This is a genomic window from Kitasatospora sp. NPDC058032 (assembly GCF_042885845.1).
In the GTDB taxonomy this organism is placed as follows: domain Bacteria; phylum Actinomycetota; class Actinomycetes; order Streptomycetales; family Streptomycetaceae; genus Kitasatospora.
Genome location: NZ_JBHVRK010000024.1, coordinates 1 through 53,963 on the forward strand (window position 1 = coordinate 1; position 53,963 = coordinate 53,963).

Below are 53,963 nucleotides of genomic sequence, written 5' to 3' on the forward strand. Positions count from 1 at the left end.
TGGGGTTGGGGGCAGGTGCTCGGGAAGGAGGGGAGGGGTGGGCTCGGGCCCGGAAGAAACGATTCTTCGCGGCCGGCCCGAGCGGTGCGCTCGGGTCGGGCGAACACCGAGTGGGCGTGGGTGTGAGCTGCGGAAGGTGGATCCGGGTGAGGGAGTGAACGGTGACATCGGCGCTCCGGCCGAGGCCCGGAGCGCCGATGAGGGGCCTCTTCTTCGGCACCGGTTCTTGTGGGTGGCGGACCGGCTGCGCGCCGGCCGCAGCCGTAGTCGCGCTTCGGTGGGCAGGGGAGGGGTGGGCTGCGAGAAAACGATTCTTCCGGGCCGGGCCGGGCGAGCACCGCGGCGGCCCGGATGTCCGCCCGGGCGGTACGTGCGTGCGGACCCTCCGCCCGGCGTAGGAAGTCGGCTCGGCCGACTTCCTACGCCGCGGACCAACCCGGCAACCGAGGCGACCGCAGCGCCGAGCGGAAGCAGGCAGTACGGGCTCCCACCCCCTGGAGTAGGAAGTCGGCCGAGCCGACTTCCTACTCCAGGGAAGGCCACACCGGGTCAGCTTTCCTCGCGCCAGCCTTCGTAGGAGGCGGCGACGGCGTCGAGGGCGCGGAGGCGGTCGGGGGTCCAGCCGTCCTCCGGAGGTTCCACGACCACCAGCCACTGGGCGTCCTCGGCGTCGTCCTCCCCGGCGAGGGCGTCGCGGACGATTTCGAGCTCGCCGAGGTCGGGGTGGTCCGCACCGAGCTCCTCGGCGGCCTCCTCGGCGGCGTCGCGGTCGGGCAGGACGAGCAGCTGCCGGGCGTGCGGGTCGAAGCCGTCCGGCATATCGGTCGCGGGGTCGGCGGTGGGGTCTTCGGTCACCCGCCCATTCTCCAGGGACGGAGCTGTCCGTCCCCCGTGGGATGCTGGTAGACGATGGCCAGGAAGAGTGCACCCGACGACCTGCTCGCCCCGCTGACCCTCGCGGTCGGCCAGGAGGAGCTGCTGCTGGACCGCGCGGTCGCCCAGGTGGTGGCCGCGGCGAAGGCGGCCGACCCGGACACCGATGTGCGGGACCTCCCGCCGGGCGGCCTGCAGCCGGGCAGCCTGGCCGAGCTGACCACCCCGTCGCTCTTCGCCGAGCGCAAGGTCATCGTGGTCAGGGCCGCCCAGGACCTCTCCGCCGACTCCGTCAAGGAGGTCAAGGCGTACATCGAGGCCCCCGCCGACGAAGTGATCATGGTCCTGGTGCACGCGGGCGGCGCCAAGGGCAAGGGCCTGCTGGATGCGGCCCGGAAGGCCGGCGGGCGCGAGGTGGCCTGCGCCAAGCTCGCCAAGGCGAGCGAGCGGCTGGCCTTCGTCCGCGGCGAGTTCCGCACCCTCGGCCGTTCGGCGACCCCGGAGGCCTGCCAGGCCCTGCTGGACGCGCTCGGCAGCGACCTGCGCGAGCTGGCGGCCGCCGCCAGCCAGCTGACCTCCGACGTCGAGGGCGCCATCGACGAGACGGTGGTGGCCCGCTACTACAGCGGCCGCGCCGAGGCCACCGGCTTCGAGGTGGCGGACCTGGCGGTCACCGGCCGGGCCGCCGAGGCGCTGGAGCGGCTGCGCTGGGCGCTCGCCGTCGGCCAGCCGCCGACCGGCATCACCTACGCGCTGGCCTCCGGCGTGCGCAGCATCGGCCGGCTGGCGAGCGCCGGGCGGAACATGCGCCCGGCGGACCTGGCGCGCGAGCTGGGCATGCCGCCGTGGAAGGTCGAGCGGGTCCGCCAGCAGATGCGCGGCTGGACGGGCGACGGCGTGGCCACGGCGCTGACCGCGATCGCGCAGGCGGACGCCGCCGTCAAGGGCGGTTCCGACGACCCGGCCTTCGCGCTGGAGCGGGCCGTGGTCGCCGTGGCCAGGGCCTCCCGAGCCGGTTCCCGGCCGCCGTCGTACTGAGCCTCTGGGCGGCCCGCGGTCAGCCCCGCGGGCGGAGCGGGCCCACCGTTGCGGCCCGCCGCTACGGCCCGCCGATCGCCTTGAGCATGTCCCGGGTGTCGTCGGTCATGGCCTTGCGCACGGTCTCGCGGTCCAGCGTGTGGTTCTTGCCGACCTGGTAGTTGTCCGTCCAGTACAGCGAGTACGTCATCGCGCCGTCGCGGACCTGCAGGTAGTAGTTGATGTCGTGGAAGGTCTTGTCCGAGCTGGTCGGCTCGTCGCCGTACGCGAGGTAGGCCTCCTCGCCGAGGCCGGGCACGTCGGTGATCTCGTACTTCTGCTGCTCGAAGTAGTGCCGCAGGGCGGCGAACTCGGGCACGGAGTCGACCGCCTTGTGCAGCTCGGCGCGGATGTCGAGAGTGGCGTAGTCGGTGGTCTCGCTGTCACCGGGCGTGCGCTTCATCAGCGCGTAGCAGCGCATGACGTCCATGGACCCGCTGCGGCCGGCGTGTTCCAGCGGGTAGTTGTCCACCATCTTGTACTTGCCGCGGAACGCGGTGAGCTTGCCCGCTTCACAGATCTTGTCGACGGCGTGGTAGCCGCGGACGCTCTTCGCACCGGACTCGCCGTGGACGATGCCGGGCACCGCGACGACGGTTCCGGTCCAGACCGCGGAGGCGAGGATCGCGCCGACGAACGCCCACACCGCGTTGCGCCGCAGGCCCCCGCTCCGCCCGCCGCCCGGGGCGGCCGGTACACCCGGTACACCCGGCGCGCTGGGCAGACCGGGCGGCGGCCCGAAGCCGGGCTGGCTGTTCGGCGTCGGCGCGGGCACCAACGGCTGCGGCTGCTGCGGGTAGCCGACGAAGCCGGGGCCACTCTGCGGTGACGGTGGTGGTGGCGGCGGTGGCGGCGGCGGTGTCCCCAATGTGTGCCCCCCTCGGGCCCTCGGCGTGGGTGCCGGACACCCGGGACCCTACCGCTCGTCCCGGAGGGCGGGACAGCCACCGTGGCTGTCCCCCCGGCCGGTGGGGTCGGGGCCCTCATCGGCCGTACGTCCCAGGGGGGACCTTGCGCACGCGCACCATCACGATCGTCACGATCGTCACGGCGGCCGGACTGCTGGCCGCCCTGACGGCCTGTTCCAACGGCTCGGCGGCGGTGACGGCGGCGGCGACCGGCCCGGTCCCGCAGCCCACGGTCACGCAGACCATCACCGTGACGGTCACCGCCCCGGCACCGTCCGCGCCACCGGCCCCGGCCGTCACCGTGACCGTCACGACGACGGCGACGGTGACCGCGCCGCCGCCCGCGCCCGCGCCGCTCGCCGAGACCGCGCCCGCCGCGCCCGCCGACACGATCGACGGCAGCGGCACCTTCCTGGTCGGCACCGACATCCGGCCCGGCACCTACCGCACGGCCGGCCCGGCCGGAGGCTCGGGCCGCATGTGCTACTGGGAGCGGGCCCGCGCCGCCGACGGCGACCTCGACTCGATCATCGCCAACGAGAACCTGACGGGGCAGGGTGTCGTCACGATCAAGAAGTCCGACGTCGTCTTCAAGACGCAGGGCTGCCAGAGCTGGACGAAGATCGGCTGAGTACGCCCACCCGCGAGCACGCCCACCGCCGAGCACGCCCGCAAACGCGAACTGCCCGGCCGGTGGGGAACCGGTCGGGCAGTACGGGGAAGGGGCGGCGCGGCCGACGCTTCCGATCGATCTCTGTGCACCGCACCCGCGTGGCGAACGCAGGCCGCGTGCGGTGCGAAGTGTGCTGCGCACCTCGGGTGTCCGGGTAGAGGGCCGGGCCGTCCCGAGGGGGGTGGGGCCGTCGAGGCGGCCCCGGGGGCGTCAGGCCTGGGCGGCCGTGTTGACGCGCTTGGTGATGGCCGACTTCTTGTTGGCGGCCTGGTTGGCGTGGATGACGCCCTTGCTCACGGCCTTGTCCAGCGCCTTGGAGGCGGCGCGGGCCAGCTCGGTGGCCTTCTCGGTCTCGCCGGCGGCAGCGGCCTCACGGGCCTTGCGCAGCGCGGTCTTCAGCGAGGACTTGACGGCCTTGTTGCGCAGGCGCGCCTTCTCGTTGGTCTTGTTGCGCTTGATCTGGGACTTGATGTTCGCCACGAAGGAGCCTCAGTCTGTGTCATCGGTTCTGGATGTCCCTCCCGGCCGGAGGCTGGGGGAGGGCCGCACCGCGCGGCCGTCGGACCTGCTGAGAGGGCATGCCGAGGCCAGGTGCAGCGCCCCACGCTACCAGGGGCGCCGGGCCCGGCCAAAACCGGGCGGACCCGGCTCAGGCCCGCAGGACCGGCTCGCCGTAGTGCTCGACCTCGGGGAACGGCCGGTAGAAGTGGTGCAGCAGGTCGCGCCACCGCTGGTACTCGGGGGAGCGCCGGAAGCCCTCGGTGTGGTCGGCGAGGGTCTCCCACCCGACCTGGAGCAGGAACCGGGAACCGCGTCCCTCGTCCAGGCAGCGGCGCAGCTCCAGCGAGCGGAAGCCGGGCCGGCCGGCGATCAGCGGGCGGGCCTCGGCGAAGGCGGCGAGGAACTCCTCCTCCCGGCCGGGCCGGACGTCGAGCAGGGCGCTTTCCAGGATCATGGCCGGCCATCCTGCCCTGTCGCGCCGCGGCCCGGGCGCAGGACGTGCTGCCGCCCGGGCGCAAGAGCGCCCGCCGGCCCTTCCGGCGGGTGCCGGGAGGCCCGAACCGGACGGCGGCGCGCGACCGGCCCGGGGGAAGTGGGAAGATGGGAGGAACTATCTCGATCGGACGACCGTCCGGTCGCCCGGGAAGCCGGTCAGCGATGATCCGGACACCCCCGGCCCCCGGACCAACGGAGAATCGGACCAAGGTGCCCGCGACCCCCAGCAATGTGCCAGAGCCCAGCCGTACCGACCCGGCGCTGATCCGCAACTTCTGCATCATCGCCCACATCGACCACGGCAAGTCGACGCTCGCCGACCGGATGCTGCAGATCACCGGTGTGGTCGACCCGCGGCAGATGCGCGCCCAGTACCTCGACCGCATGGACATCGAGCGCGAGCGCGGCATCACCATCAAGTCGCAGGCCGTCCGACTCCCCTGGGCGCCGAGGACCGGCCCCGACGCCGGTTCCACGCACATCCTCAACATGATCGACACCCCGGGCCACGTGGACTTCACGTACGAGGTGTCCCGCTCCCTCGCGGCCTGCGAGGGCACCGTCCTGGTCGTCGACGCGGCCCAGGGCATCGAGGCGCAGACCCTCGCCAACCTGTACCTGGCGCTGGAGAACGACCTCACGATCGTCCCGGTGCTGAACAAGATCGACCTGCCGGCCGCCCAGCCGGAGAAGTACGCCGAGGAGATCGCGCACATCATCGGCTGCGACCCGGGCGACGTCCTGAAGGTCAGTGCCAAGACCGGTCTGGGCGTCGAGGACCTGCTGGACCACATCGTCAACACCGTCCCGGCCCCGGTCGGCGTCGCGGACGCCCCGGCCCGCGCGATGATCTTCGACTCGGTGTACGACGCCTACCGCGGCGTGGTCACCTACGTCAGGGTCGTCGACGGCCAGCTGACCAAGCGCGAGCGCATCGCCATGATGTCCACCGGCGCGACCCACGAGCTGCTGGAGATCGGCGTCATCTCGCCGGAGCCCAAGGTCGCCGACGGCCTGGGCGTCGGCGAGGTGGGCTACATCATCACCGGTGTGAAGGACGTCCGGCAGTCCAAGGTCGGTGACACCATCACCTCGCAGCACAAGGGTGCCACCGAGGCGCTGGGCGGCTACAAGGACCCGCGCCCGATGGTGTTCTCCGGCCTGTACCCGCTGGACGGCTCGGACTACCCGCTGCTGCGCGACGCGCTGGACAAGCTGCGGCTGAACGACGCGGCCCTGGTGTACGAGCCGGAGACGTCGGTGGCGCTCGGCTTCGGCTACCGCTGCGGCTTCCTCGGCCTGCTGCACCTGGAGATCATCCGGGAGCGCCTGGAGCGCGAGTTCAACCTCGACCTCATCTCCACCGCCCCGAACGTGGTCTACCGGGTGATCATGGAGGACGGCACCGAGCACACCGTCACCAACCCGAGCGAGTTCCCCACCGGCAAGATCGCCGAGGTGTACGAGCCGGTCGTGCGCGGCACCATCCTGGCGCCGAACGAGTTCGTCGGTGCGATCATGGAGCTCTGCCAGTCCCGGCGCGGCAACCTCCAGGGCATGGACTACCTCTCCGAGGACCGGGTGGAGCTGCGCTACACCCTGCCGCTCGCCGAGATCGTCTTCGACTTCTTCGACCAGCTGAAGTCCAAGACCCGCGGCTACGCCTCGCTCGACTACGAGCCCATCGGCGAGCAGACCGCGAGCCTGGTGAAGGTCGACATCCTGCTGCACGGCGACGCGGTGGACGCGTTCTCCGCGATCGTGCACAAGGACAAGGCCTACAGCTACGGCGTGATGATGGCCGGCAAGCTGCAGAAGCTGATCCCCCGCCAGCAGTTCGAGGTGCCGATCCAGGCCGCGATCGGCTCGCGCGTGATCGCCCGTGAGACGGTCCGCGCGATCCGCAAGGACGTGCTCGCCAAGTGCTACGGCGGTGACATCTCCCGTAAGCGGAAGCTGCTGGAGAAGCAGAAGGAAGGCAAGAAGCGGATGAAGATGGTCGGCCGCGTGGAGGTCCCGCAGGAGGCCTTCATCGCCGCGCTGTCCACCGACGCCGAAGCCCCCAAGGGCGAGAAGAAGTAACCACGGCGCCACCGCGAGGGGCCCGGGACGCACACCGCGTCCCGGGCCCCTCGCGTACGGCCCTCGCGTACGGCCCTCGCGTACGGCCCTCGCGTACGGCCCTCGCGTACGGCCCTCGCGTACGGCCCTCGCGCACGGCCCTCGCGTACGGCCCTCGCGCACGGCCCTCGCGCACGCCCCCTCGGTGACGGGCCGCTCAGCGCAGCGACAGCACGACGCTCCTGAGGATCGCCGCCTTGGCCAGCCGCCCGGCGAGCCCGGTGAGCACGGTGGGCCGCATCGAGTCGTCGCCGTGGATGAACTGGAGCAGCCCCTCGCGCCGCCCCAGGCTCAGGCACTGCGCCGTGTACCGGAAGGCGAACGGCTTGTCGGTGCGTCCGGCGAGCACCTTGCCGAGGTACTGGCCCTGCGGCAGGGCGGTGGCGCAGCCCATCCGCAGGGTCCCGGTGCCGGGGACGGTGACCTCGGCGGCGTCGCCGATCACGTACACCTCGGGATGCGAGACCGACCGCAGGTGGTCGTCGACGACCGCCTGTCCGGCGGGGGTGACGGCGAGGCCGGCCCGGGCGGCGAGCGGGTGCGGTTCCATCGAGGCGGCCCAGACGACCAGGTCGGCGGGGATCCGGCCGGCGGTGGTGGTGAGGCCCCCGGCGTCGACGGCGGTGACGGCGCTCTGCTCGTGGATCCCGACGCCGAGCCCGCGCAGCACCCGGTGGACGTGGTCGTGGCCCTTGGCCGAGAACCATCCGCCGACCCGGTCGGCGGCGACGATCCGCACGGTCCAGCGGGGGTGGGCCTCGGCGAGTTCGGCGGCCAGCTCGATGCCGGTCGCGCCGCCGCCGACGACCGCGACGGTGCCCGGGCGTTCGGCGGTGCCCGACCGCTCGGCGGTGCCGGGGCGCTCGGCGGCGCGCAGCCGCTCGGCGACCTCGGCGGCCCGTTCGACGGGGTAGGCGTGCTCCTCGGCGCCGGGCACGCCGTGCCAGGAGGTGCGGCTGCCGAGGGCGTAGACCAGGGTGTCGTAGGCGACGGTGTCGCCGTTGTCCAGGAGCACCTTGCGCGCGCCGAGGTCGAGTCCGGTGGCGCGGGCCCGGACGTGCCGCACGCCCCGCCCGCGCAGCACCTCGGCGACGGCGGGCCGGGCCACGGGGAGGCCGGCGGTGGTCTCGTGCTGGCGGATGCGGTGCAGGATGCGGCTCTCGGGAGCGATCAGGGTCACCCGGTCGCGCTTTCCGGCCCGGGCCGCGGCGGCGAGGCCCGCGTAGCCGGCCCCCAGTACGACGGTCTGCTTCTCGGTCATGTCGTCCCGCTCCTTCGTGGCGCCGTCGTCGGCGTCCTCTCGCGGCGTCCCCGGGGTGGCCGGGGAACGCTTCTCCGCGTGTTCGGAAGGGGGACGACGGCGCCCGCGGGACTGTGACGGTGACCCGCGTCACACTCCCGGAGGGGTGGCGGGAGCGTTGAGGTGGGCGAGCTTCTCCGGGTTGACGACGGCGTACGCCTCGGTGATCCGGCCGTCGGTGACGGCGAAGGCCAGCACGCCGCCGATGACGCCAGGCCGCGTGTACCAGACCAGACCGGGCTCGCCGTTGACCAGGGCGAACTCCACCGCGGCCTCGGCCGTGACCCACTTGTTGACGAGGCCGAGGACCAGCCGGGAGACCTTGGCGGAGCCGAGCACCGGGCGGGCGCCGGCGGTGACGATGCCGCCGCCGTCGGAGTGCCAGACGATGTCGGGGTCGAGGACGGCGAGCAGGCCCGCGATGTCGCCGCGGGCGCTGGCGGCGGCGAACGCCTCGACGGCCTGCCGGTGCTCGGCGGGGTCGGCGTCGGCCCGGCGTCCGCCGGCCTTGATCCGGCGGCGGGCGCGGGAGGCGAGCTGGCGGGTGGCGTCGGGGCTGCGGTCGAGCGAGGCGGCGATCTCGTCGAAGCCGACCGCGAAGACGTCATGCAGGACGAAGGCGGCGCGTTCGGCGGGGGTGAGCTGTTCGAGGACGGCGAGCAGCGCGAGCGAGACGGACTCGCCGCGTTCGGCGAGGTCGGCGGGGGAGGCCGGGGTGTCCTGGTAGGAGAGGGACGGTTCAGGCAGCCATTCGCCGAAGTAGGACTCGCGGCGGGCCCGGGCGGAGCCGAGCTGGTCGTAGCAGAGCCGGGTGACGACGGTGGTGAGGTAGGCGCGGGGGTCGGCGACGGAGGTGCGGTCGGCGGCGCGCCAGCGCAGCCAGGCCTCCTGGAGGACGTCCTCGGCGTCGGTGAAGGAGCCGAGCATCCGGTAGGCGACGGAGCCGAGGTAGCGCCGGTGGGTCTCGAAGACGTCCGGGGCGGTGGCGGCGGCGGGCGTGCCGGTGCCCCTTGGCCGGGCGGCGGCGGTCGTCGACGGTTCGTCACTCACGGCCCCCACCGTAGCGCCCGCCGCCGTGGCGGCCGAGGGCGGCGGGCCCGGACGCGCGGGAGCCCGGGGCGGCGGTGGGACCGTCCGCCCCGGGCTCCCCGGTGGCGGCGGCGCTACTCGACCTCGGCGACCGCCTCGGCGAACTGCGCCTTGTAGAGCCGGGCGTAGGCCCCGTCGGTGGCGATCAGCTCGTCGTGGCCGCCCTGTTCGACGATGGAGCCGTTCTCCATCACCAGGATCACGTCGGCGTCCCGGATGGTGGAGAGCCGGTGGGCGATGACGAAGCTGGTGCGCCCGGTGCGCAGCCGGGCCATGGCCCGCTGGATGAGCACCTCGGTGCGGGTGTCGACGGAGCTGGTGGCCTCGTCGAGGACCAGGATCGAGGGCTGGGCGAGGAAGGCCCGGGCGATGGTGATGAGCTGCTTCTCGCCGGCGCTGACGCCGGTGCCCTCGTCGTCGATGACGGTGTCGTAGCCGTCGGGCAGGGTGCGTACGAAGCGGTCGACGTGGGCGGCCCTGGCGGCTTCGACGACCTGCTCGCGGGTGGCCCCGTCGGCGCCGTAGGCGATGTTGTCGGCGATGGTGCCGCCGAACAGCCAGGTGTCCTGGAGGACCATGCCGATGCCGGAGCGCAGTTCCTCGCGGGACATGGCGGCGATGTCGACGCCGTCGAGGGTGATCCGGCCGGCGCTGACCTCGTAGAAGCGCATCAGCAGGTTGACCATGGTGGTCTTGCCGGCGCCGGTGGGGCCGACGATGGCGACGGTCTGGCCGGGTTCGACCTTGAGTGAGAGGTCGTCGATGAGCGGCTTGTCGGGGTCGTAGCGGAAGGCGACGTCCTGGAAGACGACCCGGCCGCGCAGCGCGTCGGGGCGTTCGGGCATGGCCGGTTCGGGGGTCTGCTCGGGGGCGTCGAGGAGTTCGAAGACGCGCTCGGCGGAGGCGACGCCGGACTGCACCAGGTTGGCCATGCTGGCGACCTGGGTGAGCGGCTGGCTGAACTGGCGGGAGTACTGGATGAACGCCTGGACGTCGCCGATGGACAGCGCGCCGCTGGCCACCCGCAGGCCTCCGACGACGGCGATCAGCACGTACTGGAGGTTGCCGATGAGCATCATCGCGGGCTGGATGACGCCGGAGATGAACTGGGCCTTGAAGCTGGAGGCGTAGAGGGCCTCGTTGTGCTCGCGGAAGGTTTCGGCGGACTCCTTCTGCCGGCCGAAGACCTTGACCAGGGTGTGGCCGGTGTACATCTCCTCGATGTGCGCGTTGAGCTGCCCGGTGGACTTCCACTGCTGGACGAACTGGGGCTGGGCGCGCTTGCCGACGCGGGTGGCGACGACGACGGACAGCGGGACGGCGATCAGTGCGATGAGGGCGAGCAGCCAGGAGATCCAGAACATCATGGCGAGCACGCCGACCACGGTGAGCAGCGAGTTGACCACCTGGCCCATGGTCTGCTGCATGGTCTGGCTGATGTTGTCGATGTCGTTGGTGACCCGGCTGAGGACCTCGCCGCGGGGCTGCTTGTCGAAGTAGCTGAGCGGCAGCCGGGCGAGCTTGGCCTCGGTGTCCTGGCGCAGCCGGTAGCCGGCGCGCTGGATGGCGCGGGCGGCGAGGCGGCCCTGGACGACGCCGAAGACGGCGGAGGCGACGTAGATGGCGAGGACCCAGAGCAGGACGGTGCCGATGGCGCCGAAGTCCATGCCCTGGCCGGGGGTGAAGTCGACGGAGGAGAGCAGGTTGGCGAGGTCGCCGTCGCCGCGGGCGCGCAGGCCGTCGATGATCTGCTGCTTGGAGGCGTCGGCGGGGAAGCGGCCGCTGATGACGCCGGCGAAGATCAGGTCGGTGGCGTTGCCGAGGATCTTGGGGCCGACGATGGCGGCGCCGATGCTGAGGACGCCGAGGCCGAGGACGCCGGCGATGAGGGCGCGTTCGGGGCGGAGGAGTTTGAGCAGCCGCTTGCCGGAGCTCTTGAAGTCCATGGACTTCTCGGCGCCCTGGCCGCCCATGAAGCGGCCGGGGCCGGCGGGGCCGCGGCGGGCGGCGGCGGCCTGGGAGTCGCCGGCCTGAGCCGGCCGGCCGCCCGCACCGGGTCCACCGGGTCCGCCCGGTTCACCCGGCCCGCCGGGACGTCCGCCCGGCGCCTTGTCGAAGCCGGGCGCGGACTTGTCGGGGCTGGTCACGCCGCCTCCTGCTCGGTGAGCTGGGAGAGCACGATCTCCCGGTACGTCGGATTGCCGGCCATGAGCTCGCCGTGGGTGCCGCTGCCGACGACGGCCCCCTCGTCCAGGACGATGATCCGGTCGGCGTCGCGGATGGTGGAGACGCGCTGGGCGACGATCACCACGGTGGCGTCGGAGGTCTCGCGGGCGAGCGCCTTGCGCAGCCTGGCGTCGGTGGCGTAGTCGAGCGCGGAGAAGGAGTCGTCGAAGAGGTAGACGTCGGGTCGGCGCACCAGGGTGCGGGCGATGGCCAGGCGCTGGCGCTGGCCGCCGGAGACGTTGCCGCCGCCCTGGGAGATGGGCGCGTCCAGGCCTTCGGGGAGCCGTTCGACGAACTCCTTGGCCTGGGCGATCTCCAGGGCGTGCCAGAGTTCCTCGTCGGTGGCGTCGGGCCGGCCGTAGCGCAGGTTGCTGGCGACGGTGCCGGAGAACAGGTAGGGCTTCTGCGGGACGAGGCCGACGCTGTCGGACAGCGTCCCGGGTTCGAGTTCGCGGACGTCGACGCCGCCGAGCAGGACCTGGCCGGAGGTGGCGTCGAACAGTCGGGGGACGAGTCCGAGCAGGGTGGACTTGCCGCTGCCGGTGGAGCCGATGACGGCGGTGGTCTCGCCGGGGCGGGCGGTGATGCCGATGCCGCGCAGCACGGACGCCTCGGCGCCGGGGTAGCGGAAGTCGACGTCGCGCAGTTCGAGGTGGCCGCGGCGGAGCACCTCGGTGACGCCGGCGGCGGGCGGCACCACACTGGAGGAGGTGTCGAACACCTCCTGGATGCGTTCGGCGCAGACCTCGGCGCGCGGCACCATCATGAACATGAAGGTGGCCATCATGACGCTCATGAGGATCTGCAGCAGGTAGGAGAGGAAGGCGGTCAGGGCGCCGATCTCCATGTCGCCGCTGTTGATCCGGTGGGCGCCGAACCACAGCACGGCGACGCTGGACACGTTGACGACGAGCATGACGCTCGGGAACAGGTAGGCCATCAGCTTGCCGACCTGCAGCGAGACGCCGGTGAGGCTCTCGTTGGCGCCGGCGAACCGGTTCTGCTCGTGCTCGTCCTTGACGAAGGCGCGGATGACCCGGATGCCGGTGATCTGCTCGCGCAGCACCCGGTTCACGGTGTCGATCCGTTCCTGCATGCTGCGGAAGCGCGGGCGCAGCTGGCGGACCAGGAGGGCGACGACGGCCCCGAGGGCGGGGACGACGGCCAGCAGCAGTCCGGAGAGCGGCACGTCCTGGTTGAGGGCCATGATGATGCCGCCGACGCACATGATCGGTGCGGCGACCATCAGGGTGAACGACATCAGGACCAGCATCTGGACCTGCTGGACGTCGTTGGTGGTGCGGGTGATGAGGGAGGGGGCGCCGAACTGGCCGATCTCGCGGGCGGAGAAGCTCTGGACGCGGTCGAAGACGGCGGCCCGGATGTCGCGGCCCACGGCCATGGCGGTGCGCGCGCCGTAGTAGACGGCGCTGATCGAGCAGAGGGTCTGGAGGAGGGTGACGCCGATCATCACGGCGCCCACGCGCAGGATGTAGCCGGTGTCCCCCTTGATCACTCCGCTGTCGATGATGTCGGCGTTGAGTGTGGGCAGGTAGAGCAGCCCGAGGGTGGAGACCAGCTGGAGGAGGACCAGCAGGATGATCGGTCGGGTGTAGGGGCGCAGGTACGCCCTGAGCAGTCTGATCAGCACTGGCTCACTCTTGTCGTCGGCGGCGGCTTTGGCATCCCAATTCTCGTTGCTCGGGAGGCCGGTACATGAGATTCCGGGCAAGCGAGCCGGATCTTTGTCCAGCCCTTTGCCGAACGTTCCGCGGGGCGCGGTTGTGCCGGGCACCGGCGGTCCGACAGGGTGCCAGGTCGGTCCGCCCCCTTACGGAATGACCGGTTTCCCCCTAGGCTGCTGGCAGCCCTCTTGTTACTCATCGGTACCAGTCCCGGTTGCCAGGGGGCCGGCGGCCGCCCCTACGGACGCCACCTCTTCCAGACGGCCACCCGCCCCCGGAGGTCCTCGTTGAGTTCCGCGCAGTCCCTGATCGACTCCGGCCGTCCCGACATCGTCGCCGGGCGTCCCGCCTCCGTCGCCCACCTGTTCCGGGAACGGGTCGCGCTGACCCCCGGCGGTGAGGCCTACCGCTACCCCGTCCCGGTGGACGAGCACGCGGCGGACAGCACCCCCGGCGCCGAGCAGTGGCGGTCGCTGACCTGGGCGCAGACCGCGGCCCGGGTGCACGCGGTGGCGGCCGGGCTGCTGTCGCTGGGCATCGAGGCCGAGGACCGGGTGGCGCTGGCCTCCTCCACCCGCCTGGAGTGGATCCTCGCCGACCTCGGCAACATGTGCGCGGGCGCGGCCACCACGGCCGTCTACCCGAGCACCAACGCCGACGAGACCGCGTTCATCCTCTCCGACTCCGGCTCCCGGGCCCTGTTCGCCGAGAACACCGCCCAGCTGGACAAGGTGGTCGCCGAACTGGACCGGCTGCCCGGGCTGGAGACGGTGATCCTGTTCGACGCGCCGGACGGGCCCCCGCCGGCCGGCCGGCTGCGCGTGATCACCCTCGCCGAGCTGGAGCGGCTCGGCGCCGAGCACCTGGCCGGGCACCCGGACGCCGTCGAGAAGGCGGTCGCCGCCCTCGACAAGGAGCAGTTGGCCACCCTCATCTACACCTCCGGCACCACCGGCCGCCCCAAGGGCGTGCGCCTGGTGCACGACTGCTGGGCCTACGAGGGCCGGGCGCAGGAGGCGAGCGGACTGCTGGCCGCCGACGACGTGCAGTTCATGTGGCTGCCGCTGTCGCACGTGTTCGGCAAGACGCTGATCTCCGGGCAGATCGCGACCGGGCACGTGATGGCGGTGGACGGCCGGGTGGACCGGATCATCCACAACCTGCCGGTGATCCGGCCGACCATCATGGCCTCGGCGCCGCGGATCTTCGAGAAGGTCTACAACGGCATCGCCGGCAAGGCCCGGGCGCAGGGCGGCGCCAAGTACAAGATCTTCCTGTGGGCGGCGCGCACCGCCCGCGACTACGCCCGCACGGTCCAGGACACCCGGGTGGCGACCGGCGTGGGCACCGCCCCGGCGGCGCTGCGGATGAAGCACGCCCTCGCCGACAGGCTGGTGTACGCCAAGATCCGGGCCGCGTTCGGCGGACGGCTGCGCGGGGCGGTGTCCGGCAGCGCCGCGCTGGCCCCGGAGATCGGCTACTTCTTCGTCGGCGCCGGGGTGCCGATCCTGGAGGGCTACGGCCTGTCCGAGACCAGTGCCGGCTCCAGCGTCAACCGGGCCGAGGACATCCGGGTGGGCACGGTGGGCCGTCCGCTGCCGGGCACCGAGGTGCGGATCGCCGAGGACGGCGAGATCCTGCTGCGCGGCCCCGGCGTCATGCGCGGCTACCACAACCTGCCGGAGAAGACCGCCGAGGTGCTGGAGGCGGACGGCTGGTTCCACACCGAGGACATCGGCGAGCTGTCCCCGGACGGCTTCCTGCGGATCACCGACCGCAAGAAGGACCTGTTCAAGACCTCCGGCGGCAAGTACGTGGCGCCGAGCGAGGTGGAGGGCAAGTTCAAGGCGGTCTGCCCGTTCGTCAGCAACGTCCTGGTGATCGGCAACGGCCGCAACTACTGCACCGCGCTGATCGGCCTGGACGAGGCGGTGATCATGCCGTGGGCCGCCGAGCACGGCCTGGCGGGCGCGTCCTACACCGAGGTGGTCGCCGACCCGCGGACCCACGAGCTGATCGAGGGCTTCGTGCGGCGGCTCAACGGGCAGCTCCAGCGCTGGCAGACGATCAAGAAGTTCCACCTGCTGCCGCGCGACCTGGACGTCGAGCACGGCGAGCTCACCCCGAGCCTGAAGATCAAGCGCCCGGTGGTGGAACGGACCTACGCCGAGGCGGTCACCGCGATGTACACGGGCGCCAACGAGGCCTGAGCCGTCCGCCCGGCCCCGTCCTCCCTCCCGTCCGTCCCGCCCGTCCCGTACGGCCCGTGGGGATCACCCCGGCCGTACGGGACAATGGGGTCATGCCCTCCGCACTCCCCGACGGCGAACCGGTGCCGTCCGACGGTTCCCTGCCCGCGCACGCCCTCGACGGGCTGGGCTCGCGGCCGTTCGGCTTCTACCTGCATGTGCCCTACTGCGCGAGCCGCTGCGGCTACTGCGACTTCAACACCTACACCGCCACCGAGCTGCGCTCCTCGGGCACCGTCGCCTCCCAGGAGACGTACGCGGACAACGTGGTCGCCGAGGTCCGGCTCGCCCGGCGGGTCCTCGGCGCGGACGCCCCGCCGGTGCGCACCGTCTTCCTGGGCGGCGGCACCCCGACCCTGCTGCCGGCCCGCGACCTGGTGCGGATGCTCGCCGCGATCCGCGACGAGTTCGGGCTCGCCGAGGGCGCCGAGATCACCACCGAGGCCAACCCGGAGTCGGTGGACCCGGCGTACCTGGCGGAACTGCGCGAGGGCGGCTACAACCGGATCTCCTTCGGCATGCAGTCCGCGCGCCCGCACGTGCTCAGGCTGCTCGACCGCCACCACACCCCCGGCCGCCCCGAGGCCTGCGTCGCCGAGGCCCGCGCGGCCGGCTTCGAGCACGTCAACCTCGACCTCATCTACGGCACCCCCGGCGAGTCCGACGACGACTGGCGGGCCTCCCTGGACGCCGCGATCGGCGCCGGGCCCGACCACGTCTCCGCCTACTCGCTGATCGTCGAGGAGGGCACCCGGCTGGCCGCCCGGGTCGGGCGCGGCGAACTGCCGATGATCGACGACGACGTGCACGCCGACCGCTACCTGATCGCCGAGGAGGCGCTGAGCGCCGCCGGCTACTCCTGGTACGAGGTCTCCAACTGGTCGACCACCCCCGAGGGCCGCTGCCGCCACAACGAGCTGTACTGGACCGGCGGCGACTGGTGGGGCGCCGGCCCCGGCGCGCACAGCCACGTCGGCGGCGTCCGCTGGTGGAACGCCAAGCACCCGGCCGCCTACGCCCGGGCCCTCGCCGAGCAGCGCACCCCCGCCCAGGGCCGCGAGCGCCTCACCGCCGAGGACCGCCGCGTCGAGCGGATCCTGCTCGAACTGCGCCTGGCCGAGGGCGTCCCCCTCGACCTCCTCACCGCCACCGGCCGTGCGGCCGCCGCCCGTGCCCTCACCGACGGCCTGCTCGCCCCCGCCCCCTACGAGCAGGGCCGCGCCGCCCTCACCCTCCCCGGCCGCCTGCTGGCCGACGCGGTGGTGCGTGACCTGGTGGACTAGTCGATCCGCCGGACGGGCTGCCCGGTCAGCCGGGCCATGGTCTCGAAGTCGGCGTCCTGGTGCAGGACCGTCAGCTTGTGCTGGGCGGCGGTGACGGCGACCAGCAGGTCCACCGGACTCGCGCACTGGTGGGCGCCGGACTGGGCGAGGCGCTCCTGCAACTCGGCGGCGTCCTCCCAGGCGCTGTCGCGCAGGTGCTGGTACGGGAAGAGTTCCCGGAGCAGGCCGGTCGCCTCGAAGTAGGCGGCCCGGCCGCCTACCGCGCGCAGGAACTCCTGGCGGACCGGCTCGCAGAGCAGCACCAGCCCCGCCGTCACGGCCTCCTCCCAGGCCGCGCCGGTCTGGCCGCGCATCAGCCGGACCAGCGCACTGGTGTCGATCAGGAACTCCTCGGTCATGCGGCCGGCCTTCCGGACGCGCCCGAGGCGTCGTCGGGGTAGCCGATGACCGAGAAGTCGATCTCGCCTTCGGCGACCATCCCGCGCATCCGGGCCAGCGCCGCGGCCCGGCGCCGGCGGTCCGCTATCTCCCGCAGGGCGGCGTTGACGGTGTCCTTCTTGGTGGTGGTGCCGAGGTAGCGGGCGGCGTCGGCCAGCGCCTCGTCGTCCAGGTCGATCACGGTGCGGGACATGGCGACCTCCTACGGCGTATATCCGATTGCCGAAAAGGATATACGGCCGAGTGTCACTCGGGGAGGGTGACGAAGTCGATCAGCTCCTCGACGCGGCCCAGCAGCTCGGGCTCCAGGTCCTTGTAGGAGTTCACCTTCGCGAGGATGCGCTTCCAGGCGGCGGGGGTGTCCTCGGGCCAGCGCAGGCGGCGGCAGGTGCCGAGTTTGAAGTCCTCGCCGCGGGGGACGGCGGGCCAGGCGGGGATGCCGACGGAGGAGGGCTTCACGGCCTGCCAGACGTCGATGTAGGGGTGGCCGACGACCAGCACGTGCGGGCCGGTGACCCGGGCGGCGATGCGGTGCTCCTTGGTGCCGGGGAGCAGGTGGTCGACCAGGACGCCGAGGCGCCGGTCCGGGCCGGGGGCGAAGTCGGCGACGATCGCGGGCAGGTCGTCGACGCCCTCCAGGTACTCGACGACCACGCCCTCGATCCGCAGGTCGTCGCCCCAGACCCGCTCCACCAGCTCGGCGTCGTGCCGGCCCTCGACGTAGATCCGCGACTCGCGGGCCACCCGGGCGCGGGCGCCGGGGACGGCGACGGAGCCGGAGGCGGTGCGGCCGGGAGCGTGGGAGGGGGCCGGAGCCGAGGGCCTGACCAGGGTGACCGTCCGGCCCTCCAGCAGGAAGCCGCCCGGGACCATCGGGAAGACCCGGTGCTTGCCGAACCGGTCCTCCAGGGTGACGGTGAGGCCCTCGGCGGTCTTCTCGCAGCGCACCACCGCCCCGCAGAACCCGCTCGCCGCCTCCTCCACCACCAGGTCCCGCTCGGCGGGCACCTCCGGCGCGGGGGCCTGCTTCTTCCACGGCGGGGTCAGATCGGGTCCGTACTGGCGGCTGCGCATTCCACGGAGTCTACGAGGCGTCAGCCGGTGAACGGCGAGTTCACCACCAGGATCCCGGCGATCCGCTCGCGCAGCGCGGCCGAGTGCGGCAGCGGCACCGGGTCGGCGCCGCGCTCCATGCGCACGCCGCGGTCGGCGAGCACGTGGAGCATCCGCAGGGTGCGCAGGGTGTTGGAGACGACCGCGGGCACGCCGCCGGAGGTCGCGGAGGGGCGGCGCGGCGGCTGGGCGGCGATCGGGTCGAGCCAGCCGAGGGCCTGGCGCTCGGTCAGGTCGGGGCGGGCGAGGATCTGGGCGAGGGCGAGGCCGAGCCGGTCGTCCTCCATGGCGTCCAGCACGTGGTCGGTGGGGGCGAGCAGCCGGGCGGCGGCCAGCTCCAGCAGCGGCGTCGGGTCGGCGAGCAGCGGGCCGCGGCCGAGGGCGGCCAGGTAGTCGGCGCCGTGCGCGACGGCGTGCAGCCAGCCGAGCTCGCCGTCCCAGCCGCGCAGGTCGCTCTCGGCGGGGTACCAGTGGGCGAAGGCGTCCAGCCAGGCGGGGCGGTGGGCGCCGAGGTCGGCGAGCTCGGCGAGGACCAGCGGGGCGAAGGTGCGGGCCTGGATCTCGGGGTCGGACAGCCGCTCGGCCATCTCGTCGCCGAGGGCGAGGCGCTGCTCCGGGGTGAGCAGGGGTGCCCAGCGGCACAGCTGCTCGTAGGCGAGGGTGTCGCGCACGTGCGGGTCGGCGGACCGCAGGGCGGCGCTCACGGCGGCGAGGGTGTCGGGGGTCGGGGCGGCGGTTTCGAGCGCACTCCAGTCGATCATGGTCGGACCCTAGGTGAGCGGGGGAGCGGCGGCCACCGGATTTCCGGCCCGCGCGCCGGGCCCGCGCCCCGGCGTCCACGCCCCGCGCCCCGGCGTCCACGCCCCGCGCCCCGGCGTCCACGCCCCCGCGCTCACAGGCCCGGCGCGCCCCAGACCGGGAACCAGCGGGTGAGGTCCTTCTCCAGCCGCAGGTCGTTGCCGAGCATCGCGTTGACCTCCAGCTCCAGCGGGCTGTCGCGCTTCTCCCCGCGGCCGGGCAGCGGCGCGAAGGGGTAGAAGGTACCGCGCTTGTACAGGTAGACCAGGGCCAGCGGCCGGCGCCCCGCGGCGTCGCGGAAGCCGACCAGCGAGCAGAGCAGCTGCGGCCCGAAGCCGTTCGCCTCCAGCTCGCTGTTGACCGCGTGCAGGTCGTTGACCAGGTCGGGCAGTTCCTCGGAGGTGTGCCGGGCGAGCAGCCAGGAGTAGCCGTAGTCGTCCTTGGACGCCTCGACGGGGACGCCGCCGCGCTCGGTGCCGGCGTCCAGCAGCGCCCGGACCTGGCGTTCGACCTCGTCGAAGGCCCCGCCCTCGACCGAGGCGAAGCAGACCGACCCGAGCCCGGTGGGCCGGAAGCCCGCCGCGGCCTCCAGGGTCAGCGCGGCGGACGGCACCCCGAACAGCTGGTCGAGGTCGGGCTTGACGGGCTTGGTGCGGCCGAACAGCGCGTCCAGGATTCCCACGGCGGTCCTTCCGGAGGGAGGGTCAACGGGTCAGCGGCCGAGCTGTGCGGAGATCTTCGCGAGCTGGGCCAGCCGCTGCTCCAGCGTCGGGTGGGTGGAGAACAGCTGGGTGGCGGCCTCGCGGGCGCTCAGCGCGGGGGCGAAGTAGAAGGCGTTGTAGGCCTGCGCCTGGCGCAGGTCCTTGGTCGGGATGGCGGCGATCTGGCCGGTCACCTTGGTGAGCGCCGAGGCCAGCGCGCTGGGCCGCCCGGTGAGCTGGGCGGCGGCCCGGTCGGCGGCCAGCTCCCGGTAGCGGGAGAGCATCCGGGTCAGCAGGAAGCTGATCGCGTAGACGGCGATCGACGCCAGCGGGACGACCAGCGCGACGATCGCGGCGTTGGGGTCGTTGCTGTTGCGCCCGCCGCCCATGAAGCCGCCGTACATGGCGATCCTGGTCATCGCGCCGGCCAGGACGCCGAGGAAGCCGGCCACCGTCATCACGGCGACGTCCCGGTGGGCGACGTGCGACAGCTCGTGGGCGAGCACGCCCTCCAGTTCCTCCGGCTCCAGCCGGCGCAGCAGGCCGGTGGTGACGCAGACCACCGCGTTCTGCGGGTTGCGGCCGGTGGCGAAGGCGTTCGGCATGTCGTTGCGGGCGACGGCGACCCGCGGTTTGGGCATGTCGGCGAGCGCGCAGAGCCGGTCGACGGCGCCGTGCAGCTGCGGGTACTGCTCCGGGGTGACCGGATGGGCGCCCATGGCCCGTTCGGTGATCTTGTCGCTGAACCAGAACTGGGCGACGAAAAGGCCGCCGGAGATCAGGACGATGATCGGCCAGGCGCCGCGCAGCAGGGCGATGAGCAGCCCGGTGAAGCCGACGTACAGCAGTCCGATCAGGAACATCGTCCCCACCATCCGGCCGGTCAGGCCGCGGTCGGGGGCGAAACGGGTGTGCTGGCCCGAGGTCGACATCGCTGTTCCTCCGTTCGCCGTCCGCTTTCGATGCTGCCACCCGGGCGGGCCCGCGGCATCATCCGCGCGCCGCGGACTGCGGGCAGGATCACTCCGGCCGGGCCGTTCCTGCCGTCGGACCCGGGCCTTACACTGGCAGGTACGGATCTGGCACTCGGGCGTTCAGAGTGCCAAGGCCGGGGCCCCGCGGGGCCGGACCGGACAGCTCGAAATGCGGACACATGCCACAACGGCGTGTCACAACGGACAACGCGTGAAGACGGAGGTGCGTGCCCCATGGCCGGTGAGGTCCGCCAGCTCGACGACCGCAAGCTCGCGGTGCTTCGCGCGATCGTCCAGGACTACGTGGGGACGGAGGAGCCGGTCGGCTCCAAGGCCCTGGTGGACCGGCACAACCTCGGGGTCTCCCCGGCCACCGTCCGCAACGACATGGCGGCGCTGGAGGAGGAGGGGTACATCCACCAGCCGCACACCAGCGCCGGGCGGATCCCCACCGACAAGGGCTACCGGCTGTTCGTCGACAAGCTGGCCGAGGTCAAGCCGATGAGCGCGCCCGAGCGGCGGGCGATCCGGCACTTCCTGGACGGCGCGGTGGACCTCGACGACGTGGTCGCCCGCACGGTGCGGCTGCTGGCCCAGCTGACCCGCCAGGTCGCGGTGGTGCAGTACCCCTCGCTGAGCCGCTCCACGGTGCGGCACATCGAGCTGGTCGCGCTGGCCCCGGCCAAGGTGATGCTGGTGCTGATCACCAACACCGGCCGGGTCGAGCAGCGGCTGGTGGACTGCCCGGGCACGGTCGGCGAGACGCTGCTGGCGGATCTGCGGGCCCGGGTCAACGCGGGGGCCGCCGGCCAGCGCCTCCCGGACGTTCCCGGGCTGCTGGACGAGCTGCCGGCGCTGTTCGAGGCGGCCGACCGGCCGACCGTGACGACCGTGCTGGCGACGCTCTTCGAGACGCTCGCCGAGCAGAGCGAGGAGCGGATCATGCTGGCCGGCACGGCCAACCTGACCCGTTTCGGCCATGACTTCCCGCTCACCATCCAGCCGGTGCTGGAGGCACTGGAGGAGCAGGTCGTCCTGCTCCGCCTCCTGGGTGAGACCGCGGACGCCGGGATGACGGTCCGGATCGGCCGCGAGATCGCCTACGAGGGGCTGAATTCCACGTCGGTCGTCTCGGTCGGTTACGGTTCGGGCGACGAAAGCGTGGCCAAACTGGGTGTGATCGGTCCGACTCGGATGGACTATCCGGGCACAATGGGGGCGGTGCGAGCGGTGGCACGGTACGTGGGCCAGATCCTGGCCGAGTCGTAGGAACGGGCGCGCGTCATCCACATGGCGCGTCCCGCAGTCGCAAGCACTCTTACAGGCGGAACAAGCGGAGCATTTGGTGGCCACGGACTACTACGCGGTACTCGGCGTCCGACGGGATGCGGGGCAGGACGAGATCAAGAAGGCGTTCCGGCGCCTGGCGCGCGAACTGCACCCGGACGTCAACCCGGACCCGAAGACGCAGGAGCGGTTCAAGGAGATCAACGCCGCCTACGAGGTGCTCTCCGACCCGCAGAAGCGCCAGGTCTACGACCTCGGCGGCGACCCGCTCTCGCCCAACGGCGGCGGCGGGGCGGGCGGCTTCGGCGCGGGGGCGGCCGGCTTCGGCTTCTCCGACATCATGGACGCCTTCTTCGGCGCCGCCTCCGGCCAGCGCGGCCCGCGCTCGCGCACCCGGCGCGGCCAGGACGCCATGATCCGCCTGGAGATCACCCTGGAGGAGGCCGCCTTCGGCACCACCAAGGAACTCCAGGTCGACACCGCCGTCACCTGCACCACCTGCAGCGGCGAGGGCGCGGCCCCCGGCACCTCCGCGCAGACCTGCGACATGTGCCGCGGCAAGGGCGAGGTCTCCCAGGTCACCCGGTCCTTCCTGGGCCAGGTCATGACCTCCCGGCCCTGCCCGCAGTGCCAGGGCTTCGGCACCGTCGTGCCGACCCCGTGCCCGGAGTGCGCCGGCGACGGCCGGGTCCGCGCCCGCCGCACCCTGACCGTCAAGATCCCCGCCGGTGTCGACAACGGCACCCGGATCCAGCTGGCCGGCGAGGGCGAGGTCGGCCCCGGCGGCGGCCCGGCCGGCGACCTGTACGTCGAGATCGCCGAGACCACCCACGCGGTGTTCCAGCGGCGCGGCGACGACCTGCACTGCACCGTCACCATCCCGATGACGGCGGCCTCGCTCGGCACCCAGGTGCCGCTGCAGACGCTGGACGGGGTGGAGGAGGTCGACATCCGGCCCGGCACCCAGTCCGGCCAGTCCATCCCGCTGCACGGCCGGGGCATCACCCACCTGCGCGGCGGCGGCCGGGGCGACCTGATAGTGCACGTCGAGGTGCAGACGCCCACCAAGCTCGACGCCGAGCAGGAGGACCTGCTGCGCCGCCTGGCGGTGCTGCGTGGCGAGGAGCGGCCGTCCGGCCAGTTCGCGCCCGGGCAGCAGGGGCTGTTCTCCCGGCTGAAGGACGCCTTCAACGGCCGGTAGCCGTCCCGCGCGGGGGTGCCGAGGCTTCCTCGGCACCCCTTTTGCGTCCCCGTTCCCGTTCCCACCCCGGAGGTTCCCCGCATGACCGCGCCCGTGTTCGTCGTCGAGACCGAGCGGATCGCCGCCGCCGCGCCCGGCGCGCCGGTGCGGCTGGACGGGCCGGAGGGCCGGCACGCGGCCGCGGTGAAGCGGCTGGAGCCGGGCGAGGCGGTCACCCTGGCGGACGGTCTGGGCCTGGGCGTGGACGGCACCGTCGCGGCGGTGCACGGCAAGGACGCGGTCGACGTGACGGTGACGGCCGTGCGCCGCGAGCCGGAGCCGGCGCCGCGGATCGTGGTCGTCCAGGCGCTGCCCAAGGGCGACCGGGGCGAACTGGCCGTGGAGACCATGACCGAGGTCGGCGTGGACGTGGTGATCCCCTGGGCGGCCTCGCGCTGCATCACCCAGTGGAAGGGCGAGCGCGGCGCCAAGGCGCTCGCCAAGTGGCGGGCCACCGCGCGGGAGGCCGGCAAGCAGTCGCGCCGGCTGCGCTTCCCCGAGGTCCGCGAGCCGATGACCACCCGGCAGCTGGCCCCGGTGCTGGCCGGAGCCGCGTTCGCGGCCGTGCTGCACGAGGAGGGCGCCGAGCCGCTGGCCGGGGCCGCGCTGCCGGACGGCGGGGACCTGGTGCTGGTGGTCGGCCCGGAGGGCGGCGTCTCCCCGGAGGAACTGGCCGCCTTCGCCGAGCACGGCGCGAAGCCGTACCGGCTCGGCCCCTCGGTACTGCGCACCTCCACCGCCGGGGTGGCGGCCGGCGCGCTGCTGCTGGGCCGCACCGGCCGCTGGTCGTAGGGGCGCGTCCCCCGCGGGGGTTCGGGGTCGGTAAAGTCCGGGCGCGCGGCGCGGCCGGGTGCCTAGGGTGACGGGTGTGAGCGAACCCGAGAGCACTCCCGTGGGCGCCTATCTGCGCCATCCGCACCTGCACGGCGACCTGATCACCTTCGTGGCCGAGAACGACGTGTGGCTCGCCCCGCTGGACGGCGGCCGGGCCTGGCGGCTGACGGCCGATCACGTCCCGGTCCGCCGCCCCCGCTTCTCCCCGGACGGCCGGTACGTCGCCTTCACCTCGACCCGGGACGGCGCCCCCGAGGTGCACCTCGCGCCGGTGGACGGCGGCCCGTCCCGCCGGCTCACCCACTGGGGCGACGCGCAGACCCAGCTGCGCGGCTGGACGGCGGACGGCCGGCCGATCGCCACCACCGCCGCCGGGCAGGCCTCGCTGCGCCGCACCTGGGCGCACGCCGTGCCGCTGGACGGCGGCGAGCCGGTGCGGCTGCCGTACGGCCCGGTCGGCGGGCTGGCCTTCGAGCCGGGCGGTGACCGGGCGCTGCTGGTCTCGGCGTTCGGCGTGGAGCCGGCCTGGTGGAAGCGGTACCGGGGCGGGCGGGCCGGCAAGCTGTGGATCGGCACCGAGCGCTTCGAGCGGGTCCACGAGGAGCTGGACGGCAACATCGAGTCGCCGCTGTGGGTCGGGGAGCGCATCGCGTTCCTCTCCGACCACGAGGGCGTCGGCGCGCCGTACTCCAGCCTCCCGGACGGCTCCGACCTGCGCCGCCACGGCAGCTCCCCGGAGGGCTTCTACGCCCGCGACGCCGCCACCGACGGCGCCCGGGTGGTCTGGCACGCCGCCGGCGAGCTGTGGCTGCTGGACGACCTGGCGGGCGCCGAGCCGCGCCGCCTCGACGTCCGGCCGGCCGGCCCGCGCGCCGGCCGCCGGCCCCGCCCGGTGTCCGCCGCGTACTGGCTGGAGGGCGCCGCCCCGGACCGCACCGGCCGGGCGGGCGCGGTGGTGGTGCGCGGCACCGTGCACTGGCTGGCCCACCGGGAGGGACCGGCCCGGGTGCTGGACGAGACACCGGGCGTGCGCGGGCGGCTGGCCCGGGTGGTGCCGGGCGCGGCGGGCGAGGACGCCGCGCAGGGCGTGGTCTGGGTGACCGACGCCGGGGGCGAGGACGCGATCGAGTACGCGCCCGAGGCGCTCGGCGCCGAGCGCCGCCGGCTGGCCGCCGGGGAGCTGGGGCGGGTCCGCGCGCTGGTGGTCTCGCCGGACGGCAAGCGGCTGGCGGTCGGCGCGCACGACGGCCGGGTGCTGCTGGTCTCGCTGGCCGACGGCTCCGTGCACGAGCTGGCGCACAGCACCGACGGCGAGGTCGGCGGGCTGGCGTTCAGCCCGGACTCGGCCTGGCTGGCCTGGTCGCAGCCGACCCTCGGCCCGTGGTCGCTGCGTCAGATCGTGCTGGCCGACCTGGCCACCCGGACGGTCTGCGAGGCGACCCCGCAGCGGTTCGTCGACTACTCGCCGGCCTTCACCGCGGACGGCCGGCACCTGGCCTTCCTCTCGGTGCGCAACTTCGACCCGGTGTACGACTCGCACGTCTTCGACCTGTCGTTCCCCAACGGCTGCCGCCCGTACCTGATCACGCTGGCCGCCGACACGCCGTCCCCGTTCGGGCCGAGCCGGGCCGGGCGGACCGTCGGCGGCGAGGACGACGAGCCCAAGGGCAAGCGGCCGGACGGCGAGGAGGGCGGGGCCGACGCGCCGCCGGTGACCCGGGTCGACCTGGACGGCATCGCCGACCGGATCGTGCCGTTCCCGGTCGAGGGCGGCCGGTTCGGCACCCTGCGGGCCGCCAAGGACGGGGTGCTGTGGACCCGCGTCCCGCTGGTCGGCGAGCTGGGCGACGAGGCCGCCTCGCTGGACGACGAGCGCCCGCGGCCCACCCTGGAGCGCTTCGACCTCCGCAAGCGCCGGGCCGAGCAGCTGGTGGACGGCCTGGACGCGTTCGCGGTGAGCGGCGACGGCACCCGGCTGGCGGTGCTGGACGAGGGCGAGCTGCGGATCCTGCCCGCCGGCCACAAGGCGTCCGGCGAGGACGAGGAGATCGACGTCGACCTGGACCGGCTGCGGGTGACCGTCGACCCGGCGGCCGAGTGGCGGCAGATGTACGACGAGAACGGCCGCCTGATGCGGGACAACTTCTGGCGCCCGGACCTCTCCGGGGTCGACTGGGCGGGGGTGCTGGACCGCTACCGCCCGCTGGTGGAGCGGCTGGGTTCGCACGACGACCTGGTGGACCTGCTCTGGGAGGTGCACGGCGAGCTGGGCACCTCGCACGCGTACGTGGTGCCGCCCGGCCGGCACACCGAGGCGGCCCGCCGGCAGGGCCTGCTCGGCGCCGACCTGGTCCGCGACGGCGAGGTGTGGCGGATCGCCCGGATCCTGCCCGGCGAGTCCTCGGACCCGCGGGCGCACTCGCCGCTGGCCGCCCCGGGCGCGGCGATCCGCCCGGGGGACGCCGTGCTGGCGGTCAACGGCCGCCCGGTGGACCCGGTGACCGGCCCGGCGCCGCTGCTGGCGGGCACCGCCGGGCAGCCGGTGGAGCTGACCGTGGCCGGCAAGGACGGCACCGACCGGCGCCACCCGGTGGTCGTCCCGCTGGCCGACGACGAGGCGCTGCGCTACCACGACTGGGTGGCCGGACGGCGGGCCGCCGTGCGCGAGCTGTCCGAGGGCCGGCTCGGCTACCTGCACATCCCGGACATGCAGACCACCGGCTGGGCCCAGATCCACCGCGACCTGCGCTCGGAGATGGCCCGGGAGGGCGTGATCGTCGACATCCGGGGCAACCGGGGCGGGCACACCTCGCAGCTGGTGATCGAGAAGCTGTCCCGGCGGGTCGTCGGCTGGGGCGTCGCCCGGGACGTCGCCAATCCGTCGCCGTACCCCGAGGACGCGCCGCGCGGGCCGGTCGTCGCGCTGGCCGACGAGTACTCCGGTTCGGACGGCGACATCGTCAACGCCGCCATCCAGGCGCTCGGCATCGGCCCGGTGGTCGGCACCCGCACCTGGGGCGGGGTGATCGGCATCGACAGCCGCTACTCGCTGGTGGACGGCACCCTGGTGACCCAGCCGAAGTACGCGTTCTGGTCGGAGCGGGTCGGCTGGGGCCTGGAGAACCACGGCGTGGACCCGGACGTCGAGGTGCCCTTCCCGCCGCACGCCTGGGCGGCGGGGGAGGACCCGCAGCTCGCCGAGGGCGTGCGGCTGGCCCTGGCGGCGCTCGCCGAGCGGCCGGCGAAGACCCCGCCGCCGCTGCCCGGGCAGTGCTAGACCGTGCGCGGCGGGAGGCCGGTCCGGCCTCCCGCCGCGCGGCGGCTCCGCTAGCATGCCGCCGTACGCACCCACCCGAGCAGCACCAGCGAGGAGAACCCGATGGCCGGCGAGCCGCAGCCCGACTGCCTGTTCTGCAAGATCGTGGCGGGCGAGATCCCGGCCACCGTGGTGCGCAAGACCGAGCGGGTGCTCGCCTTCCGCGACATCGCGCCGAAGGCCCCGCTGCACGTCCTGGTGATCCCGCACGCCCACTACCCCAACGCCGCCGCGCTGGCCGCCGAGGAGCCGGAGATCGCCGGCGAACTGCTCGCCGAGGCCGGCCGGGTGGCCGCCGACGAGGGCGTCCAGGACTACCGGCTGATCTTCAACACCGGCGCCGGCGCCGGGCAGACGGTCTTCCACGCCCACGTCCACGTGCTCGGCGGCAGGTCGATGACCGAGGACATGGTCTGACGGGGTGTCGCAGCGCGAACTCGTCGTCCTCGGCACCGCCAGCCAGGTGCCGACCCGGCACCGCAACCACAACGGCTACCTGCTGCGCTGGGACGGCGAGGGCCTGCTCCTCGACCCCGGTGAGGGCACCCAGCGCCAGATGCTGCGCGCCGGGGTCTCGGCCACCCAGCTCACCCGGATCGCCGTCACACACTTCCACGGCGACCACAGCCTCGGCCTCGCCGGGGTGATCCAGCGGATCAACCTCGACCGGGTCCCGCACCCGGTGGACGTCTACTTCCCGGCCTCCGGCGAGGTGTACTTCGAGCGGCTGCGCCACGCCACCGCCTACCACGAGACGGCCGTGCTGCGCCCCCGCCCGATCGAGGAGTCCGGCCCGCTGCCGGTGCCCGGCGCCCGCTTCGCGCTGGACGCCGTCCGGCTCTCGCACCCGGTCGAGTCCTTCGGCTACCGGCTCAGCGAGCCGGACGGCCGCCGGCTGGTGCCCGAACGGCTGGCCGCCCTGGGCATCGGCGGCCCGGACGTCGGCCGGCTGCAGCGGCAGGGCGCGATCGAGACCGACGGCCGGCGGATCACCCTGGACGAGGTCAGCGAGCCCCGGCCCGGCCAGCGGTTCGCCTTCGTCATGGACACCCGGCTCTGCGAGGGCGTGCACGAACTCGCCGAGGGCGCCGACCTGCTGGTCGTCGAGGCCACCTTCACCGACGCCGACGCCCGGCTCGCCGAGGACCACGGCCACCTCACCGCCGGCCAGGCCGGCAAGGTCGCCGCCGAGGCGGGCGCCCGCAGCCTGGTGCTGACCCATTTCTCCCAGCGCTACCCGGACCTCGGCCAGCACCTCGCCGACGCCCGCAAGCACTTCGACGGCCCGATCGTGCTTGCCGAGGACCTCGTCCGGGTACCAGTACCGCCCCGGCGCACGTGACCCGGCCGTACCCGTACGCGTACCCGCGCCGACGCCGGTACGGCGGGCGGCCGGGGCGGAAAACCGGTCGCGCCACCCCGGCGATCTGCCGCAGCATCGTCGGGTGCGGCCCCGCCGCCCGCCGCGTCGATCACGTGCGCGGCGTACCCTGGTGCCCCGGAGAGACCCGAGCGGCACCACGAGACACGGATGGGATGAGGCAGGCCCCAGCGCCGACCTATGAGTGACACATCGCAGACCCGTACCAACGGACAGCCGCGCCCCGAGTCGGCCGACGACGGCCGCGTCAGCGTCCGGATCGTCATCCCCGAGAAGCATCCGATGGTCACCCTGCTCGGCGCCGCCGACTCGCTGCTGCGGGTGATCGAGCAGGGCTTCCCCGCCGCCGACATCCACGTCCGCGGCAACGAGGTGACCGCGACCGGCCAGCGCGCCGAGGTGGCCCTCGTCAAGCAGCTGTTCAGCGAGATGATGCTGGTGCTGCGCACCGGCCAACCCCTGACGGAGGACGCCGTGGAGCGCTCCATCGCCATGCTCCGCGGTGCCGCGGACGACCCGGACAGCCCGGCGCCCTCGCAGGTGTTCACCGCGAACATCCTGTCCAACCGGGGCCGGACCATCCGTCCCAAGACCCTCAACCAGCAGCGCTACGTCGACGCGATCGACAAGCACACGATCGTCTTCGGCCTCGGCCCGGCCGGTACCGGCAAGACCTACCTGGCGATGGCCAAGGCCGTGCAGGCCCTGCAGGCCAAGGAGGTCAACCGGATCATCCTGACCCGCCCGGCCGTCGAGGCGGGGGAGCGGCTGGGCTTCCTGCCCGGCACCCTCTACGAGAAGATCGACCCGTACCTGCGCCCGCTGTACGACGCGCTGCACGACATGATGGACCCGGACTCCATCCCGCGCCTGATGGCCGCCGGGACCATCGAGGTCGCGCCGCTCGCCTACATGCGCGGCCGTACCCTCAACGACGCCTTCATCATCCTCGACGAGGCCCAGAACACCTCGCCCGAGCAGATGAAGATGTTCCTCACCCGCCTCGGGTTCAACTCCCGGGTGGTCGTCACCGGCGACACCAGCCAGATCGACCTCCCGGGCGGCACCCGCAGCGGCCTCAAGGTCGTCCAGGACATCCTGGCCGACGTGCCCGACATCCACTTCTCCGTCCTCACCAGCACCGACGTGGTCCGCCACAAGCTGGTCGGCCGGATCGTGGACGCGTACGAGCGCTGGGACGCCCGCCAGGAGGCCCAGGAGACCGAGGAGCGCCGGCTCCCGGTCAAGCCCGCCCAGCGGCGCGGCTCGCGCGCACCCCGACAGTCCCATCGCACCGAAAGCTGAGTAACCAGCCCGTCATGTCGATCGACATCGCCAACGAGTCCGGTTGGGACGCCGACGAGGAGTCCATCCTCGACGTCGCCCGCTACGCACTGGACAAGATGCGGATCCACCCGCAGTCCGAACTGTCCGTGATCCTGGTGGACGGGGCGGCGATGGAGGAGCTGCACATCCAGTGGATGGACCTCCCGGGCCCGACGGACGTGATGTCCTTCCCGATGGACGAGCTGCGCCCCGGCAAGGAGGGCGAGGAGCTGCCGCAGGGCCTGCTCGGCGACATCGTGCTCTGCCCCGAGGTCGCCGAGCAGCAGGGCAAGGCGGCCCCGTCGAAGCACTCGATGGACGAGGAGCTGCAGCTGCTCACCGTCCACGGCGTGCTGCACGTGCTCGGCTACGACCACGAGGAGCCGGACGAGGAGGCCGAGATGTTCGGCCTCCAGAAGGCGATCCTCGACGGCTGGCGGGCCGAGCGGGGCCTCGGCGGCATCTCGCCGGCCCCCACCACCCACTGAGCGCGGAGCCCGAACCCCTGTGAGTGGTGAGAGTACGAGTTTCATCCTCGGTGCCGTGCTGCTCGTCGTGCTCGGCTGGCTGGCCGCGTGCGCCGAGGCGGGCATCTCCCGGGTCTCCCGCTTCCGGGCGGAGGAGGCCGTGCGCTCCGGGCGCAAGGGCTCGGCCCGGCTGCTGGCGCTGGCCACCGACCCGATCCGCTACCTCAACCTGGCCACCCTGATCCGGGTGGCCAGCGAGATGGCGGCGGCGGTCCTGGTCACCGTGGTGTGCGTGCGCACCATCGACACGACCTGGCAGGCCGTGCTGCTGGCGTTCGGCGTGATGGTGCTGGTGTCGTTCGTGGCGGTGGGCGTCTCCCCGCGCACGATCGGGCGCCAGCACCCGCTCACCACCGCCACCGCGGCCTCCTTCGTGCTGCTGCCGCTGGCCCGGATCCTCGGCCCGATCCCGCGGCTGCTGATCCTGCTCGGCAACGCCCTGACCCCCGGGAAGGGCTACAAGGAGGGCCCGTTCGCCTCCGAGGCGGAGCTGCGGGCCCTGGTCGACCTGGCGGAGAAGAACGACGTCATCGAGGACGAGGAGCGCCGGATGGTGCACTCGGTCTTCGAACTGGGCGACACCATCGTGCGCGAGGTGATGGTGCCGCGCACCGATCTGGTGATGATCGAGCGGCACAAGACCGTGCGGCAGGCGCTGACCCTGGCGCTGCGCTCGGGCTTCTCGCGGATCCCGGTGGTCGGCGACAACGAGGACGACGTGGTCGGCATCGTCTACCTCAAGGACCTGGTGCGCCGCACCCACATCAACCGGGACTCGGAGTCCGACGAGGTCGGCGCGGTGCTGCGCCCGGCGGTGTTCGTCCCGGACTCCAAGCCGGCCGCCGACCTGCTGCGCGAGATGCAGCAGATGCGCTCGCACGTGGCGATCGTGATCGACGAGTACGGCGGCACGGCCGGCCTGGTCACCATCGAGGACATCCTGGAGGAGATCGTCGGCGAGATCACCGACGAGTACGACCGGGAGATCCCGCCGGTGGAGGACCTCGGCGACGGCTCGTACCGGATCACCGCGCGGCTGCTGGTCGAGGACCTCGGCGAGCTGTTCGGGATCGAGCTGGAGGACGAGGACGTCGAGACGGTCGGCGGCCTGCTGGCCAAGCGCCTGGGCCGGGTGCCGATCCCCGGCTCGTCCTGCGAGATCCCGGTGCCGGAGGAGGTCCCGGGCGGCCTGACCGCGATCCGGCTGACCGCCGAGAGCTCGGCCGGGCGCCGCAACCGGATCGGCTCCGTCGTCGCCGCCCCGGTGGGCACCGGGCCGGGGGCGGAGCGGGAGGGCGGCGAGTAGCGTTCGGGTGCTTCCGGAGCGACGATGGGAGGCATGACTCACCAACTTCGCGCGGAGTACGGCCCGCAGGGGAGCGCGGGCGGGGTGAAGGTGTGGCACGTCGTGCGGGAGAAGGACCCGGCCCTGGCGTTGTGCGGCCGGACCATTCCCGCCGAGGCGGAGAGCCGGCCGGAGCAGGAGTGGGGGACCGGGCTCCGGGGCTGCCAGCAGTGCGGCTCGCTGTACATGCACGAGGTGCCGCACATGCAGGGGGCCCACCCCTACAGCTAGCCAGGCGTTACGGCCACCCCGGAGGTCGCCATGAAGCTGCAAGACGAACTGCCCGTCGACCACAAACTGGTGCTGGTCTGGCGGATCGGGGCGGGGCTCGGCGGGATCTTCCTGATCGTGTTCGGCAGCCTGGGGCTGGCCGACCACCCGGGCTTCCTGTCCACCCAGGGCAACGAGATCGCGGGGATGTCCACCAACGGCGCGCTGAGCGTCCTGTCCATCGTGGTGGGCGGGATCCTGGTGATCGGCGCGGTCGTCGGCGGGAACTTCGCCGCCAATCTGAACATGGCGGCCGGTGCGCTGTTCATCCTCTCCGGGTTCTACGGGCTCACGGTGCTCGGCCGGTCGGACGCCAACATCCTGAACTTCGGCATCGCCAACGTGATCTTCGCCTTCGCCTTCGGCGTGGTGATCACGACGTTCGGGATGTACGGGCGGGTCAGCAGCCACCTGCCGCACGACAACCCGTACTGGCGCAAGCGGACGGGGGAGGAGCTGGGGATGCCGAGCGGCCCCAAGACCTTCGTGAAGGTGATGCGGCCCGGACCGCCCAACCCGGTCGGGCACTGAGGACGCCCGCCGGCCCCGCGGCCGGGGCCTATGCTCCTGGGCATGAGTGACATCGTCGAGCTGGACCCCGAAGACAAGAAGATCATCACCCTGGCCCGCTCCGTCCGCGCCCGCAACGGCGTGGCGGAGGGGGCCGCGGTGCGTGACGAGACCGGTCGCACCTACGTGGCCGGGACGGTCGCGCTGGAGTCGCTGCGGCTGAGCGCGGTGCGGACGGCGGTGGCGATGGCGGTGGCCAGCGGCGCGAAGTCGCTGGAGGCGGCGGCCGTGGTGACCGAGGCGGAGCAGCCCGCGGAGGCCGACCTCGCGGCGGTCCGGGACCTCGGCGGTGCGGGCACCCCGCTGCTGCTGGCGGGCCCGGACGGGGCGCTGCGCGCCTCGGTCGGGGCTCGCTGAACGCGCGCGGTCCGCACGGTGCCCGGGGCGCGCGCCCCGGGCACCGGCGCGTTCCGGCGGCCCTGATTCCGACGGATAATCTCACCGGGGACGGGCGGGGAGCCGGCACGGTGAGGGGGCTGGGCGATGCTGGGGACGTTCGCGTTCTTCGCGGGGCTGTTGGCGGGCGTGATGGGCATGGGCAAGTGGCAGGAGACCGGGTCGCCGTTCTGGCTCTGGGGCTCCGTCTCCTTCCTGGTGATCGTCCTCGGCTGGGGCCTGGGCGCGGCGTTCAAGGGGAAGAAGTGAGGGCCCGGACGGCCGGTGTCCGCCCCGGCGGGGGTGATCAGGGAGAATGGAGCCCATGAATGCCCCTTCCTCCTCGTACCGCTCCGGCTTCGCGTGCTTCGTCGGCCGGCCCAACGCGGGCAAGTCGACCCTGACCAACGCTCTGGTGGGGACGAAGGTCGCGATCACCTCCGACCGCCCGCAGACCACCCGGCACACCGTTCGCGGCATCGTGCACCGCCCGGACGCCCAGCTGGTGCTGGTGGACACCCCCGGCCTGCACAAGCCCCGCACCCTGCTCGGCGAGCGCCTCAACGACCTGGTCCGCAGCACCTGGGCCGAGGTCGACGTGATCGGCTTCTGCCTGCCCGCCGACCAGAAGCTCGGCCCCGGCGACAAGTTCATCGCCAAGGAGCTCGCCGAGATCAAGAAGACCCCCAAGGTCGCCATCGTCACCAAGACCGACCTGGTCGACTCCAAGCGGCTGGCCGAGCAGCTGATCGCCGTCCACCAGCTCGGCGCCGAGCTGGGCATCGAGTGGGCCGAGATCATCCCGGTCTCGGCGGTCGGCGACAAGCAGGTCGAGCTGGTCGGCGAGCTGATCAGCAAGCTGCTCCCGGAGGGCGTGCCGCTCTACCCGGACGGCGACCTCACCGACGAGCCCGAGCAGATCATGGTGGCCGAGCTGATCCGCGAGGCCGCGCTGGAGGGCGTCCGCGACGAGCTGCCGCACTCGCTGGCCGTCGTGGTCGAGGAGATGCTGCCGCGCGAGGGCCGTCCGGCCGACCGGCCGCTGCTCGACATCCACGCCAACGTCTACATCGAGCGGCAGAGCCAGAAGGCGATCGTGATCGGGGCCAAGGGCGCCCGGCTCAAGCACGTCGGCACCACCGCCCGCAAGCACATCGAGGCGCTGCTCGGCACCCCGGTCTACCTGGACCTGCACGTCAAGGTCGCCAAGGACTGGCAGCGCGACCCCAAGCAGCTGCGCAAGCTCGGGTTCTGACCGCCGACCGCCGGGGAGGGGCGCCGCATGAAGCTGCACACGCGTGAGTGGGGCACCGGCGGGCGGGTCGCGCTGCTGGTCCACGGGATCATGTCCGACCACCGCAGCTGGCGGTCGGTCGGCCCGGCGCTCGCCGGGCGCGGCTACCGGGTGATCGCCGTCGACCTGCGCGGCCACGGCGCCAGCCGGCGCGGCGAGGGCGCCACCCCGGCGGAGCGCTACGGCCTCGAGCGGTACGCCGAGGACCTGGTCGACACCCTGCCACGGGGCGCCGACCTGGCCATCGGCCACTCGCTGGGCGCGCTGACCCTGCTGCACGCGGTGGAGCGGCTGCGGCCGGCCCGGGCGGTCTACTCCGACCCGGCCTGGCGGTTCGCCCGGCCAGGCCTCTTCGACCCGGCGGTCTTCACCCGGTTCAAGCAGGCCACCCGGGAGCAGATCGGCGCGGTCAACCCGGGCTGGGGCGCCGCCGACGTGGAGACCGAGCTGGCCACCCTGGCGCTGTGGGACCCGGACACCGCGCTGGCGCTCTCCGTGCTGCGCGACCGGGCCGCGCTGCCCGGCGCCCCGGCCGTGCCCTCGCTGGTACAGCTCGCCGACGACAGCTGGCTGATCGGGCCCGAGGACGCCGCGACCCTGCGCGGCCTCGGCTACGAGGTCCGGACGGTCGCCGGGGCCGGCCACTCCATCCACCGGGACGACCTCCCGGGCTTCCTGGCCTCCCTCGACGGCTGGCTGTGAAACCCCGGGCCCGAGGCGCCCGCCTAGGCTCCCTCGCGCAGGACCAGCGAGACCAGTTCGCGCTGGGACTCGGTGAGCTTGGGGTCGGCGCAGTGCACCGTCCGCCCGTCGACGGTGATCTCGTAGTGGAAGCCGTCCGGCACCCCGTAGGAGGGCGTGCGCAGCCCGCCCGCGACGGCCTCGCGGGCGAGCGCGTGCACGTGCGGGGCGTCCACCCGCTCGGTGGTGTCGAGCTCAGCGCGGCGGACGTGTCCCGCGAGGCCGCCGGTCCGGGTCACCTGGATACGCATGGTGTCCATGGTGCTACCCAGCGATGGCGTTTGCCGGGGTTTTCCCGGACCTTGACTTAACTGCGGCTCAAGTCGGGCTGATGCCGACCTTCGCCCAGGACGCGGTCACCGTGTCGGCCACCTCCGGCTCCGGGAAGCGGGCCTTCGCGGCGGCCACGGTGGCCCGGGCGAAGGCGGTGAAGTCGGCGTCGGCGGGCAGCCGCCGGCCGGTCAGCGCGTCGTACCAGATCCGGCCGGCGCGTTCCCAGGCCGAGCCGCCGAGCGCGGTGGCGAGCAGGTAGAAGGCGTGGTTGGGGATGCCCGAGTTGATGTGCACCCCGCCGTTGTCCTGGGCGGTGCGCACGTAGTCGCGCATGTGGGCGGGCTGCGGGTCCTTGCCCAGCCGGGGGTCGTCGTACGCGGTGCCGGGCGCCTTCATCGAGCGCAGCGCGACCCCCTGCACGCCGGGGGCGAGCAGCCCCTCGCCGATCAGCCAGTCCGCCGCGGCGGCGTCCTGGTGCAGCGCGTACTGCTTGACCAGTGAGCCGAAGACGTCGGAGACCGACTCGTTGAGGGCGCCGGGCTGGTCGCGGTACTCCAGGCCGGCGGTGAACTGGGTGACGCCGTGGGTGAGTTCGTGGCCGATGACGTCGATGCAGGCGGTGAAGTCGCCGAACACCTCGCCGTCGCCGTCCCCGAAGACCATCCGCCGGCCGTCCCAGAAGGCGTTGTCGTAGTCCTGGCCGTAGTGGACGGTGGCGTCCAGCCGCAGGCCCTGGTCGTCGATGGAGTGCCGCCCGAAGACGGCGGAGAAGAGGGTCCAGGTGGCGCCGAGGCCGTCGTAGGCGTGGTTGACGGACTGGTCGGGCAGGGGGCTCTCGCCCTCCCGGCGCACGGTGCGTCCGGGCAGGCGTTCGCGGTGCCCGGCGTCGGAGATCACCCGCTCCAGGCGGTCGGTGGCGGCCGGGGCCGGGAGGACGGCGGCGAGCCGCGCGGCCCGGTGCGCGGCGTCGAGGGCGAGGGAGCGGACGGCGGGCTCGTGACCGTCCTCGGCGAGGCGGTCCAGGACGTACGGCGGAACGATCGCGCAGAGCGTCGGTTCGGCTGTCATGTGGCCCAGGGTGAGGCATCGATGACCTGTTGTCACCGGCGCGGACGGGATCGCGCGCCGCCCGGCCGCCGCCGTGCGCCGTCTCAAGGGGTGGGAACAGCGGGCGGCCGGCTTCGGGGTCGCGCGGCGCTGGGTTAGGCTGGGCCGCATCATGCGCAACGGGCTGCTTCTTCTTAGCTGCCGCGTCGAGGGCCTGTAGTCCACCAGGGCCGGCTCCCTCGCCGCGGGGACTGTGCTGCGCGCTGAATTCTGTCGGCCCCACGGAGGGCCGCGAGCGGCAGCAGGCCGGCCGAGTCGGGTGACGACACCTCGGGTGAGGACACCGCCCCGACCAGCCCGCACCACGCATCACAGGAAGCCGAGACTCACCTCCATGACCGAGCAGAGCTCCGCCGCGCCCGTTCCCGCCGCCCGCGCGTTCGTCGACCGTCCCACCCCGATCACCGCCGGCTCGGTGCGCCAGGCCCCGTCCGGCATGCGGTACGGCCGCTACCTGCCCTTCGGCACCGTCGACCTGCCGGACCGCACCTGGCCCTCGAAGGTGATCACCAAGGCGCCGCGCTGGCTCTCCACCGACCTGCGGGACGGCAACCAGGCGCTGATCGACCCGATGTCCCCGGCCCGCAAGCGCAAGATGTTCGACCTGCTGGTCGCGATGGGCTACAAGGAGATCGAGGTCGGCTTCCCCTCCTCCGGGGCCACCGACCACGCCTTCGTGCGCTCGCTGATCGAGGAGGGGGCGATCCCCGAGGACGTCACCATCTCGGTGCTGACCCAGGCGCGCGAGGAGCTGATCGAGAAGACGATCGAGTCGCTGGTCGGCGCGCCGCGCGCGACCGTGCACCTGTACAACGCGACCGCGCCGCTGTTCCGCCGGGTGGTGTTCCGCAACGACGAGGCGGCCACCAAGGCGATCGCCGTCGACGGCACCCGGCTGGTGATGGAGTACGCCGAGAAGCTGCTGGGCGACGACACCGTCTTCGGCTACCAGTACTCGCCGGAGATCTTCGTCGACACCGAGCTGGACTTCGCGCTGGAGGTCTGCGAGGCGGTCATGGACGTCTGGCAGCCGGGCGAGGGCCGCGAGATCATCCTGAACCTGCCGGCCACCGTCGAGCGGGCCACCCCGAACGTCCAGGCCGACCAGTTCGAGTGGATGTCGCGCAACCTGTCGCGCCGCGAGTTCGTCTGCCTGTCGGTGCACCCGCACAACGACCGGGGCACCGCGGTCGCCTCCGCCGAGCTGGCCTACATGGCCGGCGCCGACCGGATCGAGGGCTGCCTGTTCGGGCAGGGCGAGCGGACCGGCAACGTCGACCTGGTGACCCTGGGCATGAACCTGTTCTCGCAGGGCATCGACCCGCAGATCGACTTCTCCGACATCGACGAGGTGCGCCGCACCGCCGAGTACTGCAACCAGATGGAGGTGCACCCGCGCCACCCGTACGCCGGCGACCTGGTGTACACCTCCTTCTCCGGCTCGCACCAGGACGCCATCAAGAAGGGCTTCGACGTCCTGGCGGCGGACGCGGCCGCGGCGGGCGTCCCGGTCGAGGAGCACACCTGGGGCGTGCCGTACCTGCCGATCGACCCGAAGGACGTCGGCCGTACCTACGAGGCGGTCATCCGGGTCAACAGCCAGTCCGGCAAGGGCGGCGTGGCGTACGTGCTGAAGAACGACCACAAGCTGGACCTGCCGCGCCGGATGCAGATCGAGTTCTCCCGGATCATCCAGGCCAAGACCGACGCCGAGGGCGGCGAGGTCTCCCCGGCCGAGATCTGGCGGGTCTTCGAGGACGAGTACCTGCCGACCACGGCCAACCCGTGGGGCCGGATCTCGCTGGGCGGCTCGCGCCGCCTGACCACCGAGGACGGCCGGGACGCGCTGACCGCCGAGGCCGTGGTGGACGGCGCGCCGGTCACCCTGGCCGGTACCGGCAACGGCCCGGTCTCGGCGTTCGCCGACGCGCTGGCGCAGATCGGCGTGGACGTACGGGTGCTGGACTACGCCGAGCACGCGCTGAGCGAGGGCGGCGACGCCCAGGCCGCCGCGTACGTCGAGTGCGCGGTGGACGGCCGGGTGCTGTGGGGCGTCGGGATCGACGGCAACACCGTGCTGGCCTCGCTGAAGGCGATGATCAGCGCCGTCAACCGGGCGCGGCGCGGGTAGTTCGTACGAGTGGTCATGGCCGGGCCGTCCCCTCGGGGGCGGCCCGGCGGCGTTCCCCGGCCGGGCCGGGCGCGTCCGGCGCCCGGGGCGCGCGCGCTGTGTCCTGCGCCACATTTTTTCGCGGATCGGGCCGTTCGAAGTACTGACACCTGTCGGCAACCGTGGCAACATCGTCCCACCGGAAAGCCGGGTCGGTGGGACGGCCCGGCGGCCGGTCGCGTGACCTGCCCATTGTTGTGCAGGCCGCCTGCCATGTCTGGGGAGTGGCGCCGTGACAGGGATGTGGGGTGTTCGCCCGCGGTGGCGGACTGACGTTCTCGGTGACTTCTTCTGTCCAGGCTGTGGCGGGGACCGCAACTACCGCCGGCAGCACGGCCGGCGGTGGCTGCGGCTGCTGGGAACCCCGGTGCTTCCGCTCGGACCGGTGATCGGCAGTGTGCAGTGCACCAGCTGCCACGGCCGGTTCGGGGTGGAGAGCCTCGAACAGCCCACCTGTGTCCGCCTGGGCGGGATGCTGCGCGACGCCCAGTACACCGTCGCGCTGGCCCTGCTGGCCGCCGGCGGCACCGCCCACCGCGCGGCCCGCGAGGCCGCCTGCGCGGCGGTGCGCGACGCCGGGTTCGAGGACTGCGGCGAGGCCCAGGTACTGGCCGCGCTGGCGGCGCTGTCCGGACTCGGCGGCGAACTCTACGACGCGCACGGCATGGCCGGCGGGCTGGCCGTGGAACTGCACGCGGTGCTCGAACCGCTCGCCCCGCACCTGGCCCAGCCGGGCCGGGAGCGGCTGCTGCTGCAGGGCGCGGCGATCGCCCTGGCCGACGGCCGGTACCGGCCGCAGGAGCGGGAGGCGCTGGACGCCGTCGGGCGCTGCCTGGACCTGCCGCAGGCGCGGGTGGGGGCGCTGCTGGAGGCGGCGACCCGGGCGCCGTACTAGAGCTCCCTCCCCCTCCCTCCTCCTGGACTCCTCCACCTGGACCCCCACAACCGGGCCTCCCCCCGGCCCGCCGTGACCCGCACCGCTCGGCGACCCCCCACGGCCCGGTGCGGGCACACGGCTGTCCGTCGGGGTGCGACGGCTGGGGGACAATGGTGGGATGTCCACACTGTTCGAGGCCGCGCTGCCGGGGGCCCGCTGCGGGGAGGCGGGCGCATGAGCCTCTTCCGGGACGACGGCGTGGTGCTCCGGGCGCAGAAGCTCGGCGAGGCCGACCGGATCATCACCCTGCTCACCCGCCACCACGGCAAGGTGCGCGCGGTGGCGCGCGGGGTGCGCAAGACCAAGTCGAAGTTCGGCGCGCGCCTGGAGCCGTTCTCGCACGTGGACGTGCAGTTCTTCAGCCGGGGGAGTGAGCTGATCGGGCGCGGGTTGCCGCTCTGCACCCAGGTGGAGACGATCGCCCCGTACGGCGGCCCGATCGTGGCCGACTACGGCCGCTACACCGCCGGAACGGCCATGCTGGAGACGGCGGAACGGTTCGCCGAGAACGAGGGCCAGCCGGCCGTCCAGCAGTACCTGCTGCTGGTCGGGGGCCTGCGCACGCTGGCGGCCGGACTGCACGAGTCGCACCTGGTGCTGGACGCCTTCCTGCTGCGTTCGCTCGCGGTCAACGGGTACGGCGCGAGCTTCGACATCTGCGCCAAGTGCGGCATGGAGGGCCCCAACCGGTTCTTCTCGCTCCAGGCGGGCGGCGTCCTGTGCGCGGACTGCCGCGTGCCCGGATGTGCCGTACCCTCCCCTGAGACACTGGTACTGCTCGGGGCGCTGCTGTCAGGGGACTGGCGGACGGCCGACGCCTGCGAGCCGAGGTACTGGCGGGAGGGCAGCGGCCTGGTCGCGGCCTATCTGCAGTGGCACCTGGAGCGGGGCATCCGCTCGATGAGATACGTGGAGAAGTGAGCACATGGCAGCGCGACGGCTCTTCGGCGGCGGCAAGCAGCGGGAGTACCTTCCCCCGTCCCCGCACCCCAGCGGCGCCCGGCCCCCGAAGATCCCCGGCGAGCTGGTCCCCAACCACGTCGCGATCGTGATGGACGGCAACGGCCGCTGGGCGAAGGAGCGCGGGCTGCCGCGCACCGAGGGCCACAAGGTCGGCGAGGGCGTCGTGCTGGACGTGCTGAAGGGCGCGATCGAGCTGGGCGTGAAGAACATCTCGCTGTACGCGTTCTCCACCGAGAACTGGAAGCGCTCACCCGACGAGGTGAAGTTCCTGATGAACTTCAACCGGGACGTCATCCACCGCCGCCGCGACGAGATGGACGCGATGGGCGTGCGGGTGCGCTGGGCGGGCCGGATGCCCAAGCTGTGGAAGAGCGTCGTCCAGGAACTGCAGGTCGCCGAGGAGCAGACCAGGGACAACGACGCCGTCACGCTCTACATGTGCGTCAACTACGGTGGCCGGGCCGAGATCGCGGACGCCGCGGCGGCCATCGCGGCCGATGTGGCGGCGGGCCGGCTGGACCCGAAGAAGGTCAACGAGAAGACCCTCGCCAAGTACCTGTACCACCCGGACATGCCGGACGTGGACCTCTTCCTGCGGCCCAGCGGGGAGCAGCGGACGTCCAACTTCCTGCTCTGGCAGTCGGCCTACGCGGAGTTCGTGTTCCAGGACGTGCTCTGGCCGGACTTCGACCGCCGCGATCTGTGGCGGGCCTGCGAGCAGTTCGCGATGCGCGACCGCCGGTTCGGCGGGGCGATCCCCAACGAGGTGCCGGCCGAGCTGGCCGCCGAGGTGCCGGCGCAGCGCTGAGCGCGCCGTCCGGCGCCCGGCACGCGGAAGGGCCCGCGGGAGGTGACTCTCCCGCGGGCCCTCGTCGTCGTTCAGGCGCGCTTGGCGCACTCCGCGCAGGTGCCGAAGATCTCCAGGGTGTGCGCGATGTCGCTGAACCCGTGCTCGGCGGCGACCGAGTTGGCCCAGCGCTCGACGGCCGGGCCCTCGACCTCGACGGTGGCGCCGCACTGCCGGCAGACCAGGTGGTGGTGGTGCCCGCTGCTGCAGCGGCGGTAGACGGCCTCGCCGTCGGCGGTGCGCAGGACGTCGACCTCGCCGGCGTCGGCGAGCGACTGGAGCGTCCGGTAGACGGTGGTGAGGCCGACCGAGTCACCCCGGTGCTTCAGCATGTCGTGGAGCTCCTGCGCGCTGCGGAAGTCCTCGATCTCGTCCAGGACCGCCGAGACGGCGGCGCGCTGCCGGGTCGATCGGGCTCGCGGCGACGGGCCTGCGGTGGTCACCGTGGGTCCTCCTGGTGGTTGGGGCGGCTGGCATCTCATTGTGCCAGCCCCGCACCGGGCGCCCGAGTGGCCGCGTCGGCCCGGCCCGGGGCGCCCGTCGCGGCCGGCTCCGGGTCCGGCAGGCGGACGTCGCAGACCTTCGGGGCGGCGTCGGGGGTGCCGCGGTGGCGGCGCCGGGCGAGTGGTGCGGCGATCGCGCTGAACACCGCGAACACCGCGATGGCGAGCAGCACGATGGCCGGGCCGGACGGCACGTCGAGCTGGTAGGAGCCGGTGACGCCGGCCAGCGCGACGATCACGCCGACCGCGATGGCGCCGGCCTGGGTCGCGGCGAAGGAGCGGGTGAGCTGCTGGGCCGCCGCCACCGGGACCACCATCAGCGCGCTGACCAGCAGCAGGCCGACCACCCGCATGGCGACGGTGACGGTGACCGCGGCCATCACGGCGAGCAGCAGGTTGAGCAGCCGCACCGGGACGCCGGTGACCTTGGCGAAGTCCTCGTCCTGGCAGATCGCGAAGAGCTGGCGGCGCAGGCCCAGGGTGACGGCGACGACGACGGCGCCGAGCGCGGCGATGGTGGCCAGGTCGGCGGGGGAGACGGTCAGGATGGAGCCCCAGAGGTAGCTCTCCAGTGAACCGGCGCCCGCCTGGGCGGACTTGGAGACCAGCAGCTTGCCGCAGGCCATGCCGCCGTAGAAGAGCATCGCGAGGGCGATGTCGCCGCGCTGGTTGCCGCGCGAGCGGACCAGTTCCATGGTGACGGCGCCGAGCACGCAGACCAGGACGGCCATCCAGACCGGGCTGGTCTGGAAGATGAAGCCGAGGCCGACACCGGTCATCGCGACGTGGCCCATGCCGTCGCCCATCAGGGCCTGGCGGCGCTGCACCAGGTAGATGCCGACGGCGGGGGCGGTGATGCCGACCAGGACGGCGGCGATCAGCGCCCGTTGCATGAAGTCGTAGCTGAGCATCTCGGTCATGACAGCAGTCCCCGGATCCGTTCGTGGTCGTGGCCGTGGTCGGCGTGCGGGTGGACGTGGTCGTGGCCGGGCAGGGCGTGCAGGCCGGTGTTGGGGACGGGCGGGCCGTCGTGGGCGACGCAGCCGTCGCGCAGGACCACGGCGCGGTCGATCAGCGGCTCCAGGGGCCCGAGTTCGTGCAGCACCAGCAGGACGGCGGCGCCGCGCGCGACCTCGGCGCGCAGGGTGTCGGCGAGCACCTGCTGGCTGGCGGCGTCCACGCCGGCCATCGGCTCGTCCATGATCAGCAGGTCGGGGGAGCCGGCCAGCGCGCGGGCGATCAGCACCCGCTGCTGCTGGCCGCCGGAGAGGTCGGCGACGCCGTCGCCGGCCCGGTCGAGCATGCCGACGGCGGCCAGCGCGCGGTCCACGGCGGTGCGGTCGGCGCGGCGGAACGGCAGCAGCCGGTGCAGCGGCAGCCGGCCGGTGGAGACGACCTCGCGCACGGTCGCGGGCACGCCGGAGGCGGCGGTGGTGCGCTGGGGGACGTAGCCGATCCGGTGCCAGGCGCGGAACCGGGCGAGCGGGGCGCCGAAGAGTTCCAGGCCGCCGCGCTCCAGCGGGACGGCGCCGGTGACGACCTTGACGGTGGTGGACTTGCCGGAGCCGTTGGCGCCGAGCAGGGCGACCACCTCGCCGGGGCGGACGGTGAGGTCGACGCCGCGCAGCACCGGCCGCCCGCCGCGCGAGGCGACGGCGTCGTGCAGGCGGACGGCCGGGGGTGTCGGGGGAGTCATGCCGGTGGTCCCGTCAGCTGGTGGGGGTGGCGGTGGAGCCCGGGCCGGCGGTGGCGTCCGCGCCCAGGGCGGTCTGCAGGTTGGCCAGGTTCTGCCGCATGACCGTGAGGTAGTCGTCCTTGGCCGGGTCCTTGACGCCCTCCAGCGGGTCGAGGACGGCGGTCCTGAGGCCGAGGTCCTTGGCGACGGTCTCGGCGAGCTTGGGGCTGACCAGGGTCTCGAAGAAGATCGTGGTGGCGCCGTTCTCCTTGGCGGCCTTCTGGACGTCGGCGAGGCGGGCCGGGGTGGGCTCGGACTCGGGGTCGACGCCGTTGATGGCGACCTGGGTGAGGCCGTAGGCCTCGGCGAGGTAGCCGAAGGCGGCGTGGCTGGTGACGAAGGTGCGGGTCTTCGTGTCCTTCAGCCCGTCCTTGAACTCCTGGTCCAGGGTGGTGAGCCGGCCGACCAGTTCGTCGGTGTTGCGCCGGTAGTCGGCGGCGTGCGCCGGGTCGGCCCGGGCGAAGCCGTCGCCGACGCTGCGGGCCACCGCGGCGTAGCGGGTCGGGTCGAGCCAGATGTGCGGGTCGCCGGCGGCCTCGTCGTGGTGGTCGTGGCCGTCGCCCTCCGCGTGGTCCTCGGGGAGGTGGTGGTCCTCCAGCGGGGCGGCGGCGGTGGCGTCGATCCGGTACTTGGCGTGGGAGTCGGCGACCGCCTTGTCGACGGTGGGCTGCAGGCCCTTGAGGTAGACGATCGCGTCGGCCTTCTGGACGCGTCCGACCTGCTTGGCGGTGAGTTCGAGGTCGTGCGGTTCGACGCCGGCGGCGGTCAGGCCGGTGACCTTCACGTGCTCGCCGCCGATCGTCGAGGCGAGGAACTCCATCGGGTAGAAGGACGCGACGACGTTCAGCTTCCCGTCCGCGCTCCGGGCGCCACCGCCGTCACCGCAGGCCGTCAGGGTGAGGGCGGCGGCGAGGGCGGTGGCGCCCAGGGCTATGGCGCTGCGGGCACGTCGTCGGATCATCATGACAACCATTCTCAGATTAGATGGAAATGATTGTCAAATCACTCGGACGGGTGAACGAGCGGTGACGGTGAGTGGGCCGGTACCGGCGATACCGATTTGAACCCCGTACCCATATGGCCGGTAACCTGAGGTATTCGGGTACGCGCAACCAGCCGTGCCCTGACCGGGCCGTACGTACTGAAGAGAGCACTGTGGCAGCCGACAAGATCGAGACGATCGTCAGCCTGAGCAAGCGCCGTGGCTTCGTCTACCCCTGCAGCGAGATCTACGGCGGCACGCGTGCCGCCTGGGACTACGGTCCGCTGGGCGTCGAGCTCAAGGAGAACATCAAGCGCCAGTGGTGGCGTGCGATGGTCCAGGCCCGTGAGGACGTCGTCGGACTCGACTCGTCGGTGATCCTGGCCCGCGAGGTCTGGGAGGCGTCCGGCCACGTCCAGACCTTCAACGACCCGCTGACCGAGTGCCTCTCCTGCCACAAGCGCCACCGGGCCGACCACCTGGAGGAGAAGTACGAGGCCAAGCACGGCTTCCCGCCGCCGAACGGCCTCCAGGACATCAACTGCCCGGACTGCGGCACCAAGGGCCAGTTCACCGAGCCCAAGGACTTCTCGGGCATGCTGAAGACCCACCTCGGCGTCACCGAGGAGGCGAGCGGCCTGGCGTACCTGCGCCCGGAGACCGCCCAGGGCATCTTCACCAACTTCAAGGCCGTCCAGACCACCTCGCGCAAGAAGCCGCCGTTCGGCATCGCCCAGGTCGGCAAGAGCTTCCGCAACGAGATCACCCCCGGCAACTTCATCTTCCGGACCCGCGAGTTCGAGCAGATGGAGATGGAGTTCTTCGTCAAGCCGGGCGAGGACGAGCAGTGGCACGAGTACTGGCTCCAGCAGCGCTGGGACTGGTACGTCGGCCTCGGCCTGCGCACCGAGAACATGCGCCTGTTCGAGCACCCGAAGGAGAAGCTCTCCCACTACGCCAAGCGCACGGTGGACATCGAGTACCGCTTCAACTTCGGCGGCAGCGAGTTCTCCGAGCTGGAGGGCATCGCCAACCGCACCGACTACGACCTGACGGTGCACAGCGAGGCCTCCGGCCAGGACCTCAAGTACTTCGACCAGGAGTCCGGCGAGCGGTACTTCCCGTACGTCATCGAGCCGGCGGCCGGCCTCAACCGCGCCCTGCTGGCCTTCCTGCTCGACGCCTACTTCGAGGACGAGGCGCCGAACGCCAAGGGCGTCATGGAGAAGCGCGTCGGCATGCGCCTCGACCCGCGCCTGGCCCCGGTCAAGGTCGCGGTGCTGCCGCTGTCGCGCAACGCCGACCTCTCGCCGAAGGCCCGCGGCCTGGCCGCCGACCTGCGCACCGCGTGGAACGTCGAGTTCGACGACGCCGGCGCCATCGGCAAGCGCTACCGCCGCCAGGACGAGATCGGCACGCCGTTCTGCGTGACGGTCGACTTCGACACCCTGGAGGACAACGCGGTGACCGTGCGCGAGCGCGACACCATGACGCAGGAGCGCGTCTCGCTCGACCAGGTGAAGTCCTACCTGGCGGCGCGCCTCATCGGCTGCTGACGTCCTTCCGCCCGCACGGAGCCCCCGTCCGCCCTTTCCGGGCAGGCGGGGGCTCCGTGTTGCTCAGGCCTAGGACGCGCCCTGGCGCCAACCCCAGCGGGAGCGCGGGCGGCCGGCCGGGGTGGTCGGCAGGCCGGCCGTGCGCAGCGCGGCGAGCGTGGTGCGGTGGCGGACGGGATCGTCGAGTAGCGGCGTGAGCAGCGACTCGTACAGGTCCGGGCGGCCGGCCAGCGCGGCGGCCAGCCGGACCAGTTCGGCCGGCGGGCGCAGCGCCGGCAGCTCGCCCAGCAGCAGGGCGGGCAGCGGCGGGGCCATGGTGACGGCGAGGGCGGCGAGGTCCCCGGTGGGCCGGCCGGCCGCCTGGCGCAGCAGGGTCCGGGCGTCGGCGGTGCGGTCCGACCGGTAGAGCCCGGTGGCCAGCGCGGCCAGCTCGGCGGTCGGCGCGGAGCCCCATTCCCAGAGCAGGGTGTCGCCGTCGGCGTGCTGCCCGGCCCGCTCCAGGGCGTCCAGCAGCGCGGGCAGGCCGGCGGCCGGGCAGGAGCGGAGCGCGTGGAACAGGTCCCCGGCCTCCTCGGCCAGCCCGGCCTCGCGCAGCTCGGCGAGGGTGGTGGCGGCGTGCTTGGGTCCGGCGTTCACGGCGCTGCGGGCGAGGTGGACGGAGGCGCCGGCCGGACCGCGGCGGGCGAGCAGGGCGGCCAGGTGGGCGGTGTCCTGCGGGGTGAGGTGCTCGGCGCCCTGGTCCAGGATGCCGGTGGCCTCGTCCGGGGAGGCCCGGCGGTACAGGGCGGTGATGCGTTCGGCCAGGGCGGACAGCTCGGCGGGGGAGCGGCGCCGGGGCGGGGCGGGGGGCGTCGGCCGCTCGGCGGTGGCGGTCTGCTGGGGGTCGTGCGCTCCGCTGCCGTCGGCTCGGCCCCCGTCGGCTCCGCGTGCGTCGGTGCGTCCGCCTTCGGCGGACGGGCCGCTGGGATTGCCGGGGGGCGCGCCGACGGACGGGTCGGTGGGCGCGTTGGTGGGCGCGTTGGTGGGCATGCCGGTGGACGGGTCGGCGGGCGCGCCGGTGGGCTGACGCGGGATCCACCGACGTGGCGTCGGCTGCCGCAGCTGCTCCTCCAGCGCCTTCAGCCGGTCGCTCAGCTCCAGGCAGCGCGCCCCCAGCCCCTCGCGCAGGGTCCGCGCCTGGGTCAGCTGCCGCAGCAGCTCCGCGTCCGGCCGCTGCCGGTCGGGCAGCGCCCGCAGCGCTTCGGCGAGCCGCCGCTCGCGCTGCCCCGCGTACTGCCGGGCGCGGAGCAACTCGTCCAGTTGCGCTCTGAGTTCGAGAGCCGCCTGCTCGCTCTCACTGCCGCCCGCGTCCGGGGCGAGGGGCTGTTCCATGTGCCGTGTACGCATGATCACCGCAACCTGTCCAACTGGGCCCTGACGGCAAGACATCCTCGCGTCGAAATACGGCGTAGGCGTTACGGCAGTGCGTCCACTTGCTTGCGAGTGGTGTCCGGGAGCGCGCGGGGCGCAGAAGTGGTGAGCCGTCCGGCGCGCGTGCTCCGCGGGCGCGCCGCCCGACAGCTCACCGCGCGGCGGCGGTCCCGGTGGTCGCCGCCAGCCGGGCGCGGGCCTCCATGAGGGCGAAGCCGAGCAGGTTCTCGCCGCGCCACTCGGCGGGGCGCCGGGCGCTCTCGTTGTCGGCGCGCAGGCCGATGCCCCAGATCCGGTCGAGCGGGCTGGCCTCCACCAGGACGCGCTGACGCGTCGACAGCAGATAGGCGCGGAGCTCCTCGTGGTGGCCGAACTTGGCCACGTTGCCCTCGACGACCAGCTCGAACCGCCCGGACTTCCAGGCCGTGTCGTCGAAGTTCCGGACCTGGCGGCCCAGCTTCTTCGCCTCGGCGGGGCTCGCCGCCGCGAGGATCCGGGCGAGCGTCCGCTCGTCGCCGAACATCCTGGCCTTGCCCGCCATCATCCAGTGCTCGGCGGTCGCGTACTCGACGCCGTCGACGGTGAACGGGTGGTCGGGCCACCACTGGCTCAGCACCCCGGGCCCGAGCGAGCCGTCCCGCTGGTCCTGATGCCCCCAGAACATCAGCCACTTGGGCTCCGCGCCGACCGTCACGGCGGCGGTCAGCGCGGCGCGGTCGCGGGTCTCAACGGGGTCGATCGTGCGGTCGTCGCTCATATCGTCATGCTGACACAAAGGGGTCCGGGGCGGTCAACGGGTTTTCCTGGCTCGCCGCTTGACGGCCGGGCCGAAACTGTTGAGCGATGAACTAAGGAATGTGACATATTATTGGGTCTGGTTGAAATCGGACGTATCATCACGATTCGATTCCACCGGGAGGGACCCCTCGCCCTCCCGTACCCTCGAACATCCCTGGAGTCCCCCATGAGAGACCGCACGCCTCCCGCCGCCGGCGGGGAACGCCCGGCACCCGCACACCGGCCCCGGCGCACGCCCGGCCGGGCGGTCCTCGGGGCACTCGCCGCCTCGGCGCTCGCGCTCGCCCCGTCCGTGGCGCTCGTCGCCCCCTCGGCGTCGGCCGCCACGGCCGCGGACAAGGCCCCGACGGGCAAGGCCGCTCGGGGGCTCGGCGCCCAGCGGCCGATCGGCCCGGACCCGACGGTGGATCTGCTCGCGCACGGCAACCTCACCATGGCGTCCAACTCGGTGCTGACGTGCGACGACAGCGACGGCTCGGTCTGCAACGACACCGAGGGCACCAACAACAACCGCACCAAGTACGTGAAGACCGACCCGAACGCGCCGGGCAACAACGCGTCCTCCGCGCAGCTGGAGATCCCGGCCGGGGCCAAGGTGCTGTCGGCCCGTCTGTACTGGCAGTTCAACCCGACCAACACCAGCAACGCGGGCGGCACCTCCGGGGACATCAACACCGGCAACCAGGTGTCCTGGAAGGTCCCGGGCGGCTCCTCCTACGAGCAGCTCACCGCCGACACCTACGACTGGTTCGACCAGCAGGTCGGCGGCACCCCGCCGGAGCCGCTGCTGGCCGGGGCGGGCGTGAAGGACGTCACCGCCCAGGTGAAGGCCGCCGGTGCGGGCAGCTACACCGTCGCGGGCATCCAGGCGTGCGCCGGACGGTCCTCCGCGCAGAACTTCGGCGGCAACAACGTGGGCTGCTGGGGCGGCTGGTCGCTGGTCGTCGCCTACGAGAACCAGGCGGAGCCGCTGCGCTACCTCCAGGTCTGGGACGGCTTCCAACTGCTGCGCAGCCCCGACAACCTGGCGACGCTGACCCTCTCCGGCATCCGCACGCCCGCCACGGCCCCGCCGGCCACCATGGGCGTCACCGTCGGCGACGGCGACGCGCCGATCGCGGGCGACCAGCTGCTGGTCGGCTCCTCGACCGACAACCTGGCGCTGCTGTCGATGCCCGGCCCCACCGGGAGCGGCACGGACAACGCTTTCGCCGGCCGGATCGACCACGTCGCGGCCGACGGGACCGGCACCAACATCACCACCCGCAACCCCGCGCCGGTCAACAACTACGGCTACGACGCCCGGATGATCGACGTCACCGGCAGGATACCCGCCGGCAGCCACCAGGCCGTGCTCCGCATCAACGGCGCGGGCGACGCGCTGCACCCGCAGGCGGTCTGGCTCGCCGTCGACGCCCTGGAACCGGACCTGCAGATCACCAAGGCCAACCAGCCGGCCGGCTCCACCACGAACAACCCGCCCGGCACCGTCGACCCCGGCGCCGAGATCACCTACACCTTCAACCTCGCCAACCGGCACAAGGACGGCACCACCGCCGACCTCGACACCGCCACCGGCGTCACCCTGACCGACGTGCTGCCCGCCGGCACCAGCTACGTCGACGGCTCCGGTCCCGGCTGCAGCGCCTCCGGGCGGAACGTCACCTGCATCGCCGCCGACCTGGCGCCGGGCGCCGAGACCACCGTCTCCTTCCGGGCCCGGGTCGACGCCGGGCTCGCGCCGGGCACCAAGCTCGACAACACCTCCTCGCTCTCCTACCGCGGCGGCCAGACCGGCCGCGACCAGCAGCGCACCAGCAACACCGTGCGCAACACCGTCTCCGAGCACGCCGGCTACCGGCTCGCCAAGAGCGCCGACAAGGCCCAGGCCCTGCCCGGCGACACCGTGAAGTACCAGGTGGACATCACCAACACCGGCAACGCGCCGCTCACCGGGCTGACCGTCACCGACGACCTGTCCGCCGTCCTCGACGACGCCGTCTACAACGGGGACGCCGCCGCGAGCGCCGGCAAGGTGTCCTACACCCAGCCGGTGCTCGGCTGGACCGGCGACCTGCCGGTCGGCGGCAGCGCCCGGGTGACGTACTCGGTGAAGGTGAAGGACCCGGCCGCCGGGGACCACACGCTGCGCAACACCGTGGTGGCCGACCGGCCCGGCGGCAACTGCCCGGCCGGCTCGACGGCGGGGGAGTGCACGGCCACGGTGACGGTGACCACGTCCTCGCCGTCCCCGACCTCCTCGCCCTCCGCCTCGCCGTCCACCGACCCCTCCACCTCTCCCTCCACCGAGCCGAGCACCTCGCCGAGCACCTCGCCCGGTTCCTCGTCCTCGGTGACCGCGACCGGCGGCAGCAGCTCCCACCCGGAGCCCACCGGCACGCAGCAGCCGGGTGCCGGCGGTGGCGGTAACGGTGGCGGCGGCCTCGCCGCGACGGGCAGCCAGGTCGCGCTGATCGGCGGCATCGGCGCCGCCGTCGTCATCGGCGGCGCGGCCCTCGTCCTCGCCTCGCGTCGCCGGAGCCACCGGCACTGACGCCCGCTCCTGACCCGAGAGCGGCCCCACCGCGGTTGTCGGTGGGGCCGCTCTCCCTTTCCGCCGCTCAGGCGGCCTTCTGCCGGGCCACGTCATGGGTGCGTTGCCGCAGGCGGCGGACGGCCGGGATCTGCGCGTGGCCGGGCAGCGCGGCACCGAGGGCACGGAAGTGCTCGTCGCCCCGGGCGGAGCTGAGCGTCACGTAGTCGTCGAGGAAGCCGTGCCAGGTCTCGCACGCCGCCTCGATGTGGCCGAGCTCCGACTGCCTGCGCGCGAGCAGCCCGTTGGCGTGCACCCGTCCCTGCTTCTCGTGGCCCGGACGGGCCCGGGTGGAGGTCTGGAGCTCCTTGACCGAGCCCGGCAGGTCGCCGAGTTCGTACAGCACGTGCGAGACGTGGAAGTGGAAGGCGGCCTGGTCGTAGCCGCCGACGGCGTCGTTGCGCCCGTCCGCCCGGGAGAGCGCCGCCTCGGTCTCGGCCAGCCGGGCGAACGCCTGCCGGCGGTCCTTCACCATCGCGGCGCCGTGGGCCTGCTGACCGGCGAGGAAGGCCCGCAGCCGCGGCCCCGCCGCCGGAGCGGCCTCGGCGGCGGAGTCCGCGAGTTCCAGCGCCCTCGGTCCGTAACCGAGGTTCGAGGCCTGCAGGGCCATGCCGCGCAGGGTCCGGCAGTAGGTGGTGTGGTCCCGCGCCTCGCGGGCCAGCCTCAGCGCCTGGACGTAGTACTGCTGCCCCAGCCCGTGGGCCGTCTCGTACATCGCCATCCAGCCGGTGAGATAGGTGAGGTCGGCCGCCGCCGCGAGCAGCTCCGCCTTCACCGGTGCGCTCCCGGCCGCCCGGAGCCACGGCCCCACCGAGTTCACCAGGAACGCCGCCGCCATCGGCCGGGCGTGCGCCGCGCCCAACTCGTCGAGGATCCCGGCGATCCGCTCCGTCATCGCCCGGACCGTCCCCACCTCGCCCGCCCCCACCCGCACCGTCCGGCCCGTCCCCGCCCGGGCGGCCCGCTCGGCGGCCTCCGGATCGTCGAACACGGGCAGGGTGAGCGCGACGGAGTACAGCCCGGCGGCGAGCACCCCACGGCGGGACGGATCCATATCGGCCTTTCCGATCGACATCAGGTCGGACAGTGTGCTGGTGCGACCGCCTCGCCGGCCGTGCTCGCCGAAGCCGGTCTCCTCCGGTGTCACCGGCCGGTCCAGGCGGCGCGCGAAGGCCTCCCGGACCAGCTCGTGGACCTCCGCGCGCGGCCGCACGCCGGAGAGCCAGTGCGAGACGGAGGACTTGTCGTAGGTGAGCGCCAGACCGGCCTCCACCCCTGTCCGGTTCACCGCGCGGGCCAGCTGGTCGTTGCTCCAGCGGGCCTGGAGGAGAAGTGCGGCCAGCGCGGTGTTGGGTGTGCGCGGTCGTCTCGCCATCGCGATCCCCGTTTCTCCGTTCAACCGGTTCAACGACCGGACCGGCTTCGCCGATACTCCCTCTCCGTGTACCCGCGTTGACTGTAGGTCAGCCCATCGGCCGTGCGGAGGCGCTCGTGCCCCGTACGCACCACTGACCGGACGGAGCCCCCCATGACCATCAGCCTGTCGGAGAAGGCCGGATCGCCCGTTCTCGGCGCCTGGGCCGTCCCGCCCGACGAGGAGGCGGTGGTGGCCGCGCGGCGGTCGGTGGTGGAGAGCGCGCGGAAGCGGGGCGTACCGCTCTCGACGGAGGCCCTGGGTGAAGTCGAGCTGTGCGCGGGCGAGTTGATCGCCAACGCGGTGGAACACACCCGCGAGCGCTGTACCGTCACCGTGCGCTGGGCGAACGGCCTGCTGCGGGTCGAGGTCGCGGACGTCCGTCCGGCACTCGTGCGCGGCGGGGCGGAGCCCGAAGCCATCGGCGGCCGGGGCCTGTTGCTGGTGGAGGCGCTGGCCGAGGGGTGGGGCTGGAATTGCTCGGGCACCGGCAAGGTGGTCTGGTTCACGTACGCCCCGGATCTGCCGGCTCCGGCTCCGGCTCCGGCTCCGACTCCGGCCCCTGCTCCGGCCTCGCGGGCGGGGTGAATCCTTTCGCGGGGTCGCCGCCTCTTATGGGCGGCTTCGGTGAGCGCCGGGGCGGAGGAGGAGGATTCCGGTGATGGTCTGGGTGGCCGTGGCGGCCGGCGTGGCACTGATCGTGACGTGCGGCGTGACCGTGCTGCGGAAGTGGGGGCGGCGGCGTGGCTGAGGTGCGGGAGTGGGTGGGGAGTTCGGTGGTGGCCGCGGCGCGGGACGGGGACGTGGAGGCGATCGCCGCGTTGGTGTCGGGGGCGCATCCGCATGTGCGGCGGTTCGCCCGCTCGCTGTGCGCCACGCCGGAGGACGCCGAGGACGCGGCGCAGGAGGCGCTGATCATCCTGTACCGCAAGATCGGGATGCTGCGGGCGACGGGGGCGCTGGGTTCCTGGATGTTCCGGATCGTGCGCAACGAGTGCCTGCGGCGGGCGCGTTCGCTGCTCAGGGAGCGTCCGGCGGCCGGGGAGGCGCCGTACCGGTCGGTGGAGGACGAGGTGCTCGGGCGGCTGGAGGCCGGGCGGGTCGCGGAGGCGATCGCCGCGCTGCCGGAGGACCAGCGGCGGGTGCTGATCATGCGGGACGTGCAGGGGCTCAGCGGACGGACGGTCGCCGATGTGCTGGGGCTCAGCACCTCCGCCATGAAGTCGCGGCTGCACCGGGCGCGGGCCTCGGTGCGGGCGGTCACGCTCGGAGGGGAGCGGTGAAGGCCGGGGAACCGGGGCGTGCGACCAGGACGCTGACCGGGCAGTTGCTGCGGGGCGGGGTCGGATTCGGCGCGCTGCTGGGGGCGTTCGCGCTGCTGCCGTTCGCCGGGCCGGTGGCGCTGCTCCTGCTGCCGGTCGCGCTGCCGGCCTTCCGGGGGTGTCCGACGTGCTGGGTGATCGGGCTGCTGGAGACGGTGTCACGGGGGCGGCTGCGGCGTGAGTGCGTCGACGGGCGCTGCGCGTCGGGGAAGGGCGGGGGGACGTAGGGACGTGGGCGCGGGGGGGGGGCCCCCCCCCACCCCCCCGGGCCGCCCCCAGCCCCCCCGCCCCCCCCCCGCCCCCCACGCCGGGGGCGGTCGGGGCCGGGGGGGGGGGTGAGTTT

52 protein-coding genes are annotated in these 53,963 nt (G+C 73.2%); 29 read left to right on the top strand and 23 right to left on the bottom strand.

Translation table 11 applies throughout. The features are described 5' to 3' along the window. Nucleotides 1-549: 549 nt before the first annotated feature. Nucleotides 550-819, bottom strand: coding sequence for a hypothetical protein (locus ACFVUH_RS29565; RefSeq protein WP_387916483.1), 270 nt, complete (start codon nucleotides 817-819; stop codon nucleotides 550-552). Nucleotides 820-909: 90 nt separating this feature from the next. On the opposite strand from ACFVUH_RS29565, the gene holA reads away from it, so the two are divergent. Then, nucleotides 910-1,911 (top strand): DNA polymerase III subunit delta, encoded by a 1,002-nt coding sequence (gene holA / locus ACFVUH_RS29570; RefSeq protein ID WP_387916382.1) that lies wholly within the window; start codon nucleotides 910-912, stop codon nucleotides 1,909-1,911. Between the two features lie 61 nt (nucleotides 1,912-1,972). On the opposite strand, the gene ACFVUH_RS29575 is transcribed toward holA, so the two are convergent. Next, nucleotides 1,973-2,725, bottom strand: coding sequence for a hypothetical protein (locus ACFVUH_RS29575; RefSeq protein ID WP_355372216.1), 753 nt, complete (start codon nucleotides 2,723-2,725; stop codon nucleotides 1,973-1,975). A gap of 236 nt (nucleotides 2,726-2,961) precedes the next feature. On the opposite strand from ACFVUH_RS29575, the gene ACFVUH_RS29580 reads away from it, so the two are divergent. After that, complete coding sequence (locus ACFVUH_RS29580) at nucleotides 2,962-3,489, top strand: hypothetical protein (protein WP_387916384.1); 528 nt, start codon at nucleotides 2,962-2,964, stop codon at nucleotides 3,487-3,489. Between the two features lie 252 nt (nucleotides 3,490-3,741). Here the strand turns inward: ACFVUH_RS29580 and rpsT are convergent, their stop codons facing one another. Together rpsT and ACFVUH_RS29590 are read right to left on the bottom strand one after the other, a co-directional pair. After that, nucleotides 3,742-4,011 (bottom strand): 30S ribosomal protein S20, encoded by a 270-nt coding sequence (gene rpsT, locus ACFVUH_RS29585; RefSeq protein ID WP_355269285.1) that lies wholly within the window; start codon nucleotides 4,009-4,011, stop codon nucleotides 3,742-3,744. A 169-nt stretch (nucleotides 4,012-4,180) separates the two neighbouring features. Further along, nucleotides 4,181-4,486 carry an antibiotic biosynthesis monooxygenase gene (locus ACFVUH_RS29590; protein ID WP_355372210.1) on the bottom strand — a complete coding sequence of 102 codons (306 nt, stop codon included), beginning with the start codon at nucleotides 4,484-4,486 and terminating at the stop codon, nucleotides 4,181-4,183. 251 nt (nucleotides 4,487-4,737) lie between these two features. On the opposite strand from ACFVUH_RS29590, the gene lepA reads away from it, so the two are divergent. Then, nucleotides 4,738-6,609, top strand: a complete 1,872-nt coding sequence (gene lepA, locus ACFVUH_RS29595; protein ID WP_355372208.1) for a translation elongation factor 4 — start codon at nucleotides 4,738-4,740, stop codon at nucleotides 6,607-6,609. Between the two features lie 196 nt (nucleotides 6,610-6,805). Here lepA and ACFVUH_RS29600 read toward each other — a convergent pair whose 3' ends face one another. The 4 genes from ACFVUH_RS29600 to ACFVUH_RS29615 form a co-directional block, all read right to left on the bottom strand. Beyond that, nucleotides 6,806-7,909, bottom strand: coding sequence for an NAD(P)/FAD-dependent oxidoreductase (locus tag ACFVUH_RS29600; protein ID WP_387916387.1), 1,104 nt, complete (start codon nucleotides 7,907-7,909; stop codon nucleotides 6,806-6,808). Nucleotides 7,910-8,038: 129 nt separating this feature from the next. Beyond that, nucleotides 8,039-8,998, bottom strand: coding sequence for an RNA polymerase sigma factor SigJ (gene sigJ / locus ACFVUH_RS29605; RefSeq protein WP_387916389.1), 960 nt, complete (start codon nucleotides 8,996-8,998; stop codon nucleotides 8,039-8,041). A 113-nt stretch (nucleotides 8,999-9,111) separates the two neighbouring features. After that, on the bottom strand, nucleotides 9,112-11,010 hold the full coding sequence (locus tag ACFVUH_RS29610; protein WP_387916484.1) for an ABC transporter ATP-binding protein: 1,899 nt from the start codon (nucleotides 11,008-11,010) through the stop codon (nucleotides 9,112-9,114). Nucleotides 11,011-11,180: 170 nt separating this feature from the next. Continuing rightward, nucleotides 11,181-12,914 carry an ABC transporter ATP-binding protein gene (locus ACFVUH_RS29615; RefSeq protein WP_387916391.1) on the bottom strand — a complete coding sequence of 578 codons (1,734 nt, stop codon included), beginning with the start codon at nucleotides 12,912-12,914 and terminating at the stop codon, nucleotides 11,181-11,183. A 321-nt stretch (nucleotides 12,915-13,235) separates the two neighbouring features. Here ACFVUH_RS29615 and ACFVUH_RS29620 point away from each other — a divergent pair, with 321 nt between their 5' ends. Both ACFVUH_RS29620 and hemW read left to right on the top strand, forming a co-directional pair. Further along, entirely contained in the window at nucleotides 13,236-15,158 is a 1,923-nt protein-coding gene (locus tag ACFVUH_RS29620; RefSeq protein WP_387916393.1) for an AMP-dependent synthetase/ligase, read from the top strand. Nucleotides 15,159-15,250: 92 nt separating this feature from the next. Then, nucleotides 15,251-16,480, top strand: a complete 1,230-nt coding sequence (gene hemW, locus ACFVUH_RS29625; protein ID WP_355375173.1) for a radical SAM family heme chaperone HemW — start codon at nucleotides 15,251-15,253, stop codon at nucleotides 16,478-16,480. On the opposite strand, the gene ACFVUH_RS29630 is transcribed toward hemW, so the two are convergent. From ACFVUH_RS29630 to htpX, 6 genes are all read right to left on the bottom strand, one after another. Beyond that, nucleotides 16,477-16,878, bottom strand: coding sequence for a PIN domain nuclease (locus ACFVUH_RS29630; protein WP_387916395.1), 402 nt, complete (start codon nucleotides 16,876-16,878; stop codon nucleotides 16,477-16,479). The genes hemW and ACFVUH_RS29630 overlap by 4 nt on opposite strands. Then, a complete protein-coding gene (locus tag ACFVUH_RS29635) occupies nucleotides 16,875-17,111 on the bottom strand; it encodes a type II toxin-antitoxin system VapB family antitoxin (RefSeq protein WP_387916397.1) in 237 nt (78 codons plus the stop codon). Before ACFVUH_RS29635 ends, ACFVUH_RS29630 begins: the two co-directional genes overlap by 4 nt. A gap of 53 nt (nucleotides 17,112-17,164) precedes the next feature. Continuing rightward, the gene (locus tag ACFVUH_RS29640; RefSeq protein ID WP_387916399.1) at nucleotides 17,165-17,992 is read right to left on the bottom strand and encodes a DUF3097 domain-containing protein; all 828 of its coding nucleotides are present in this window, start codon (nucleotides 17,990-17,992) and stop codon (nucleotides 17,165-17,167) included. 20 nt (nucleotides 17,993-18,012) lie between these two features. Then, nucleotides 18,013-18,792: a DUF2785 domain-containing protein gene (locus ACFVUH_RS29645; RefSeq protein WP_387916400.1), complete on the bottom strand. Its 780-nt coding sequence runs from the start codon at nucleotides 18,790-18,792 to the stop codon at nucleotides 18,013-18,015. 131 nt (nucleotides 18,793-18,923) lie between these two features. Next, complete coding sequence (locus ACFVUH_RS29650) at nucleotides 18,924-19,511, bottom strand: hypothetical protein (protein ID WP_387916402.1); 588 nt, start codon at nucleotides 19,509-19,511, stop codon at nucleotides 18,924-18,926. A 30-nt stretch (nucleotides 19,512-19,541) separates the two neighbouring features. Beyond that, the gene (gene htpX, locus ACFVUH_RS29655; protein ID WP_355375155.1) at nucleotides 19,542-20,462 is read right to left on the bottom strand and encodes a zinc metalloprotease HtpX; all 921 of its coding nucleotides are present in this window, start codon (nucleotides 20,460-20,462) and stop codon (nucleotides 19,542-19,544) included. A 276-nt stretch (nucleotides 20,463-20,738) separates the two neighbouring features. On the opposite strand from htpX, the gene hrcA reads away from it, so the two are divergent. The 15 genes from hrcA to ACFVUH_RS29730 all read left to right on the top strand — a co-directional run bounded on the left by hrcA (nucleotide 20,739) and on the right by ACFVUH_RS29730 (nucleotide 34,971). Continuing rightward, a complete protein-coding gene (gene hrcA, locus ACFVUH_RS29660) occupies nucleotides 20,739-21,773 on the top strand; it encodes a heat-inducible transcriptional repressor HrcA (RefSeq protein ID WP_355375152.1) in 1,035 nt (344 codons plus the stop codon). A gap of 76 nt (nucleotides 21,774-21,849) precedes the next feature. Continuing rightward, the gene (dnaJ, locus tag ACFVUH_RS29665; protein WP_355375149.1) at nucleotides 21,850-22,992 is read left to right on the top strand and encodes a molecular chaperone DnaJ; all 1,143 of its coding nucleotides are present in this window, start codon (nucleotides 21,850-21,852) and stop codon (nucleotides 22,990-22,992) included. Nucleotides 22,993-23,073: 81 nt separating this feature from the next. Further along, on the top strand, nucleotides 23,074-23,823 hold the full coding sequence (locus ACFVUH_RS29670) for a 16S rRNA (uracil(1498)-N(3))-methyltransferase (protein WP_355375146.1): 750 nt from the start codon (nucleotides 23,074-23,076) through the stop codon (nucleotides 23,821-23,823). A gap of 76 nt (nucleotides 23,824-23,899) precedes the next feature. Continuing rightward, complete coding sequence (locus tag ACFVUH_RS29675; protein ID WP_387916403.1) at nucleotides 23,900-27,142, top strand: S41 family peptidase; 3,243 nt, start codon at nucleotides 23,900-23,902, stop codon at nucleotides 27,140-27,142. Nucleotides 27,143-27,244: 102 nt separating this feature from the next. Further along, nucleotides 27,245-27,598: a histidine triad nucleotide-binding protein gene (locus tag ACFVUH_RS29680; protein ID WP_355375140.1), complete on the top strand. Its 354-nt coding sequence runs from the start codon at nucleotides 27,245-27,247 to the stop codon at nucleotides 27,596-27,598. 4 nt (nucleotides 27,599-27,602) lie between these two features. Next, the gene (locus tag ACFVUH_RS29685) at nucleotides 27,603-28,523 is read left to right on the top strand and encodes a ribonuclease Z (protein ID WP_355375137.1); all 921 of its coding nucleotides are present in this window, start codon (nucleotides 27,603-27,605) and stop codon (nucleotides 28,521-28,523) included. 219 nt (nucleotides 28,524-28,742) lie between these two features. Further along, nucleotides 28,743-29,867, top strand: a complete 1,125-nt coding sequence (locus ACFVUH_RS29690) for a PhoH family protein (protein WP_387916405.1) — start codon at nucleotides 28,743-28,745, stop codon at nucleotides 29,865-29,867. Between the two features lie 14 nt (nucleotides 29,868-29,881). Next, complete coding sequence (gene ybeY, locus ACFVUH_RS29695; protein WP_355375134.1) at nucleotides 29,882-30,376, top strand: rRNA maturation RNase YbeY; 495 nt, start codon at nucleotides 29,882-29,884, stop codon at nucleotides 30,374-30,376. Between the two features lie 19 nt (nucleotides 30,377-30,395). Next, nucleotides 30,396-31,721: a hemolysin family protein gene (locus ACFVUH_RS29700; protein WP_387916407.1), complete on the top strand. Its 1,326-nt coding sequence runs from the start codon at nucleotides 30,396-30,398 to the stop codon at nucleotides 31,719-31,721. Nucleotides 31,722-31,754: 33 nt separating this feature from the next. Next, nucleotides 31,755-31,991 (top strand): hypothetical protein, encoded by a 237-nt coding sequence (locus tag ACFVUH_RS29705; protein ID WP_355375129.1) that lies wholly within the window; start codon nucleotides 31,755-31,757, stop codon nucleotides 31,989-31,991. 30 nt (nucleotides 31,992-32,021) lie between these two features. After that, nucleotides 32,022-32,561, top strand: coding sequence for a DUF4383 domain-containing protein (locus tag ACFVUH_RS29710; RefSeq protein WP_355375127.1), 540 nt, complete (start codon nucleotides 32,022-32,024; stop codon nucleotides 32,559-32,561). A gap of 30 nt (nucleotides 32,562-32,591) precedes the next feature. Continuing rightward, the gene (locus ACFVUH_RS29715; RefSeq protein ID WP_355375124.1) at nucleotides 32,592-32,957 is read left to right on the top strand and encodes a cytidine deaminase; all 366 of its coding nucleotides are present in this window, start codon (nucleotides 32,592-32,594) and stop codon (nucleotides 32,955-32,957) included. 126 nt (nucleotides 32,958-33,083) lie between these two features. Next, nucleotides 33,084-33,245: a hypothetical protein gene (locus ACFVUH_RS29720; protein ID WP_355375122.1), complete on the top strand. Its 162-nt coding sequence runs from the start codon at nucleotides 33,084-33,086 to the stop codon at nucleotides 33,243-33,245. A 55-nt stretch (nucleotides 33,246-33,300) separates the two neighbouring features. After that, the gene (gene era, locus ACFVUH_RS29725; protein WP_380684897.1) at nucleotides 33,301-34,230 is read left to right on the top strand and encodes a GTPase Era; all 930 of its coding nucleotides are present in this window, start codon (nucleotides 33,301-33,303) and stop codon (nucleotides 34,228-34,230) included. A gap of 27 nt (nucleotides 34,231-34,257) precedes the next feature. After that, on the top strand, nucleotides 34,258-34,971 hold the full coding sequence (locus tag ACFVUH_RS29730; protein ID WP_387916410.1) for an alpha/beta fold hydrolase: 714 nt from the start codon (nucleotides 34,258-34,260) through the stop codon (nucleotides 34,969-34,971). 23 nt (nucleotides 34,972-34,994) lie between these two features. Here ACFVUH_RS29730 and ACFVUH_RS29735 read toward each other — a convergent pair whose 3' ends face one another. Next, nucleotides 34,995-35,261 carry a protealysin inhibitor emfourin gene (locus tag ACFVUH_RS29735; protein ID WP_344337572.1) on the bottom strand — a complete coding sequence of 89 codons (267 nt, stop codon included), beginning with the start codon at nucleotides 35,259-35,261 and terminating at the stop codon, nucleotides 34,995-34,997. Nucleotides 35,262-35,328: 67 nt separating this feature from the next. Further along, the gene (locus ACFVUH_RS29740; RefSeq protein WP_387916411.1) at nucleotides 35,329-36,351 is read right to left on the bottom strand and encodes a M4 family metallopeptidase; all 1,023 of its coding nucleotides are present in this window, start codon (nucleotides 36,349-36,351) and stop codon (nucleotides 35,329-35,331) included. A gap of 373 nt (nucleotides 36,352-36,724) precedes the next feature. Between ACFVUH_RS29740 and leuA the strand changes: the two genes are divergently transcribed. The 4 genes from leuA (at nucleotide 36,725) to ACFVUH_RS29760 (ending at nucleotide 41,268) form a co-directional block, all read left to right on the top strand. Beyond that, a complete protein-coding gene (gene leuA, locus ACFVUH_RS29745; protein ID WP_387916413.1) occupies nucleotides 36,725-38,521 on the top strand; it encodes a 2-isopropylmalate synthase in 1,797 nt (598 codons plus the stop codon). A 424-nt stretch (nucleotides 38,522-38,945) separates the two neighbouring features. Beyond that, nucleotides 38,946-39,455 (top strand): TerB family tellurite resistance protein, encoded by a 510-nt coding sequence (locus ACFVUH_RS29750; protein WP_355375108.1) that lies wholly within the window; start codon nucleotides 38,946-38,948, stop codon nucleotides 39,453-39,455. A 216-nt stretch (nucleotides 39,456-39,671) separates the two neighbouring features. Next, a complete protein-coding gene (gene recO / locus ACFVUH_RS29755) occupies nucleotides 39,672-40,418 on the top strand; it encodes a DNA repair protein RecO (RefSeq protein ID WP_355375105.1) in 747 nt (248 codons plus the stop codon). A 4-nt stretch (nucleotides 40,419-40,422) separates the two neighbouring features. Beyond that, nucleotides 40,423-41,268: an isoprenyl transferase gene (locus tag ACFVUH_RS29760; RefSeq protein ID WP_380689842.1), complete on the top strand. Its 846-nt coding sequence runs from the start codon at nucleotides 40,423-40,425 to the stop codon at nucleotides 41,266-41,268. A gap of 71 nt (nucleotides 41,269-41,339) precedes the next feature. On the opposite strand, the gene ACFVUH_RS29765 is transcribed toward ACFVUH_RS29760, so the two are convergent. Genes ACFVUH_RS29765 through ACFVUH_RS29780 form a run of 4 tightly spaced genes read right to left on the bottom strand, consistent with a single transcriptional unit; the run spans nucleotide 41,340 to nucleotide 44,509 of the window. Beyond that, nucleotides 41,340-41,750, bottom strand: a complete 411-nt coding sequence (locus tag ACFVUH_RS29765; protein WP_355373061.1) for a Fur family transcriptional regulator — start codon at nucleotides 41,748-41,750, stop codon at nucleotides 41,340-41,342. Between the two features lie 35 nt (nucleotides 41,751-41,785). Continuing rightward, a complete protein-coding gene (locus tag ACFVUH_RS29770; protein ID WP_355373059.1) occupies nucleotides 41,786-42,730 on the bottom strand; it encodes a metal ABC transporter permease in 945 nt (314 codons plus the stop codon). Continuing rightward, nucleotides 42,727-43,506 (bottom strand): metal ABC transporter ATP-binding protein, encoded by a 780-nt coding sequence (locus tag ACFVUH_RS29775; RefSeq protein ID WP_387916414.1) that lies wholly within the window; start codon nucleotides 43,504-43,506, stop codon nucleotides 42,727-42,729. The genes ACFVUH_RS29770 and ACFVUH_RS29775 overlap by 4 nt, the downstream gene beginning before the upstream one ends. 13 nt (nucleotides 43,507-43,519) lie before the next feature. After that, nucleotides 43,520-44,509, bottom strand: a complete 990-nt coding sequence (locus ACFVUH_RS29780; RefSeq protein WP_387916416.1) for a metal ABC transporter substrate-binding protein — start codon at nucleotides 44,507-44,509, stop codon at nucleotides 43,520-43,522. 191 nt (nucleotides 44,510-44,700) lie between these two features. Between ACFVUH_RS29780 and ACFVUH_RS29785 the strand changes: the two genes are divergently transcribed. Further along, complete coding sequence (locus ACFVUH_RS29785; RefSeq protein WP_355373051.1) at nucleotides 44,701-46,083, top strand: glycine--tRNA ligase; 1,383 nt, start codon at nucleotides 44,701-44,703, stop codon at nucleotides 46,081-46,083. Between the two features lie 69 nt (nucleotides 46,084-46,152). On the opposite strand, the gene ACFVUH_RS29790 is transcribed toward ACFVUH_RS29785, so the two are convergent. Both ACFVUH_RS29790 and ACFVUH_RS29795 read right to left on the bottom strand, forming a co-directional pair. Continuing rightward, on the bottom strand, nucleotides 46,153-47,454 hold the full coding sequence (locus ACFVUH_RS29790) for a hypothetical protein (RefSeq protein ID WP_387916419.1): 1,302 nt from the start codon (nucleotides 47,452-47,454) through the stop codon (nucleotides 46,153-46,155). Between the two features lie 190 nt (nucleotides 47,455-47,644). Further along, the gene (locus ACFVUH_RS29795; protein ID WP_387916421.1) at nucleotides 47,645-48,250 is read right to left on the bottom strand and encodes an NADAR family protein; all 606 of its coding nucleotides are present in this window, start codon (nucleotides 48,248-48,250) and stop codon (nucleotides 47,645-47,647) included. 207 nt (nucleotides 48,251-48,457) lie between these two features. On the opposite strand from ACFVUH_RS29795, the gene ACFVUH_RS29800 reads away from it, so the two are divergent. Continuing rightward, entirely contained in the window at nucleotides 48,458-50,845 is a 2,388-nt protein-coding gene (locus tag ACFVUH_RS29800; protein ID WP_387916423.1) for a hypothetical protein, read from the top strand. A 67-nt stretch (nucleotides 50,846-50,912) separates the two neighbouring features. On the opposite strand, the gene ACFVUH_RS29805 is transcribed toward ACFVUH_RS29800, so the two are convergent. Further along, on the bottom strand, nucleotides 50,913-52,259 hold the full coding sequence (locus ACFVUH_RS29805; RefSeq protein WP_387916424.1) for a hypothetical protein: 1,347 nt from the start codon (nucleotides 52,257-52,259) through the stop codon (nucleotides 50,913-50,915). A 153-nt stretch (nucleotides 52,260-52,412) separates the two neighbouring features. Here ACFVUH_RS29805 and ACFVUH_RS29810 point away from each other — a divergent pair, with 153 nt between their 5' ends. From ACFVUH_RS29810 to ACFVUH_RS29820, 3 genes are all read left to right on the top strand, one after another. Next, nucleotides 52,413-52,886: an ATP-binding protein gene (locus ACFVUH_RS29810; protein ID WP_387916426.1), complete on the top strand. Its 474-nt coding sequence runs from the start codon at nucleotides 52,413-52,415 to the stop codon at nucleotides 52,884-52,886. A gap of 155 nt (nucleotides 52,887-53,041) precedes the next feature. Further along, a complete protein-coding gene (locus tag ACFVUH_RS29815) occupies nucleotides 53,042-53,581 on the top strand; it encodes an RNA polymerase sigma factor (RefSeq protein WP_387916427.1) in 540 nt (179 codons plus the stop codon). Further along, complete coding sequence (locus ACFVUH_RS29820) at nucleotides 53,578-53,847, top strand: hypothetical protein (protein WP_387916429.1); 270 nt, start codon at nucleotides 53,578-53,580, stop codon at nucleotides 53,845-53,847. Before ACFVUH_RS29815 ends, ACFVUH_RS29820 begins: the two co-directional genes overlap by 4 nt. The last annotated feature ends 116 nt before the right edge of the window (nucleotides 53,848-53,963 follow it).

Coding starts and splice junctions, on each gene's coding strand:
- ACFVUH_RS29565 (WP_387916483.1), bottom strand. CDS start 819: ATGCCGGACGGCTTCGACCCGCACGCCCGGCAGCTGCTCGTCCTGCCC.
- holA (WP_387916382.1), top strand. CDS start 910: ATGGCCAGGAAGAGTGCACCCGACGACCTGCTCGCCCCGCTGACCCTC.
- ACFVUH_RS29590 (WP_355372210.1), bottom strand. CDS start 4,486: ATGATCCTGGAAAGCGCCCTGCTCGACGTCCGGCCCGGCCGGGAGGAG.
- ACFVUH_RS29600 (WP_387916387.1), bottom strand. CDS start 7,909: ATGACCGAGAAGCAGACCGTCGTACTGGGGGCCGGCTACGCGGGCCTC.
- ACFVUH_RS29610 (WP_387916484.1), bottom strand. CDS start 11,010: ATGGGCGGCCAGGGCGCCGAGAAGTCCATGGACTTCAAGAGCTCCGGC.
- hemW (WP_355375173.1), top strand. CDS start 15,251: ATGCCCTCCGCACTCCCCGACGGCGAACCGGTGCCGTCCGACGGTTCC.
- ACFVUH_RS29630 (WP_387916395.1), bottom strand. CDS start 16,878: ATGACCGAGGAGTTCCTGATCGACACCAGTGCGCTGGTCCGGCTGATG.
- ACFVUH_RS29635 (WP_387916397.1), bottom strand. CDS start 17,111: ATGTCCCGCACCGTGATCGACCTGGACGACGAGGCGCTGGCCGACGCC.
- ACFVUH_RS29640 (WP_387916399.1), bottom strand. CDS start 17,992: ATGCGCAGCCGCCAGTACGGACCCGATCTGACCCCGCCGTGGAAGAAG.
- ACFVUH_RS29645 (WP_387916400.1), bottom strand. CDS start 18,792: ATGATCGACTGGAGTGCGCTCGAAACCGCCGCCCCGACCCCCGACACC.
- htpX (WP_355375155.1), bottom strand. CDS start 20,462: ATGTCGACCTCGGGCCAGCACACCCGTTTCGCCCCCGACCGCGGCCTG.
- hrcA (WP_355375152.1), top strand. CDS start 20,739: ATGGCCGGTGAGGTCCGCCAGCTCGACGACCGCAAGCTCGCGGTGCTT.
- ACFVUH_RS29670 (WP_355375146.1), top strand. CDS start 23,074: ATGACCGCGCCCGTGTTCGTCGTCGAGACCGAGCGGATCGCCGCCGCC.
- ACFVUH_RS29680 (WP_355375140.1), top strand. CDS start 27,245: ATGGCCGGCGAGCCGCAGCCCGACTGCCTGTTCTGCAAGATCGTGGCG.
- ACFVUH_RS29690 (WP_387916405.1), top strand. CDS start 28,743: ATGAGTGACACATCGCAGACCCGTACCAACGGACAGCCGCGCCCCGAG.
- ybeY (WP_355375134.1), top strand. CDS start 29,882: ATGTCGATCGACATCGCCAACGAGTCCGGTTGGGACGCCGACGAGGAG.
- ACFVUH_RS29705 (WP_355375129.1), top strand. CDS start 31,755: ATGACTCACCAACTTCGCGCGGAGTACGGCCCGCAGGGGAGCGCGGGC.
- ACFVUH_RS29710 (WP_355375127.1), top strand. CDS start 32,022: ATGAAGCTGCAAGACGAACTGCCCGTCGACCACAAACTGGTGCTGGTC.
- ACFVUH_RS29715 (WP_355375124.1), top strand. CDS start 32,592: ATGCTCCTGGGCATGAGTGACATCGTCGAGCTGGACCCCGAAGACAAG.
- ACFVUH_RS29720 (WP_355375122.1), top strand. CDS start 33,084: ATGCTGGGGACGTTCGCGTTCTTCGCGGGGCTGTTGGCGGGCGTGATG.
- era (WP_380684897.1), top strand. CDS start 33,301: ATGAATGCCCCTTCCTCCTCGTACCGCTCCGGCTTCGCGTGCTTCGTC.
- ACFVUH_RS29730 (WP_387916410.1), top strand. CDS start 34,258: ATGAAGCTGCACACGCGTGAGTGGGGCACCGGCGGGCGGGTCGCGCTG.
- ACFVUH_RS29735 (WP_344337572.1), bottom strand. CDS start 35,261: ATGCGTATCCAGGTGACCCGGACCGGCGGCCTCGCGGGACACGTCCGC.
- ACFVUH_RS29740 (WP_387916411.1), bottom strand. CDS start 36,351: ATGACAGCCGAACCGACGCTCTGCGCGATCGTTCCGCCGTACGTCCTG.
- leuA (WP_387916413.1), top strand. CDS start 36,725: ATGACCGAGCAGAGCTCCGCCGCGCCCGTTCCCGCCGCCCGCGCGTTC.
- recO (WP_355375105.1), top strand. CDS start 39,672: ATGAGCCTCTTCCGGGACGACGGCGTGGTGCTCCGGGCGCAGAAGCTC.
- ACFVUH_RS29760 (WP_380689842.1), top strand. CDS start 40,423: ATGGCAGCGCGACGGCTCTTCGGCGGCGGCAAGCAGCGGGAGTACCTT.
- ACFVUH_RS29770 (WP_355373059.1), bottom strand. CDS start 42,730: ATGACCGAGATGCTCAGCTACGACTTCATGCAACGGGCGCTGATCGCC.
- ACFVUH_RS29775 (WP_387916414.1), bottom strand. CDS start 43,506: ATGACTCCCCCGACACCCCCGGCCGTCCGCCTGCACGACGCCGTCGCC.
- ACFVUH_RS29780 (WP_387916416.1), bottom strand. CDS start 44,509: ATGATGATCCGACGACGTGCCCGCAGCGCCATAGCCCTGGGCGCCACC.
- ACFVUH_RS29790 (WP_387916419.1), bottom strand. CDS start 47,454: ATGGAACAGCCCCTCGCCCCGGACGCGGGCGGCAGTGAGAGCGAGCAG.
- ACFVUH_RS29795 (WP_387916421.1), bottom strand. CDS start 48,250: ATGAGCGACGACCGCACGATCGACCCCGTTGAGACCCGCGACCGCGCC.
- ACFVUH_RS29800 (WP_387916423.1), top strand. CDS start 48,458: ATGAGAGACCGCACGCCTCCCGCCGCCGGCGGGGAACGCCCGGCACCC.
- ACFVUH_RS29805 (WP_387916424.1), bottom strand. CDS start 52,259: ATGGCGAGACGACCGCGCACACCCAACACCGCGCTGGCCGCACTTCTC.
- ACFVUH_RS29810 (WP_387916426.1), top strand. CDS start 52,413: ATGACCATCAGCCTGTCGGAGAAGGCCGGATCGCCCGTTCTCGGCGCC.